53 protein-coding genes (2 of these 53 cut by a window edge) are annotated in these 56,273 nt (G+C 69.9%); 24 read left to right on the top strand and 29 right to left on the bottom strand.

Annotated elements, in window-relative coordinates:
• The 7 genes from FL344_RS09975 to FL344_RS09945 all read left to right on the top strand — a co-directional run.
• On the top strand, window positions 1-86 hold the 3' portion of the coding sequence (locus tag FL344_RS09975) for a MotA/TolQ/ExbB proton channel family protein (RefSeq protein WP_141588475.1). The gene continues 667 nt to the left of window position 1, outside the view; 86 of the gene's 753 nt are visible here — the last part of the coding sequence; its start codon lies off the left edge, out of view; its stop codon occupies window positions 84-86.
• On the top strand, window positions 70-477 hold the full coding sequence (locus tag FL344_RS09970; protein WP_011550419.1) for a biopolymer transporter ExbD: 408 nt from the start codon (window positions 70-72) through the stop codon (window positions 475-477). The genes FL344_RS09975 and FL344_RS09970 overlap by 17 nt, the downstream gene beginning before the upstream one ends.
• Window positions 478-488: 11 nt before the next feature.
• Window positions 489-914 (top strand): biopolymer transporter ExbD, encoded by a 426-nt coding sequence (locus FL344_RS09965; protein ID WP_011550418.1) that lies wholly within the window; start codon window positions 489-491, stop codon window positions 912-914.
• A gap of 77 nt (window positions 915-991) precedes the next feature.
• Entirely contained in the window at window positions 992-4,189 is a 3,198-nt protein-coding gene (locus FL344_RS09960) for a TonB-dependent receptor (protein ID WP_141618341.1), read from the top strand.
• A 21-nt stretch (window positions 4,190-4,210) separates the two neighbouring features.
• Window positions 4,211-5,590: a hypothetical protein gene (locus FL344_RS09955; RefSeq protein WP_141618340.1), complete on the top strand. Its 1,380-nt coding sequence runs from the start codon at window positions 4,211-4,213 to the stop codon at window positions 5,588-5,590.
• A gap of 266 nt (window positions 5,591-5,856) precedes the next feature.
• Entirely contained in the window at window positions 5,857-6,675 is an 819-nt protein-coding gene (locus FL344_RS09950) for an SRPBCC family protein (RefSeq protein WP_141618339.1), read from the top strand.
• An 11-nt stretch (window positions 6,676-6,686) separates the two neighbouring features.
• Complete coding sequence (locus tag FL344_RS09945; RefSeq protein WP_141588471.1) at window positions 6,687-7,859, top strand: zinc-dependent alcohol dehydrogenase; 1,173 nt, start codon at window positions 6,687-6,689, stop codon at window positions 7,857-7,859.
• A 69-nt stretch (window positions 7,860-7,928) separates the two neighbouring features.
• Here FL344_RS09945 and FL344_RS09940 read toward each other — a convergent pair whose 3' ends face one another.
• The 3 genes from FL344_RS09940 to FL344_RS09930 form a co-directional block, all read right to left on the bottom strand.
• Window positions 7,929-8,453 (bottom strand): hypothetical protein, encoded by a 525-nt coding sequence (locus FL344_RS09940; protein WP_090490915.1) that lies wholly within the window; start codon window positions 8,451-8,453, stop codon window positions 7,929-7,931.
• A 97-nt stretch (window positions 8,454-8,550) separates the two neighbouring features.
• Complete coding sequence (locus FL344_RS09935) at window positions 8,551-9,654, bottom strand: metallophosphoesterase (RefSeq protein WP_141618338.1); 1,104 nt, start codon at window positions 9,652-9,654, stop codon at window positions 8,551-8,553.
• Window positions 9,651-10,835: a hypothetical protein gene (locus FL344_RS09930; RefSeq protein WP_228564916.1), complete on the bottom strand. Its 1,185-nt coding sequence runs from the start codon at window positions 10,833-10,835 to the stop codon at window positions 9,651-9,653. Before FL344_RS09930 ends, FL344_RS09935 begins: the two co-directional genes overlap by 4 nt.
• Before the next feature lie 211 nt (window positions 10,836-11,046).
• Here FL344_RS09930 and FL344_RS09925 point away from each other — a divergent pair, with 211 nt between their 5' ends.
• A complete protein-coding gene (locus FL344_RS09925; RefSeq protein ID WP_141618336.1) occupies window positions 11,047-13,824 on the top strand; it encodes a serine/threonine-protein kinase in 2,778 nt (925 codons plus the stop codon).
• Window positions 13,825-14,098: 274 nt separating this feature from the next.
• On the opposite strand, the gene gyrB is transcribed toward FL344_RS09925, so the two are convergent.
• Window positions 14,099-16,546, bottom strand: a complete 2,448-nt coding sequence (gene gyrB / locus FL344_RS09920; RefSeq protein WP_141588467.1) for a DNA topoisomerase (ATP-hydrolyzing) subunit B — start codon at window positions 16,544-16,546, stop codon at window positions 14,099-14,101.
• Window positions 16,547-16,703: 157 nt separating this feature from the next.
• Complete coding sequence (locus FL344_RS09915; protein WP_141618335.1) at window positions 16,704-17,162, bottom strand: hypothetical protein; 459 nt, start codon at window positions 17,160-17,162, stop codon at window positions 16,704-16,706.
• Between the two features lie 101 nt (window positions 17,163-17,263).
• On the opposite strand from FL344_RS09915, the gene FL344_RS09910 reads away from it, so the two are divergent.
• On the top strand, window positions 17,264-18,019 hold the full coding sequence (locus FL344_RS09910) for a GNAT family N-acetyltransferase (protein WP_228564915.1): 756 nt from the start codon (window positions 17,264-17,266) through the stop codon (window positions 18,017-18,019).
• Window position 18,020: 1 nt separating this feature from the next.
• Here the strand turns inward: FL344_RS09910 and FL344_RS09905 are convergent, their stop codons facing one another.
• The 7 genes from FL344_RS09905 to FL344_RS09880 form a co-directional block, all read right to left on the bottom strand.
• Window positions 18,021-18,839 (bottom strand): helix-turn-helix domain-containing protein, encoded by an 819-nt coding sequence (locus FL344_RS09905; RefSeq protein ID WP_141618333.1) that lies wholly within the window; start codon window positions 18,837-18,839, stop codon window positions 18,021-18,023.
• Window positions 18,839-20,986: a cation:proton antiporter gene (locus tag FL344_RS09900; RefSeq protein WP_141618332.1), complete on the bottom strand. Its 2,148-nt coding sequence runs from the start codon at window positions 20,984-20,986 to the stop codon at window positions 18,839-18,841. Before FL344_RS09900 ends, FL344_RS09905 begins: the two co-directional genes overlap by 1 nt.
• A gap of 101 nt (window positions 20,987-21,087) precedes the next feature.
• Window positions 21,088-21,456: a response regulator gene (locus tag FL344_RS09895; protein ID WP_141588463.1), complete on the bottom strand. Its 369-nt coding sequence runs from the start codon at window positions 21,454-21,456 to the stop codon at window positions 21,088-21,090.
• A complete protein-coding gene (locus FL344_RS40010; RefSeq protein ID WP_141618331.1) occupies window positions 21,453-21,875 on the bottom strand; it encodes an ATP-binding protein in 423 nt (140 codons plus the stop codon). The genes FL344_RS09895 and FL344_RS40010 overlap by 4 nt, the downstream gene beginning before the upstream one ends.
• A gap of 94 nt (window positions 21,876-21,969) precedes the next feature.
• On the bottom strand, window positions 21,970-22,581 hold the full coding sequence (locus FL344_RS09890; RefSeq protein WP_194863059.1) for a DUF2378 family protein: 612 nt from the start codon (window positions 22,579-22,581) through the stop codon (window positions 21,970-21,972).
• Window positions 22,582-22,793: 212 nt separating this feature from the next.
• On the bottom strand, window positions 22,794-23,954 hold the full coding sequence (locus FL344_RS09885; protein WP_141618329.1) for an alanine--glyoxylate aminotransferase family protein: 1,161 nt from the start codon (window positions 23,952-23,954) through the stop codon (window positions 22,794-22,796).
• 199 nt (window positions 23,955-24,153) lie between these two features.
• Window positions 24,154-25,449 (bottom strand): M20/M25/M40 family metallo-hydrolase, encoded by a 1,296-nt coding sequence (locus FL344_RS09880; protein WP_141588460.1) that lies wholly within the window; start codon window positions 25,447-25,449, stop codon window positions 24,154-24,156.
• A gap of 187 nt (window positions 25,450-25,636) precedes the next feature.
• On the opposite strand from FL344_RS09880, the gene FL344_RS09875 reads away from it, so the two are divergent.
• Complete coding sequence (locus FL344_RS09875; protein WP_153881172.1) at window positions 25,637-25,789, top strand: hypothetical protein; 153 nt, start codon at window positions 25,637-25,639, stop codon at window positions 25,787-25,789.
• Window positions 25,790-25,797: 8 nt separating this feature from the next.
• A complete protein-coding gene (locus tag FL344_RS09870) occupies window positions 25,798-26,739 on the top strand; it encodes a RimK family alpha-L-glutamate ligase (RefSeq protein WP_228564914.1) in 942 nt (313 codons plus the stop codon).
• 1 nt (window position 26,740) lies between these two features.
• On the opposite strand, the gene FL344_RS09865 is transcribed toward FL344_RS09870, so the two are convergent.
• The 5 genes from FL344_RS09865 to FL344_RS09845 all read right to left on the bottom strand — a co-directional run bounded on the left by FL344_RS09865 (window position 26,741) and on the right by FL344_RS09845 (window position 31,609).
• Entirely contained in the window at window positions 26,741-28,117 is a 1,377-nt protein-coding gene (locus FL344_RS09865) for a hypothetical protein (RefSeq protein WP_141618328.1), read from the bottom strand.
• Between the two features lie 158 nt (window positions 28,118-28,275).
• Window positions 28,276-29,484, bottom strand: a complete 1,209-nt coding sequence (locus FL344_RS09860; protein WP_141618327.1) for an MlaD family protein — start codon at window positions 29,482-29,484, stop codon at window positions 28,276-28,278.
• Complete coding sequence (locus FL344_RS09855) at window positions 29,481-30,299, bottom strand: ABC transporter ATP-binding protein (protein ID WP_141618326.1); 819 nt, start codon at window positions 30,297-30,299, stop codon at window positions 29,481-29,483. Before FL344_RS09855 ends, FL344_RS09860 begins: the two co-directional genes overlap by 4 nt.
• A 6-nt stretch (window positions 30,300-30,305) precedes the next feature.
• Complete coding sequence (locus tag FL344_RS09850) at window positions 30,306-31,109, bottom strand: ABC transporter permease (RefSeq protein WP_141588456.1); 804 nt, start codon at window positions 31,107-31,109, stop codon at window positions 30,306-30,308.
• On the bottom strand, window positions 31,106-31,609 hold the full coding sequence (locus FL344_RS09845; RefSeq protein WP_171440469.1) for a hypothetical protein: 504 nt from the start codon (window positions 31,607-31,609) through the stop codon (window positions 31,106-31,108). Before FL344_RS09845 ends, FL344_RS09850 begins: the two co-directional genes overlap by 4 nt.
• 316 nt (window positions 31,610-31,925) lie before the next feature.
• Between FL344_RS09845 and FL344_RS09840 the strand changes: the two genes are divergently transcribed.
• Window positions 31,926-32,315: a hypothetical protein gene (locus FL344_RS09840; protein WP_141588455.1), complete on the top strand. Its 390-nt coding sequence runs from the start codon at window positions 31,926-31,928 to the stop codon at window positions 32,313-32,315.
• 2 nt (window positions 32,316-32,317) lie between these two features.
• On the opposite strand, the gene FL344_RS09835 is transcribed toward FL344_RS09840, so the two are convergent.
• Both FL344_RS09835 and FL344_RS09830 read right to left on the bottom strand, forming a co-directional pair.
• On the bottom strand, window positions 32,318-33,460 hold the full coding sequence (locus FL344_RS09835; RefSeq protein ID WP_141588454.1) for a DNA replication/repair protein RecF: 1,143 nt from the start codon (window positions 33,458-33,460) through the stop codon (window positions 32,318-32,320).
• 40 nt (window positions 33,461-33,500) lie between these two features.
• A complete protein-coding gene (locus FL344_RS09830) occupies window positions 33,501-35,483 on the bottom strand; it encodes a PAS domain-containing sensor histidine kinase (protein WP_228564913.1) in 1,983 nt (660 codons plus the stop codon).
• Window positions 35,484-35,612: 129 nt separating this feature from the next.
• On the opposite strand from FL344_RS09830, the gene FL344_RS09825 reads away from it, so the two are divergent.
• Window positions 35,613-36,722, top strand: a complete 1,110-nt coding sequence (locus FL344_RS09825) for a DNA alkylation repair protein (protein ID WP_141618324.1) — start codon at window positions 35,613-35,615, stop codon at window positions 36,720-36,722.
• On the opposite strand, the gene FL344_RS09820 is transcribed toward FL344_RS09825, so the two are convergent.
• From FL344_RS09820 to FL344_RS09810, 3 genes are all read right to left on the bottom strand, one after another.
• Window positions 36,712-37,434 carry a double-CXXCG motif protein gene (locus tag FL344_RS09820; RefSeq protein WP_141618323.1) on the bottom strand — a complete coding sequence of 241 codons (723 nt, stop codon included), beginning with the start codon at window positions 37,432-37,434 and terminating at the stop codon, window positions 36,712-36,714. The genes FL344_RS09825 and FL344_RS09820 overlap by 11 nt on opposite strands.
• A gap of 6 nt (window positions 37,435-37,440) precedes the next feature.
• Window positions 37,441-38,112: a TIGR02269 family lipoprotein gene (locus FL344_RS09815; protein ID WP_141618322.1), complete on the bottom strand. Its 672-nt coding sequence runs from the start codon at window positions 38,110-38,112 to the stop codon at window positions 37,441-37,443.
• Between the two features lie 145 nt (window positions 38,113-38,257).
• Window positions 38,258-38,551: a hypothetical protein gene (locus tag FL344_RS09810; RefSeq protein ID WP_228564912.1), complete on the bottom strand. Its 294-nt coding sequence runs from the start codon at window positions 38,549-38,551 to the stop codon at window positions 38,258-38,260.
• Window positions 38,552-38,670: 119 nt separating this feature from the next.
• Here FL344_RS09810 and FL344_RS09805 point away from each other — a divergent pair, with 119 nt between their 5' ends.
• Together FL344_RS09805 and FL344_RS09800 are read left to right on the top strand one after the other, a co-directional pair.
• Window positions 38,671-39,303, top strand: a complete 633-nt coding sequence (locus FL344_RS09805; RefSeq protein WP_141588448.1) for a DUF1990 family protein — start codon at window positions 38,671-38,673, stop codon at window positions 39,301-39,303.
• Complete coding sequence (locus FL344_RS09800; RefSeq protein ID WP_141618320.1) at window positions 39,300-40,574, top strand: DUF1990 family protein; 1,275 nt, start codon at window positions 39,300-39,302, stop codon at window positions 40,572-40,574. Before FL344_RS09805 ends, FL344_RS09800 begins: the two co-directional genes overlap by 4 nt.
• A 128-nt stretch (window positions 40,575-40,702) precedes the next feature.
• Here the strand turns inward: FL344_RS09800 and FL344_RS09795 are convergent, their stop codons facing one another.
• Both FL344_RS09795 and dnaN read right to left on the bottom strand, forming a co-directional pair.
• Window positions 40,703-42,025: a hypothetical protein gene (locus FL344_RS09795; protein WP_194863058.1), complete on the bottom strand. Its 1,323-nt coding sequence runs from the start codon at window positions 42,023-42,025 to the stop codon at window positions 40,703-40,705.
• Between the two features lie 100 nt (window positions 42,026-42,125).
• Window positions 42,126-43,232 carry a DNA polymerase III subunit beta gene (gene dnaN / locus FL344_RS09790; RefSeq protein ID WP_141618318.1) on the bottom strand — a complete coding sequence of 369 codons (1,107 nt, stop codon included), beginning with the start codon at window positions 43,230-43,232 and terminating at the stop codon, window positions 42,126-42,128.
• A gap of 209 nt (window positions 43,233-43,441) precedes the next feature.
• Between dnaN and FL344_RS09785 the strand changes: the two genes are divergently transcribed.
• A complete protein-coding gene (locus FL344_RS09785; RefSeq protein WP_141618317.1) occupies window positions 43,442-43,903 on the top strand; it encodes a DUF6748 domain-containing protein in 462 nt (153 codons plus the stop codon).
• 21 nt (window positions 43,904-43,924) lie between these two features.
• On the opposite strand, the gene FL344_RS09780 is transcribed toward FL344_RS09785, so the two are convergent.
• Genes FL344_RS09780 through FL344_RS09770 form a run of 3 tightly spaced genes read right to left on the bottom strand, consistent with a single transcriptional unit; the run spans window position 43,925 to window position 45,806 of the window.
• Window positions 43,925-44,533: a peptidase gene (locus tag FL344_RS09780; RefSeq protein WP_141588489.1), complete on the bottom strand. Its 609-nt coding sequence runs from the start codon at window positions 44,531-44,533 to the stop codon at window positions 43,925-43,927.
• The gene (locus tag FL344_RS09775) at window positions 44,533-45,324 is read right to left on the bottom strand and encodes an ActD-like protein (protein WP_141618316.1); all 792 of its coding nucleotides are present in this window, start codon (window positions 45,322-45,324) and stop codon (window positions 44,533-44,535) included. The genes FL344_RS09780 and FL344_RS09775 overlap by 1 nt, the downstream gene beginning before the upstream one ends.
• Window positions 45,321-45,806, bottom strand: a complete 486-nt coding sequence (locus FL344_RS09770) for an RNA polymerase sigma factor (protein WP_026113921.1) — start codon at window positions 45,804-45,806, stop codon at window positions 45,321-45,323. The genes FL344_RS09775 and FL344_RS09770 overlap by 4 nt, the downstream gene beginning before the upstream one ends.
• Window positions 45,807-46,104: 298 nt before the next feature.
• Between FL344_RS09770 and FL344_RS09765 the strand changes: the two genes are divergently transcribed.
• The 4 genes from FL344_RS09765 to FL344_RS09750 are packed head-to-tail and all read left to right on the top strand — an operon-like array spanning window position 46,105 to window position 51,046.
• The gene (locus tag FL344_RS09765; protein WP_141618315.1) at window positions 46,105-46,767 is read left to right on the top strand and encodes a B12-binding domain-containing protein; all 663 of its coding nucleotides are present in this window, start codon (window positions 46,105-46,107) and stop codon (window positions 46,765-46,767) included.
• Between the two features lie 7 nt (window positions 46,768-46,774).
• Window positions 46,775-47,479: a hypothetical protein gene (locus FL344_RS09760; RefSeq protein WP_141588442.1), complete on the top strand. Its 705-nt coding sequence runs from the start codon at window positions 46,775-46,777 to the stop codon at window positions 47,477-47,479.
• A complete protein-coding gene (locus FL344_RS09755) occupies window positions 47,476-49,527 on the top strand; it encodes a hybrid sensor histidine kinase/response regulator (protein ID WP_141618314.1) in 2,052 nt (683 codons plus the stop codon). Before FL344_RS09760 ends, FL344_RS09755 begins: the two co-directional genes overlap by 4 nt.
• Window positions 49,520-51,046: a response regulator gene (locus FL344_RS09750; protein ID WP_141618313.1), complete on the top strand. Its 1,527-nt coding sequence runs from the start codon at window positions 49,520-49,522 to the stop codon at window positions 51,044-51,046. Before FL344_RS09755 ends, FL344_RS09750 begins: the two co-directional genes overlap by 8 nt.
• Window positions 51,047-51,066: 20 nt before the next feature.
• On the opposite strand, the gene FL344_RS09745 is transcribed toward FL344_RS09750, so the two are convergent.
• Window positions 51,067-51,435: a helix-turn-helix transcriptional regulator gene (locus FL344_RS09745; RefSeq protein ID WP_140859971.1), complete on the bottom strand. Its 369-nt coding sequence runs from the start codon at window positions 51,433-51,435 to the stop codon at window positions 51,067-51,069.
• Between the two features lie 484 nt (window positions 51,436-51,919).
• On the opposite strand from FL344_RS09745, the gene FL344_RS39895 reads away from it, so the two are divergent.
• From FL344_RS39895 to FL344_RS09725, 4 genes are all read left to right on the top strand, one after another.
• The gene (locus FL344_RS39895; RefSeq protein WP_141618312.1) at window positions 51,920-53,551 is read left to right on the top strand and encodes a methyl-accepting chemotaxis protein; all 1,632 of its coding nucleotides are present in this window, start codon (window positions 51,920-51,922) and stop codon (window positions 53,549-53,551) included.
• A gap of 103 nt (window positions 53,552-53,654) precedes the next feature.
• On the top strand, window positions 53,655-54,227 hold the full coding sequence (locus FL344_RS09735) for a hypothetical protein (RefSeq protein WP_141618311.1): 573 nt from the start codon (window positions 53,655-53,657) through the stop codon (window positions 54,225-54,227).
• Window positions 54,224-54,637: a hypothetical protein gene (locus FL344_RS09730; RefSeq protein WP_228564911.1), complete on the top strand. Its 414-nt coding sequence runs from the start codon at window positions 54,224-54,226 to the stop codon at window positions 54,635-54,637. Before FL344_RS09735 ends, FL344_RS09730 begins: the two co-directional genes overlap by 4 nt.
• Window positions 54,638-54,774: 137 nt before the next feature.
• Window positions 54,775-55,101 (top strand): hypothetical protein, encoded by a 327-nt coding sequence (locus FL344_RS09725; protein WP_228564910.1) that lies wholly within the window; start codon window positions 54,775-54,777, stop codon window positions 55,099-55,101.
• A gap of 126 nt (window positions 55,102-55,227) precedes the next feature.
• Here the strand turns inward: FL344_RS09725 and FL344_RS09720 are convergent, their stop codons facing one another.
• Window positions 55,228-56,273: the 3' portion of a long-chain fatty acid--CoA ligase gene (locus FL344_RS09720; RefSeq protein WP_141618310.1), read on the bottom strand. It continues 472 nt past the right edge of the window; only the last 1,046 of its 1,518 coding nucleotides appear in the window; its start codon lies beyond the right edge, outside the window; its stop codon occupies window positions 55,228-55,230.

Genomic DNA, 56,273 nt, shown 5'->3' with positions numbered 1-56,273 from the left:
AGCCCGTGGCCACCAACGGCGCCGCGGTGGCCACGGGCCCGGAGCTGGCTGCTCGCAAGGAGTCCCGCGATGTCCACCCCGCGTAGGAGCCTGACGCCGGAGATGAACGTGACGCCCCTGGTGGACGTCGTGCTCGTCCTCCTCATCATCTTCATGGTCGTCACGCCCCAGATTGAGTCCGGCGCCGCGGTGGAGCTGCCCACGGCGACGAACCCGGACAAGGAGAACAAGGAGCTGACACCCACCACGGTGAGCCTGTCCGCGACCGGGGCCTTCTTCCTGGACCGCAAGGAGCTCAAGCGCGACGCGCTCATGGCCGAGCTGAAGGCCGTGCGCGCGAAGGACCCGGACTCGCCCGTGGTGCTCAAGGCCGACCGGGGCGTGCGCTACTCCGAGGTGCGCGGCCTCTTCAAGGCGATGCAGGAGCTGGGCTTCCCCGGCATCAACCTGCAGGTCGTCGACAAGCAGAAGAACTAGGAGCGCACGACATGGCATTCGACCTCGGAGGCGGAAAGGGCAGTATCCGCCCGGCGATGAACGTGACGCCCCTGGTGGACGTCGTGCTCGTCCTCCTCATCATCTTCATGGTCGTCACTCCGCTGATGACGAAGCAGATGTGGATGACGGTGCCCGCCAAGGGCGATGACCAGGAGGCCCCTCCGCCTCCTCCCGATGCAAAGCCACCGGTGGTCCTCACGGTGGACAAGTCTGGCGTGCTGCGCATCAACCGGGAAGAAGTGCCCCGCGACCAGGTCGTGGCCCGGCTCCAGCGCATGCTCAACGCGCGCCCGGACAAGATTGTGTTCTTCGACGCCAGTGATGATGTGCCGTACGGCGCCGCCATGGACGTGCTGGACCTCGCGCGAGGCGGGGACATCACGGTCGGCGTGCTGCCGGACAAGCTCGCGGATTGATGCAGTGCCGCGGCGGACCGTGACACCAAGTTTGCGGTCCGCCGCCTGAATCGTCACAGCCCCTTCATCCAGATGCCATGCGTGTCGCGTTGTCTACGCGCACCTCGGCAAGGAGTGTCGTGTTGTCTCGCACTGCCCCCTTGCGCGCCATTCTGGCTGCGCTTGTCATGACAGCTACGCCCGTGTTCGCACAGGCGCCCGGCGTTTCGGGCTCGGCTCCCGCTCCCGCGGTCGACCCCGTCACGCAACCTCTTCCCCCATCCGAGGAAACCCAACCGTCGCTGCCGAGTGACTCCGCGACGCAGCCGTCTGGAATTGCCGCTCCGCCCACCGCGGATGATCCTTCCACGCAGCAGCCGGGCACGGAGCCTGCACCGACCGCGCAGCAGCCGGGCACCGTGACGCCGCCGACGGCCGCGCAGCCCGGCGCCGAGTCCGCGCCCACCGCGCAACAGCCGGGCGTCACGACCGCGCCCACCGCGCAGCAACCCGGCACCGAAGCCGACCTCACCGCGCAGCAGTCCGCGCCAGCCGATGAGTCCATGGAGGGCATGAGCGACGACGAGGCGATGCTGGCCGAGTCCGCCGTGCCGCCCCCGGGCTTCACCGGCATCTACGGCCGCGTGACGGACGAAGCCAACGGAGAGGGCCTCATCGAGGCCACCGTGAAGGTCGTGACGGGCGCCCAGAAGCAGGTGCTCACCGACCTGGATGGCTTCTACCGGGTCGCGCTGCCGCCCGGGAAGTACGACCTGCGCGTCTTCTATGACGTGTACCAGGGCCGCCGCATCACCGGCGTCGTGGTGACGAAGGGCAAGGCGACGAAGCTGGACGTCGCGCTCGGCGCGGACGAAGGCGCGGTGCAGGAAGTCGTCGTCGAGGCCCGCGCGGACCGCCGGGCCGAGGGCGCGCTGCTCCAGGAGCGCAAGAAGGCCGCCGCCGTGTCGGACGCCATCAGCGCGCAGGAAATCGCGCGCACGCCGGACTCCAGCGCCTCCGACGCGGTGAAGCGCGTGGTGAGCGCCACGGTGGTGGACGGCCGCTACGTGCTGCTGCGCGGCCTGGGTGGCCGCTACAGCACCACCCTGCTCAACGGCGCGCTGCTGCCCAGCACCGAGCCGGACGAGCCCAGCGTCCCGCTGGACATCTTCCCCACCAGCCTGCTCGCCAACCTCAACGTGGTGAAGAGCTACACACCGGACCTCCCCGGCACCTTCGCCGGCGGCACGCTGCTCATCGAAACCAACTCCTACCCGAGCGAGTTCGAGCTCAAGCCGCGCATCAGCCTGGCCGGCGACTCCGAGACGACGTTCCGCGAGCGCAACAGCCAGGCCCAGGGCGGCTTCTGTGAGAACCTGGGCTTCCCCAGCGGGAGCCGCCAGCTCCCCAACGCGATTCCGCGCGACAGCGGCCTGGGGATGTCGGGTGAGTCCAGCGACGTGCTGGAGCAGCAGTACCGCAGCTTCCCCAACATCTGGCAGGCGCGCCGCACCACCGCGCTGCCCAACATGGGCCTGGGCGTGTCCATGGGCGACACCCTGCGCTTCGGCAACAGCCGGCTGGGCTACCTGGCCAGCGCCAACTACGGTCACCGCGACGGCGTGCAGGAGGGCACCTTCGCCCGTGTCGACCGCGACGAGACGGGCGCGCTCAACGCCCGCGACGCGGCCCGCAGCACGCAGGGCTTCGAGACGGCCAGCCTCAGCGGCCTGGGCAGCGTCGGCTTCCAGTTGGACCGCGACAACGAGCTGACCTGGTTCGGCCTCTACACCCGCGGCACCGACACCCGCACGTTCACCGCGCGCGGCAGCAACATCGTCCGTGGTGAGAGCTACGAGAGTACGCGCCTGCAGTTCGTCAGCCGGCAGCTCTTCTTCAACCAGCTCCGAGGCTTCCACCGCCTGGGGCTGCTGGGGGACGCGGAGCTGGATTGGCAGGCCAACCTGTCCCGCGTGGACCGCGACGAGCCCGACACCCGCGACACCCTCTACAGCGACAACCTCTCCGCGCCGTCGGGCACGCCCACCTTCCCCAACCAGCCCAACAGCGGCGAGCGCTTCTTCGCCGAGCTGGGCGAGACGTCCACAGGCGGCAGCGTCAACGTCACCGTTCCCCTCTCCGCCGTCCGGCTGAAGGTGGGCGGGCTCACCCAGGTATCCTTCCGTGACTTCGGTGCGCGCCGCTTCCGCTACCTGCTGGGCACCACGCCGGTGGACCGCACGCTCCCCCCCGAGCAGCTCTTCGCCCCGGAGAACCTGGGCACCGGCATCCGCGTGCGCGAGAACACCCGGCCGGACGATGCCTATGACGCGTACCTGGGCATCTTCGCCGGCTATGCATCCGCGGACGTCCAGCCGACAGACGCCCTCCGCCTGGTGGGCGGCCTGCGCGTGGAGTCCTCCACCCAGCAGCTCACGCTGAAGGACCCGTTCACCGGCGCCTCCGGCACGGAGAACCGCGCCGAGTACATGAACCTGCTGCCGGCCTTCAACGCCATCTACGCGCTGACGCCCACCGTGAATGTGCGCGCCGGCTACAGCTACACGCTGGCGCGGCCCACCTTCCGCGAGCTGGCGCCGTTCATCTACTTCGACTTCGTGCGCCGCCGGAACGTGTCCGGCAACCCGGACCTGCTCCAGACGCGCATCCACAACATCGACGCGCGCGTCGAGTGGTTCGCGGGTGAGAACGAAGTCCTGGCCGCCAGCGCCTTCTACAAGCGCTTCCAGGACCCCATCGAGCGCGTCATCCGCAACCCCGAGTCGGGGGACCTCAGCTTCGAGAACGCCGCGGGTGCCAACACCTACGGCCTGGAGCTGGAGGCGCGCGCGTCGCTGGCCCGTCTCACGGAGACGCTGAAGGCCGTGCGCGTGGGCGCCAACCTCACGCTCATCCAGTCCGACGTGGACCTGGGTGACCCCAACGTGGTGGGCGCGCAGACGAACCGGAACCGCCCCCTCCAGGGCCAGTCCCCGTACGTCATCAACCTCAACGTCGGTTACTCGCGCCCCGAAAGCGGCACGGAGCTGACCGTCCTCTACAACGTGTACGGCCGCCGCATCAGCGAAGTGGGCGTCCAGGGCCTGCCGGACATCTACGAAGTGCCCTTCCACCGCGTGGACATCTCGCTGACCCAGCAGCTCGGCTCGGCGCAGCTCAAGCTCACCGCGGCCAACCTCCTCAACTCGAGCGTCACCCTCCGTCAGGAGTCGGTGGACGTGCAGACGTACAAACCCGGCGTCGCCTTCAGCGCGTCGCTGGGCTGGTCCCTCTAACCCGCAGAAGGAAGCACACCCATGAAGCGCCTCTTTGCCTCCCTCCTGACGCTCTCCGCCCTCTCCCTGACGTCTGCCTGCGGCGACGACGACAACACGCCCAACAACCCCAACCCGCCGCCGACGGACACCACCGAGAACGTGTCCGCCAACATCACCCAGGACACCACCTGGAAGGCGGGCGTCACGTACACGCTGAAGAACTACATCTTCGTGGAGAGCGGCACGCTCACCATCGAGCCGGGGACCCGCATCCTGGGCGACCAGGGCAGCGCGCTCATCATCACCCGCAACGCGAAGATTCACGCGGTGGGCACGGCGCAGGCCCCCATCGTCTTCACCAGCTCGCGGCCCGTGGGCAGCCGCGAGCCCGGCAACTGGGGCGGCGTGGTGCTGCTCGGCAAGGGCCGCATCAACGTGGCGGGCGGCGAGAACACGGTGGAGGGCTTCTTCGCCTCCGGCAACAACCCGCTGACCCAGTACGGTGGCGGCGCCAACCCGGACGACGCGCACGACTGCGGCAAGCTGAACTACGCGCGCATCGAGTTCGCCGGCTTCGAGCTGTCCGAGGACAACGAGCTCAACGGCCTCACCGTGGCCGGCTGCGGCTCGGACACCGACCTGGACTACATCCAGGTCCACATGGGCGCGGATGACGGCGTGGAGTTCTTCGGCGGCTCGGCCAACCTGAAGCACGCCGTCGTCACCCAGACGGACGATGACTCGCTGGACTACGACCTGGGCTACAACGGGAAGATTCAGTTCTTCATCGCGCAGCAGAACGCGGTGGTGGGCAACTTCGGCATCGAGGCCTCCGGCAACAAGAACGACAACGCGGCCACGCCGCGGTCCGCGCCGGAAATCTGGAACGCGACCTTCATCGGCTCCGGCCGTCCGGCGGGCACCAGCCCCGCGCAGTCGGGCATGGTGTTCAACACCGGCGCGGGCGGGAAGTTGAACAACGTCATCGTGGCCCACTTCGCCGACCTGGCGGTGGACGTGAGCGGCACGGCCTCCGCGGCCCTGTGGAACGCGGCCACGCCGGAGCTGTACCTGCGCAACACCTTCTTCTGGAACAACCGCGGCGACAACGTCTCCATCCCCGCGGCGCCGAACCCGACCGTGGACGCTGGCGGCAACATCACCAACCCGGACGTGTCCAACTTCAACGAGCCCGAGCGCGTGCTCGCCTCCGCGCTGAACAACCGCGTGGTGGATCCGCAGCTCACCGACGCGACCCACCTGACGGCGCCGAACTTCATGCCGGTGACCGGTTCGCCCGCGCTCAACCCGGACGCCGCCGCCACGCCGCCGGCGGGCTTCGACACCTCCGCGCGCTTCGTCGGCGCGGTGGGCACCACCAACTGGCTGGCTGGCTGGACGGCCTTCCCGCAGGACTGAGGTCCCCCCGCAGAGCTGAGCCGGGCCCCTCCACCGAACGCGGGTGGGGAGCCCGGTCCCATGGCCCGGTCGAGTGCAGCGCGCGGAGGGGGGCTCCGGCGACGGCACCCGGCCGGGCCGTGGCCTTTGCAGGGCCCGGAGCCTGCTGGCGGCCCTGGGCCCCCCACCCCGCGCGGCACGCGCCCACGGGGTTGTCATCCCCGGTGGCTCCCCCAACGTTTCCGGTGGCGGGCTCGACTCCTGCCTGCCCAGGAGGAGCCACCGCCATGCGTGACACGATTCAGCAGCCAGGAGCCCGCTTTCCCGCCGTGTCTCCACGTGGCGGACGCCTCGGAGGCCAGCGATGGGGACGGACTGGACGCGGCCTCCAGCGCACCTCGGAGGAGCGCCTTCCGCAGCTCGTCTCCGCGCTCGCGGGCGGCGCCCTGCTCACGCTGGGCCTCCGGCGAGGCAAGCTGGGCGGCGTGGCCATGGCCCTGGCCGGCGGCGGCCTGCTCTTCCGCGGCACCCGGACCGAGCAGGAACCCCACGTCCACAAGCACGGCGTCGTCGTCCGGAAGCTCCGCCGGCAACGTGGCCGGGACGCCACCGTCGAACTGACGGTGCTCCAGCGCTCCATCACCATCCAAGGCACGCCGGAGGCGCTGTATCGCCGCTGGTGCGACGCGGAGACGCTCAACCAGGTGATGGGACACTTCGCCGACGTCACGTCCTCCGGCGATAGCCTGCAGCACTGGAAGGTGCCGGGCGTGCTCGGCGCGGGCTTCGAATGGGACGCGGAGGTGGTGGAGGAGCACCCCGGTGAGCTGCTGCGCTGGCACTCCGTGGGGGACACGGCCCTGCCCAACGAAGGCTGGGTGCGCTTCCGCCCCGCGCCGCGGGACTGGGGCACGGCGGTGACGCTGCGCTTCGTCTTCGACCCGCCGGGCGGCGTCGTGGGCGAGAAGGCCGTGCAGTTGCTCGGCGCCGTGCCCGCCGCGCTCGCGCTCAAGGCCCTCAAGCGATTCAAGAGCCTCGTCGAGACGGGCGAGATTCCCACCACCCGGCCCAACCCCGCCGCTCGTGAGGGCGGCTACTCCTACTGAGGAACCTGCCCATGCGCGCACTCTGCTGGAACGGCATCAACGACCTGGGCGTGGAGACGGTGGGGGACCCTCGCATCGTCAACCCGCACGACGTCATCCTCCAGGTGAGGATGTCCACCACCTGCGGCTCCGACCTCCACTTCATCGACGGCTACATCCCGACGATGCGCAAGGGAGACGTCATCGGCCACGAGTTCATGGGCACCGTCGTGGAGAAGGGCCCCGCGGTGAAGAAGGTCCAGGTGGGTGACCGCGTCGTCGTCCCATCCTTCATCGGCTGCGGCAGTTGCTGGTACTGCCAGCACGACCTCTGGTCCCTCTGCGACAACACCAATCCCAAGGGCGAATTGCAGGAGCCGCTGTTCGGCTACCAGACCGCGGGCATCTACGGCTACACCCACGCCTTCGGCGGCTACGCGGGCGCGCATGCGCAGTTCGTCCGCGTCCCTCACGCGGACAACGACTGCTTCCGGGTGCCCGAAGGCGTGACGGATGAACAGGCGCTGTTCCTCTCCGACGCCGTGCCCACCGGCTACATGGGCGCGGACTTCTGCGACATCCAACCCGGCCAGACGGTGGCCGTGTGGGGCTGCGGCGGCGTGGGGCTGATGGCGCAGAAGGCCGCGTTCCTCCTCGGCGCCGAGCGGGTGATTGGCATCGACCGCTTCCCCGAAAGACTGAAGCTGGCGCGGGAGAAGGTGGGCGCGGAGACCATCAGCTACGAAGAGGTGGACAGCGTCCTCGACGTGTTGAAGGAGCTCACCGGCGGCCGAGGCCCCGACGCCTGCATCGACGCGGTGGGCATGGAGGCCCACGGCACGGGCGTGGGCGCCGCGTATGACCGCGCGAAACAGGCGATGCGGCTCCAGACGGACCGGGGGCAGGCGCTGCGGCAGGCCATCCTCGCGTGCCGCAAGGGCGGCATCCTGTCCGTGGTGGGCGTCTACGGCTTCATGGACGCGTTCCCCCTGGGCGCCATCATGAACAAGGGCCTCACGGTCCGCTCCGCCCAGCAGCACGGACAGAAGTACCTGCCGCGCCTGCTGGAGCACGTGGTGAAGGGCGAGCTGGACCCGTCCTTCCTCGCCACCCACCGCTTCTCCCTGGAGGACGCGCCGAAGGGGTACGAGCTCTTCAAGAAGAAGCAGGACGGCTGCGTCCGGGCGGTGTTCCTGCCCAACTGATGCGCCAGTCCTCGCGAGGCCGTCCGGTGGCCGCGACACACCGGGCGGCTTCGTTTATCCGCGGCCCGCTCAGGCCTCGGACAACATGCCGTTGCCGGTGTGGTGCGCCGCGGCGGCGAGCGCCTCCGGCGAGGACCCATCCGCGAACAGGGACGCACCCGCGGCGGCGCGGGCCTTGGGAGGACGGCCCCGGCGGCGGGGCGCGTTCTCATCGTTGCCCTGCGCCGCGCTCGCGGAGTCCACCGCCCCGCCGTCAGCCCGGGCGCCCTTGCGCGCCGCGCGCGGCAGATGGATGCCGTCCAGCCGCGCGCTCAGCTCCACGTTCTCCTCGGAGAAGACACGCGCGTACGCCAGCGCCCGCTGGCCCTTCTGGAGCAACGCCTCCTGGCTTTCGTGCAGCGCCTGCCGCGCGGACTCCAGCGCCGCCTGCGCCCGCGCCACGGCCTCCGCCTGCGCCCGCACCTGTTCGGCCGCGGCGTCCAGCACCTCGCCGTTCATGTCCGGGAAGCGGACCTCCGCCAGCTCCGTGGTGAACAGCTCGAGCAGCGCACGCAGCGCCGGGGAAATGGGGTCGTTCTCGTTCGAGTCGAACATGCGCGGGCCTCCTGGCTCCTTGCGGGAAGGTGGCCCCTATCTGCCCAGATGTTCAGTGTCAGATCAAGAGGGTAGGCTAAAACAGCACCCCTGCGGATCAATCCACGCGCACCAGCGCCGCCTGCTGCAAGCCGTCGTCCGCGCTCACATCCACGGACAGGAAGTGCCGGCCCACCCCGTCGAATGTCTCCGGAATGGCGCCGCCGCCGCCGGAGATGAAGGCGGGGATGCCGGCGTTGGCGAACGAATAGTAGGAGTGGATGTGCCCGTAGAGCGTGAGGTCCACGCCCGCGCGCGCCATCTTCCCCACCAGGCCCGCGGCCTCGCCCCGGTTGGCGAAGCCGCCGCCGCGCAGGCCCACCGGGTCCTGCGGCGGCACGTGCATGGCCACCACGTGCGTGCCGTCCCGCGAGGCCGCCAGCCACCCTTCCAATTGCTCCTCCACGCCGGGGTCCAGCGTGCCGTTGCTGGAGTCCACCACCGAGAAGCGCACGCCCTTGAAGACGAAGCTCTGGCTGCCGCGCCCCACCAGCGCGTGGTACTCCGCCGCGTCGCGGGTGAACGTCTCGTGGTTGCCCAGGGTGGCGTACAGCGGAATGCGCGAGCCCGCCTCCAGCCGCTCCTGGAACTCCGTCAGCTCATCGCGCGTGCCTGACTCCGTGAGGTCGCCCGCGAAGAGGATGAAGCGCGCCGCGTCGTCCCGCCGCATGCGCGCGTAGATATCGCCGACGCGCGGCAGGGCCTCCTGCACGTCCGCCAGCGCGAGGAAGCGGAAGGGCTCGCGCGATTCGGAATCCGGCGGCGCCACGGACAGCCGCGCCGTCGTCCCCGCGCGCAGCGCCACGCGCCACACCTTCACGGTGGGCAGCGCCTGCGGCAGCGCCTCCTGCGCCAGCGGCGCGCCCCCTTCCTCCTCGGCCACCAGCACCGCGTCCGGCATCGCGTTGCGCACCGTCACCAGCCAGTCGGCCGGCGCCTGGGCGCCCACGTCGATGCGGGCGGTGAAGGCCGGCGCGTTGCCCCACAGCACCAGCGTGCCCGGCGCCAATTCGCGCACCGTCGCCAGCCCGTCCGCCACCGACAGCGTCACCCCGCCCTGCTGCGCCTGGCCCACCTTGGAATCCGCAATCGCGCGGTTCTCCGCGGGCCGCATGCCGCAACCCGCGACCACCAGTGCCGCCATCACTCCCACGCGCATCACCGCTCACCTCCCAGGGCCCGAATCAACGACAGCCGGCCCACGAACGCGCCGCCCCCCTGCACCTCGGCGGCGACACCCCAGTCATCCGTCAGCAGCGCCCGGCCCCTCAGGCCAAAGGCGCCCACGATTCCGCCGCCGCGCGAGCGGATGCCGCCCGCGAACGAGTCCTTGCGGTGGTCGTAATAGAGCATCGCCTCGCCCCGGAACGGCCCACCCCGGCCCAGCCACACGCCGTAGCCGAAGGTGAAGAGCAGTTGCTCGTGCAGGTTCCCGTCGCTCACCGCGCCGGGGTACGTATAGGCCTCCGCCGACGTGCCCACGCTGACCTCCGCGAAGGAGCCCGCCATGGCCGGGCTGATGCGCGACATGGCCAGCCGGCCCCGCAGCGCCACCTCTCCGCTGATGAGCGCGAAGCCCTCGGTGGGGTAGCGGTGGAACTGGCCAAAAGCCTCCACGTCCAGCGCGCTGCCATCCGTGCCCGACAGCGCGCGCTCCGGCGCGCCCAACAGCCGCCACGCCCCGCCCAGGCGCACCTGGGTGTTGCCCTCGGACGGGTCCACCCGCACCGCGCCCAGCAGGCGCAGCGAGTCGAAGCGGGCCTGCGCCCCCACCGTGAGGAAGTGGCGGTAGTCGAACGCAGCGTCATTCACATACTGGTAGCCCACCTCCAACTCCAGCGGAGGAAGCAGGGGCGGCGCGACGCCCGCGTCGAACGCTGGCGCCGTCACCGCATACAGGTTGGCCAGCGCGGAGATGCCCAGCACGCTGAAGCCCGCCAGCGTCACCGCGTACAGCGGGGCAATGGTGCGCCGCGAGGCCCCCGTGAGGGCAATGGGCACGCCGCCCAGCGCGATGAGCCCCAGGCCCGCGCCCTCCAACGCGAAGAGCCGCTTCGCCGTGTGACGGTCCCCCGCCACCAGAGGCCCCAGCCCATGGAAGAGCAACCCCGGCACCACCGCCACCGCCACCGCGAGCGGCTTGAAATCGGGGCGCTCCGGGGGCGGCGGGGGCACCTGCGCCAACGACTGCTGGGAAAGCCCCACATGCGCCTGGAGGGGCGCATCCACGGGGACTTCCGGGCTCCCGTCCCCAGCGCGGGCCTGGCCCGGCGTCGAGAACAGCAGCACTCCACTCAGACACACGGCGCCCCACCGCGAGCGAAGGGGGAGCTCGGACACCATCGGCGACGCCTCTTTCTCAGCGAGGGGCCGGCCGCCCCCGCCTGCCGGCAAGCGCAGGCAGGTCCGCTAGATAACCGCGCCGGGGCGGTCCACGGCAGGCGCCCCGCGTGAAGAAATGTGAAGCCTCACACCTTGGTAACCCTGAAAAACTTCGTACAGAGCGCAATCCGGAACCGGGACTTTCCCAGGAAGGAAGGTATGCTCCTACCCCGTGGCGGAAAACAGCCCTCAGCACTTCGGTAAATACGTCCTCCTCTCGAAGATCGCCGCGGGGGGGATGGCCGTCACCTACCGCGCGCGGATGACGGGGGCGGCGGGCGTCACCAAGCCCTGCGTCATCAAGCAGATCCTCCCGCACTTCGTCGACGATGCGGACTTCGTCGAGATGTTCGTCGGCGAGGCGCGCGTGGTGGCCAGCATGAGCCACAGCAACATCGCGCAGATTTTCGACTTCGGTGAGGTGGACGGGCAGTACTTCATCGCCATGGAGCTGGTGCAGGGCCAGCCCTTGTCCAAGGTGCTGCGCCGCGCCCAGCGGATGGGCATGGCGTCCTTCCCGGAGCCGCTGGCGCTCCACGTGGCCAGCAAGCTGTGTGACGGCCTGGACTACGCGCACCGACACGTGGGCGAGGACGGGCAGGCGCTGGGCCTGGTGCACCGCGACGTGTCCCCGGACAACGTCCTCATCTCCTATGAGGGCGAGGTCAAGGTCATCGACTTCGGCATCGCCAAGGTGACGAGCGCGGTGGAGGCGAAGACGTCTCCCGGCACCCTCAAGGGCAAGTACCCGTACTTCTCCCCGGAGCAGGCACAGGGCCGGCAGGACCTGGACGCGCGCACCGACGTGTACGCCGCGGGCGTCGTCCTCTACGAGATGGTGTGCGGCAAGCGTCCCTATGAAGGGGAGTTCGTCACCGTCCTGCCCCGCATCCTCGTGGGCGACCGCCTGCCGCCGTCCGCGCTCAACCCCACCGTCAGCGAGGACGTGGAGACGGTCATCTCCCACGCCATGGCGCTGGACCGTGAGGCGCGCTACCAGACGGCGAAGGACCTGAGCGAGTCGCTGGTGGAGCTGCTCTACCGCGACAACCCGCGCTTCACCCCCACCCTGCTGTCGCAGCTCATGGCGCACCTCTTCCCGGAGGAGCTGGCCGCCGAGGGCCGCCGGGTGGAGGTGCCCCCCGCCTTCCAGGAGCAGCTCACCGCCTGGCAGACGGGCGTCACCGAAACGGCGTCCCAGGGACGCGCGCGGCCCCCGCCCAGCAACGCCTCGCGGGGCTCCAGCCCCGGCGTGCGCAGCCGCCCGGGCAGTGACGGAGGCCGCCCTGGCAGCGACAGCGGACGGCCCGGCAGCGAAGGAGGCCGTCGCCCCTCTGCGAGCACCCCAGGAGCACGCCGTCCCACGAGCAGCGGCGTGCGGCGGGTGACCCAGTCCCAGCTCCCCCGCTCCGAGGGTGGCGTCCGCAGGACATACACCTCCGAGCGCCCCGGCCCCCCCGTGCCGGCGCTGGACGAAGAGCCCAGCACCGACGCGGGTGATGCACCCGCGCCCACCCAGGCCGCGCCGCGCGACACGCCCATCGAAGTGCCCGCCGCCAAGAGCCAGGAGCCCACCACCGAGGCGCATCCGGTGGGCACCTGGACTGGCAAGGGCTACCGCACCTCCGTGGACGACGCCCGGGACACGCTGGCGCGCGAAGAAGCCGCGCGCGTGGCGAAGGGGAAGGAGAAGGCGCGCGTCGTGACGATGTCCATCGTCTACGCCACCGCCGCGCTGTTCCTCGTCGGTGTGTTCTACAAGCTCGTCATCGCGGGCGAGTCCACGTTCGACGACGTGTACGCATCCACCACCACGCTGTGGCTCGCCTCCAAGCCCGCGGGCGCCACCGTGCGGCTCAACGACCAGGAGCTCAAGGGCGTCACGCCGCTGATGGTGGAGGTCAAGATTGGCGAGGCCAACACGCTGGCCCTCTCGCTGCCCGGCCACCTGCCCTGGACGAAGCGCTTCACGCCCACGTCGAACCTGGTGGAGCCGCTGACGGCGGAGCTGAAGCCCATCGCCGCGCCCCCGCCGCCCGTCGAAGTGGCCGTGGCGGCGCCAGGGAACGCGGGCGCCGCGGTGGTGGCGGAAGGCGCCGCCACGCCGGAGGACGGGGGCCCCAGCGCGCAGGAGGACGCGGGCGCCAGCCCGGAGGTGGCGGTCGCACAGGACGGTCCCGTGGAGGAGGACGCGCCGCAGCGGACGATGCACGCGGTGGACTACCCCACCCGCGTGCTGGTGCTGCGCCCCCAGTACAACGCCGTCCCCCTGCCCGAATACAACACCGCCAGCATCGAGCTGAACCCCGGCACGACGTACTCGGTGTGGACGCAGGGCAGCGCGTCCCTGGCCGAGGGCCGGGGCACCGCCTCCGGCACGCTGGCCTACCTCATCGAAGGCGACGGACCGGTGGACAGCAGCTTCGGCCTGCTCGGCACGTCAACGCGCACCATCAAGGGCGCCCGGAAACTCCACGTCTTCGCGCTGGATGACGGCGGACTGGACGACAACAGCGGCGCCATCCGCATCAACGTCCGCCAGTCCGCCTACGTGCCGCCGCGCTCGTTCACCTTCGACGCGAAGGAAAACGCGGTGCCGCTGAAGGCCGAGCACCAGATGGTGCTGCGCGGCCTCAACCCGGACTCCACCTACCTGCTCACCGTGCGAGACGACTTCGCGGAGCTGCGCTCCGGCCCCAATGGCCGCATCCGCCAGGTGCTGTGCATGGAGCGCGGCCCGGCGCCCGAATCCGTGCGCGCCACCCACCGCATCCTCCAGACCGGCAAGCGCTACCAGTTGACGGGCACGGAGAACCTGCACTGCACCTTCCCCGACATGAAGGTGGACGACAACCGGGGCGCCTTCGAGGTGGACATCGTCGACGTGACGGCCATGTCAGGCAAGGAGCGCGCGGAGGCCCTGAAGGGCTCACGCCGCTCGGAGCGGTAGCAGCCGCACAGGCAGCCCGCCGCGCACCTCCTGGGGCGCCAGCAGGTGAGGCGAGCATTCGCGGCGCCACGGAGGACGCCGGGCTGGGCCGGAGGAACGGTGACTACCTTACGGTGCACCGGCGCCCCGCGGCTTCAGCGAAGGGGGCCGGCTTCCTGACGTAAGGGCTAGCGAGGGCCCGGCAGCGCGGAGGCCCGGCTCGACAAGGACGGGAAAGGCACGTGGGCGCGGGGCCGAGGGGGCACCGGGCCCACGCGTCTTTCCTGGGACGGACTCAGATGTCCAGGTTCTGCACGTCCAGGGCGTTGCGCTCGATGAACTCGCGCCGCGGCTCCACCGCCTCGCCCATCAGCAGCGAGAAGATTTCGTCGCTCTCCACCGCGTCCTCCACCCGCACCTGGAGCAGCGTGCGCGTGGCCGGGTTCATCGTCGTGTCCCAGAGCTGCTCCGGGTTCATCTCACCCAGACCCTTGTAGCGCTGCAGGCCCAGGCCGCGCTGCGCGTCCTTGCGAACGGCGGCGAGCACCTCCTGCACGGAGAAGACGGTGATTTCCCCCGCGTCCACGCGAACCTTGTACGGCGCCTTGCCCAGCGCCACGAAGGCGTCGCGCAGCGACGACAGCTCCAGGTACTCCGGCGACGACAGGAAGGCGTGGTCGAGCACCGTCTCCCGCATGGCGCCATTCACGTCGGTGTGGAACACCAGCTTCTTGGTGTGGTGCTCGGGGTCCTGCACCAGCTCGTGGCGCACGCGGCCCAGCACGTCCGGCATGCGGCGCTCGAAGGTGTCATAGGCGGCCTTCACCGCCGCCTCCAGGGCCGCCTCGTCCGTCAGCGTCTCCGCCGACAGCCGCGCGCCCTGCACCAGCGCATCCACCACCCGCGCGTCCCGGCGCTTGGCCTGCTTCTCCAGGCGCTCCTCGTACGTAATCACCTTCTCCAGCAGCGCCTTCAGCTCCGCGCCGCCCAGCTCGCCCTCGGGCGTCAGTACCCGCGCGTGCTCGGAGGCAATCTTGAGCAGGTACTCGTTCAGCGCGTGCTCGTCCTTGACGTACTGGTCCTTCTTGTTGCGCGTGACTTTGTAGAGCGGCGGCTGCGCGATGTAGAGGTAGCCCTTCTGCAAGAGCTCCGGCATCTGCCGGAAGAAGAAGGTGAGCAGCAGCGTGCGGATGTGGCTGCCGTCCACGTCGGCGTCCGTCATCAGGATGATGCGGTGGTAGCGCGCCTTCTCCGGGTCGTAGTCCTCCGCGCCGATGCCCGTGCCCAATGCCGTAATCAGCGTCACGATTTCGGCGCTGGTGAGCATCTTCTCGAAGCGGGCCTTCTCCACGTTGAGAATCTTGCCGCGCAGCGGAAGGATGGCCTGGTTGCGCCGGTCCCGGCCCTGCTTCGCGGAGCCACCTGCGGAGTCGCCCTCCACGATGTAGAGCTCGCTCTCGTTCGGGTCGCGGCTCTGACAGTCCGCCAGCTTTCCGGGGAGCCCGCCGCCGTCCAGCACGCCCTTGCGGCGCACCGTCTCACGCGCCTTGCGCGCGGCCAAACGCGCCCGGCAGGCGTCGCCAATCTTCGCCACGACCTTCTTGGCGACCACGGGCGTCTCTTCCAGGAAGGAGCCGAGCTGGTCGTTCACCATCTGCTCGACCAGACCCTTCACCTCGCTGTTGCCCAGCTTCGTCTTCGTCTGACCCTCGAACTGGGGGTTGGTCAGCTTGACGGAGATGACGGCGGACAGGCCTTCACGCGCGTCCTCGCCGGTGGGCGTCTCCTTGAGGTCCTTCCAGAGGCTGCCCTTCTCCGCGTAGCTGTTGAGCGTGCGCGTCAGCGCCGCCTTGAAGCCGGACAGGTGACTGCCACCCTCGTGGGTGTTGATGTTGTTCGCGAAGGTGTAGATGCGCTCGTCGTAGCCGTCATTCCACTGCATCGCGATGTCGAGCATGACGCCCTCGCGCTCCGTGCTGAAGGCGATGGGCTTGTCGTGGAGCGTCTGCTTCGACTTGTTGAGGTACTCCACGAACGAGGAGATGCCGCCGTCGAACTTGAAGTCGTGCTCCTTGTTCGTGCGCTCATCGCGGACGGTGATGTGCAGGCCGGCGTTGAGGAAGGCCAGCTCGCGCAGACGCTGGCTGAGCGTCTCGAAGTTGAATTCCACCAGCTCCATCACCGTGGCGTCCGGCTTGAAGGCGATGTGCGTACCGCGCTTGTCGGTGGTGCCCACCTCGCGCGGCGGGGTGTCCGGGACGCCCTGCGCGTAGGACTGCTCGTAGACAATGCCGTTGCGGTGGACGCGGACCTTGAACCACTCCGAGAGGAAGTTGACGCAGGTGACGCCCACGCCGTGGAGGCCGCCGGAGACCTTGTACGCGCCGTTGCCGAACTTGCTGCCGGCGTGCAGCTCCGTGAGGACGACCTCCAGGGTGTCCTTGCCGGGGAACTTGGGGTGCGGGCCCACGGGGATGCCGCGCCCGTTGTCCTGCACGCTCAGGGAGCCATCCACGTGGATGACGACCTCGATGTCGGTGCAGTGCCCGGCCAGCGACTCGTCCACCGCGTTGTCGACGACCTCGTACACGAGCTTGTGGAGCCCGTAGGCCATCGTGTCGCCGATGTACATGCCGGGGCGCTTCCGGACCGCCTCGCGGCCCTCGAGCTTGGTAATGCTGTCCGTCCCATACTCCACGGGCGGCGGAGCAACCGCCGAGCCGGTAGCGGGGGTCTTTTCCATGTGAAACTGTCCTTGGGAAAAGGAGCCTTGCAACAGGTCCGTGCGTACCACTTCAAGGCACGTCGAACAAGGTTAACGAGGACTCGCAAGGCTGCGTAAACATTCGTGAAATCCGCCTGGCCGCCTGCCTGGGAGGCCGCCCCGGGAAACGGGGTGTTCAGGCGTCGAAACGGGGCGGCGGGAGGCGGTCCTCCAGCGCCGAAATCAACTCGTCGAAAACAGCCTTGCGGGCGAAGAGATGCCGGGTGACGAGCACTCGGCCTTCCTCCTTGAGGAACAGGGCGAGCACGCTCCCCTTCCGGCCAATCCGGCGCACGTGGTCAATCTGCCCCCAGTGCAGGTCCAGCTCCTTCTTGCTGAAGGGCCGGGCCACGCGCACGCCCCGCGCGTCCACCGTGACGCCCCAGCCCGTGCGGGGCCGCAGGCGGTGGAAGGACACCAGGAAGGTCAACATCAGCCCCGCGGAGACGCCGGCGCGGGCCATGGCCTGGACGCCGCCTTCGGCGCGGGCATCCGCCAGGGCCCAGGCGGTGAGGACGGCCAGCACGCAGGCCCCCACGAAGAGGGCGATGCGGGTGGCGCGAGGGTCGAAGGCGTAGAAGCGCGGGCTGCTCATGGGTGCCCCTGCACCCTAATCCTCCCAGCGCGCCGGTGCGCGGTTTTGAGCGCTGCGTCTGTTCTCCGCCGGGCGGAGCGTGCCCTACGCTCCAGAGTCCCATGACGAATGCCGAGCTGTCCGCGCGCCTGCTGTCGAACGTCATCGCCTTCAAGCACCTTCAGCGGGAGCGCGGCACGCTGCGGCATCTGGGCCTGCCAGGCGTGGACGCCTTCTGTCTGCCGGGGCACCCGGACCACTCGCGGGCCCAGCAGGCCTTCTTCCACGACCCGGGAGCGCTGCGCGACGCCCTGCCCACCCTGACGGACTTCTACCTGCGCCTGGACCTGCCCGGCTGGCGCGTGGTGCTGCTGCCCGGAGACACCGAGGGCCGGCGGGTGCTGGAGGACGCCGGCTTCACCCCCGACGCGGTCCGGATGGATGCCATGGGCCTGGTGCTGGGGGACGTGCCGGACGCCCCGCCGGACCTCCCCCTGGAGGTCTCCGAGACACAGGACGACATGGTCGCCATCAACAAGCGCACGTGGGGCCAGCTCGGGAGCCAGCTCGACGTCTGGCTGCAGCCGCCTCGGCTGCCGGTGCACACACTGGTCGCGAAGGAGGCGGGCGTTGCCCTGGCGTGTGGCATGGCCCGGGACGTGGGCGACACCGCGGGCATCTACATGGTGGCCACGGTGCCCGAGGCCCGGGGCCGGGGGCTGGCCGCGCAGGTGATGCGCGGGCTGCACCACCAGGCGCGGACCCGGGGGATGACGGCCGCGGTGCTCCAGGCCACGCCGGAGGCGAAGCCCTTGTATCAGCGCCTGGGCTACCGGGATCTGGGCGCGTGGGAGACCTGGGGCCGCATGAGCCCCTGAGTCAGCGCAGCGCCTCCAGCTCCTCCAGACTGGAGAGCACCTGGGCCGGCTGGCTGAGCCCCAACAACCGATCCGCCAGCCCATGGGACGCCAGCCGCGCCAGATGCGCCAGCCGCACCAACTGGGGGTTGCCCCGCTCGGCGTCCAGAATGGCCACCACGACGCGGAGCGGCTTGCCGTCGGGGGTATCGCCCGCGAGCGGCGTGGCCAGCGTCACCAGGGCCGCGGTGGGCACCGCGCCTGGCAGGAAGGAATGGGGCACCGCCACCCCGCCACCCACCGCGCACGAGGACTCCTCCCGGTGCCGCTTCAGGCCCCCCACCACCCGCGCGACGTCCGCGCCGGGCTGCGAGGAGGCCAGCCGCTCCGCCACCACGTCCAGCACGTCGTCCCAGCCCGCGCAGGACAGCTGCAACACCATGCGCTCTGGCGCCAGCAGCGGCGCCAGCGGTGGCACGGGCGTGTCGCGCCGCCCTTGGGCCACGGGAAACTCCGCGTCCAGGAAGTCGCGCACGCGCGCCAGCTGCAACCCGGACAGGCGCCGCTGGGCGATGTCCAGGAAGAGAGCCCCCGCGCCCGGCACCTCTTCCAGGTAGGCGGCCACGGACGGACTCATCCGGTTGGCCACGTCCATCAGCACCGAGGACGGGACTCGCAGCTCGCGGGCAATGGCCGACAGGCGCTCGGGCGTGGGGGGCGCGTCCACGCCGTTCTCCACCCGGCTGAGGTACGCGCTGGACACGCCGATGCGGCGCGCCAGGTCCCGCAGCGACAGGCCCGCATCCGTGCGCAACAGTCGGAGGGTTGCTCCCAGGTGCATCAGCCCCTCGCGGGCAGAACCCGGGCCGCGCTGGCCCCGTCGTTGGAGGATTCAGAGGAGGGCTCCGCCGCCGTGGCGGGGGACGCGTCACACACCACCAGCAGCGAGCCCGGCGCGTCCCGGATGATGCGCTCGCGCTGCAGGCCGAAGACCTTGTCCTCCAGCCCCCACTGCGCGCCGATGCCGACAATCACCAGGTCATAGCCGTGGCGCGCCTCACCCAGGGCGGCCTCGTCCGGCGCATCGCTGCGCACTTCCTTCAACGTCACGCCGCCCTCGTTCACCGGAAACAGCGCCTCCACCTGCGACCGGGCCCCGCCGTTGCCGCCGAGGTCCGACGTCACGTGTAGCACCGTCACCTCGGCGCCCGCCTGCTGATTCAGCCGCCGGGCCAGGGCCAGGGCCGCGCGGTCATGCTGGCTGCCCACGAAGGGCACCAGCACGCGCTTGATGTCCGACAGGCCCCGGTCCACCAGCACCGCCACCGGGCCACAGGCCTCCTGCATCACCTCACGCACCGTGCCGCCCAGCATCGTCTGGCTGAAGAGTGGCTTGTGCCACCCCAGCAGGACCAGGTCCGCGCGCCGGGCCTTCGCCGTGCGGCAGATGTCCTGGGCCGGGTCCGCGGAGACGAACGACAACGGCCGGACGGAGAGTCCCAGGCTTTCGGCTCGCCACAACAGCGGCGTCAGCGCGCTGTCCTCCTCGGGGTCCCGCTGCTGCGCCGGGCGCAGGGAGGCGCGCTCCGGGGACACCAGGTGCAGCGCGTGAAGCCGCGCGCCCTCCTCACGCCCCGTCAGCGAGCGCGACAGGGTGGCCATGCCCGGCCCCGCCTGCCCGTGGGACACGCACATCAGCACGCTGTAGGGCGGAGGGCCTGGCTCCACCGGCAGCGGCAACACCACGCGCTCGCGGGCAATCTCCTCCAGCGGGTAGATCCACTTCAGCAGCGGCGTGGTGATGAACGTCGTCACCAGCGCCATCAGCACCATCATGGTGAAGAGCTGGGGTGAGATGACGCCCAGGTCCAGGCCGATGTTGAGGACGATGAGCTCCATCAACCCGCGCGTGTTCATCAGGATGCCGATGGCGCTCGCCTCGCGCCACCGCAGGCCCGTCATCCGCGCCGCCACCGCGCTGCCGCCGAACTTGCCCAGGCAGGCCAGCACGATGATGACGCCGCACGTCAGCCAGTCCTCCGCGGTGTTCAGCAGGCCAATCTGCGTGCGCAGGCCGCTGAAGGCGAAGAAGATGGGCAGCAGCAACACCACCGCCACGTCCTCCAGCCGCTCCGCCAGCGTCTCCGCCAGCCGGCCTTCCTTTGGAATCACCGCGCCGAAGAGGAAGGCACCGAAGAGCGCGTGGATGCCGATGAGCTCCGTCACGCCCGCGGACGCCAGCAGCAGCACCAGCGTGCCCGCCACCACGTTCTGGGTGAGTCCCTCACGGCTGGCCACCCGCGCGCCCAGGCGCGCGAGGAAGGGCCTCACCACCATCAGCATGAAGACGATGTAGCCCAGCGCCATCACCGTGGTGAGCGCCGCCTGCGCCAAGCTGGCCGCGCGGACGATGGAGACGACGAAGGCCAGCAGGCACCACGCGGTGACGTCATCCACCGCCGCGCAGGCAATGGCCACCGTGCCCACCTTCGACTGGAGCAGGCCTCGCTCGGTGAGGATGCGCGCCAGCACCGGGAAGGCGGTGATGCTCATCGCCACGCCCATGAAGAGCACGAACGAGGTGAACGGCACCTCTGGCGACGACAGGCTCTTGTAGAGCCACAGCGCGCCCGCGCCCGCGCCCAGCGCGAAGGGGACGACGATGCTGGAGTGGCTGATGGCCACCGACGCATGCCCTCGGCCCTTGAGCAGTTGGGGGTCCAGCTCCAGGCCGATGAGGAACATGAACAGCACCAGGCCCACCTGGCTGAGCATCGTCAGCACCGGCATGGACGAGGCCGGGAACAGCCCGTTCATGATGTCCGGCGCCAGCCAGCCCAGCAGCGAGGGCCCCAGGACGATACCGGCCACCACCTCCGCGATGACCAACGGCTGTCCCAACCACCGCGCGCCGCGGCCGATGAGCCGCGACAAGCCGATGATGACGATGAGCTGCAAGATCAGCAGCGCGAGCGCGTTGGTGTGCATCCGGCCCTCCACGTAAAGTGTTAAGCTGGCACTTACCAACCTGATTTCGAGGCGTCAACCGGGGGGAACGCGGAGCGTCAAACAGGACCCGCCTGCCTGCTTCACGCCGTCAGATGGCGGCTGACGGCGTCCAGCAGTGTGTCCACGTCCACGGGTTTGCGCAGGTGGCCGCAAGCGCCAATCTCATCCGCGACCTGGCGAGCATTCGCTGACGCGGAGAAGACGAGCACCGGGATGTCCCGCCAGGCGGACACCTGGCGCATGGCCCGCGCGAACCCGCCTCCGTCCATGACGGGCATCATCATGTCCAGCAGGACGAGCCCCGGCAGCTCCGTGGCCGCGCCCAGCACCTCCAGGGCCTGCTTGCCATTGCTGGCCCCCAGCACCGTGTAGCCCGCGTCACGAAGCACTTCCTCCAGGGCTTCGCGCAGGTCCGCGTCGTCATCCACCACCAGCAACGGCCGGCTCACTCACGCCTCTCCTTCTCCAACGGCAAATCCAGGGTGAAGCGCGCGCCACCCCCTTCGCGCGGCCCGGCCCAGGCCCGGCCCCCATAGGCGCGCGAGCTTACCGCCCGTCCGAAGCGTTCGATGACATGCTTCACCGGGCCCTCTGAAATTCCGTTCCCTCTGTCAGCCACCTGAACACGGCCCATGTGGCCCACGCGCGCGACAGCCACCTCCACCGGCTGCCCCGGCGCGAACGTGAGCGCGTTTGGGAGACTGGCGCCGCCACGGCCTGCTCCACCCTGAAGACGCGCAGCGTGAGGTCCACGTCGTCCGGGGCCGCAGGATGGGCCACTCGCCGTCGCTCGTGAACGGGACGCCTCCAGGGGAAACAGAACGTGGCCGCTTCGCCCGGCACTGCCTCCGCGGAGATGTCTCCCCATGGCGGTGGAGGATGCGCTGGACGGTCACCAGCCCGACACCCGTGCCAGGGAGTTCCACACCCCGGCCAGTACGCCGGGGCGCGCACCGCCACGCCTACTTCCAGGACAGCTCGTACTCGCTGTCGAGCAGCCCCACCTGGCGACCTTGGACCCGGACCTCACGCGCGCCCACCGCCTCCAGCACGCCGTGCAGCACGCCCTCGTGGTAGGCGGCGGGCATGAAGTCACGCCGCATGATGAACCGGGCGCTCGTCTCCCCCGTCCACAGCGGATAGCGCTCGCCGTAGGTCACCGCCGCGAGGTAGGCCTCTCCCAGCGACTGCAACAGCAGCCGCGGCTTGCCGCTGGCCGTTCGCATCAACTCCCGTCCGAAGACGGACGCCACGAAGTCCACCGTGGCCTGCGTTCCCATGCGCCGCAGCACGCCCTCGAAGCCGTCCAACTGCGGGGCCAACAGCCGCGCCGCCGTGGATGACATCCGGAGGAACCGGGTGATGGGGTACATGTGGAGGAGGTTGATTTCCCAGATGCCGGTCACCCCCTTGCAGCGGGCCACGGCGCCTTCGCCTCCCAGGAAACCCACGACGTCCAGCGTGCCCTGGAAGAACATCCCACGCGCCATATCGTCGTCGGTGGCCGCCAGACGCCGCAGCTCCAGCTCCCAGGCCGCGCCACCACCCGCGCTCGATTCGTAACCCGCGTACATGGTCATCTCCCCGAGGGGCCCTTCCAAGGCGCCCGGGGAACACACCGCCACCTCACTTCGCGGATGCTTCCGGGCTCACAAGATTCCCCCCACTTCCGGGAAGCCAACAATCGCATATTTTTCCGATACTGTCGAATCAAACCCGGTTCGCCCCGCAGGCCGAGAGGAGCATCCGCCAGCCAACGAATGGAGGCGGATGTCCCAGGCCGGGCTCAGCCCGCGATGAGGGACGCCTGGGCGGCGGCCACGGCGGCGCCGGGCTCCGAGCGATGACCGGCGGCGATGAGCGCGCGCTCCAGGGCGCCCACCGTGGATAGGACGTCCGCGGGCCCCACCCGGTTCATGTGGCCCACGCGGAAGTAGCGCGTCTTGAGGTCCGGGTGGAGGCCGCCGGCGACGACGACACCCTGCCCCTTCACCCCGCTCACCAGCGCCGCGTCCACGCCGTCCGGGTAGTACACGGCGCTCAGCGTGTTGGCGGCCACGGCGTCGGAGGTGGGCAACAGGCGCAGGCCCATGGCCTTCCACGCCGCGCGGAAGGCCCGCGCCATCCGCTGGTGCCGGGCGAAGCGGGCGTCCATGCCCTCGGCCAGAATCTGCCCCAGGCTCACGTCCAGCGCGGCCACCAGGTTCACTGGCGGGGTGGCGAAGTAGGCCGGCTTGCCCGCTTCGTACGCCTCCATGATGGGCAGCCACTCCGCGAAGTCCGCGTAGACGCTGGCCACCGGCGTCTTGCGCTTGCGCCAGGCCTCCATGGCCCGCGGGCTCACGGTGAGCAGCGCCAGGCCGGGAGGAACCCCCACCGCCTTCTGGCTGGCCGTGAGGTACACGTCCGCCTCCCACGCATCCTGGCGGAAGATCTCCGCCGCGGTGGCGCACACACCATCCACCACCGACAGCACACCGTGCTTGCGCGCGGCCCGCACCAGCGCCTCCGCGGGCACGAGCACGCCCGTGGACGTGTCCACATGGGTGATGGACAGCACCTTGAAGCCACCCTTCGACAGGTGCATCTCCACCGCGTCCAGCGACGGCACGTCCCCCGGCGGGGCGCGCACGTGCGTCACCTGGGCGCCGTGGCGCTCGAGAATCTTCGCCATCCGGTCGCTGAAATAGCCGGTGTTCACGACCAGGGCCGCGTCCCCGGGCTCCACCAGGTTGGCCACCGCCAGTTCCATGGCCAGCGTGCCGGAGCCGGACACTACGAAGGGCTGCGCGGAGGGCGCCAGGCACACCTCCCGAAGCCGCTTCAGGGCCCGGCCGAAGACGGCGATGAAAGCGGGGTCCGTGTGGCTGAGGGTGGGAGCGCCCAGCGCCTGGAGCACCTCAGGCTCGAACTCCACCGGCCCTGGAATCATCAGCAAGTCTCTCACGGCGTCACCACTCCTCTCGCGCAGCCGCCGCGAGCGGAGGTGCCCGCGGCCCGGGCCGACTGTGGCGGTCCCCGGTCGCGCTGTCCACGCACATGTGCTCCGGGCGAGTGTCCGGTGCGCGCTGTTCGGAAATGTCGGGACATTCGCCGCGCAAAACCCCCGACATTTCCGAACAGCGAGCCACCAGACGCGCCCCGCCTCAGAGGCGGACGAGCAGCTCGCGGAGAATCGCGAAGCCCTGCCGGAAGTCCTCCAGCCGGGCCTGCTCATTGGGGGCGTGGTAGTACTGCATGTCCCCGAAGCCCGTAATCTGCACGTCGCAGCCCTGTCGTTGCAGGTCCCTCACGAGCGGCAGCGAGCCAGTGAGCGAGAAGGGCGTGGCCGACACACCGCGCACCACCTGCATGGCCTCCTTCAGGGCGCGCAGGCCCTCCGAGTCCAGCCGGCAGGCGATGCCCTCGGTCCCCTCCCCCTGGAAGCGGAACGCCAGCTCACCGCGCTTGCCGCCCGCCGTGCGCGTGCGCGGGAAGTGCGCGGGGGCGTCGTCGCGCTCCAGCCGGGCGTCGAGCTCCGCCATGAAGTCCGTCACCGCCTTCTGCACCTCCGCCAGGTCGTAGAAGGGCGTGAGGCGGATGTCGCCGCGCAGGACGACGTCGGCGGGCACCTTCGTCTCCTTGGTGTTGGGCGCCTCCACCACGGTGGCCTTGAGACTGGAGGACGACAGGAAGCCCCAGCGCTTCTCGTCCTCCGTGGGCGGGAAGCGCTCGTGGAAGAAGCGCGCCAGCTCCAACGACGCGGCCATGCCCAGCTCCAGCGCGTTGACGCAGTTCTGCGGCATGCCGGAGTGGCCGCCCACGCCCGTCACCTTCAGCTCCCACAGCGACACGCCCGCCGTGCCCAGCGTGGGGCCGAAGTTGGCGCTGTCCAGCCAGTACACCGGCTGGCCGTCGAGCGGCTTGAGCATGCCCTGCTCGGCCACGTAGTTGAGGCCCAGGCCCGGCAGCTCCGAGGACTCCTCGTTGGAGATGAGCACCACCTTCAGCGTGCGGCTGGGGCGCACCTTGCGCTCGGCCAGTTGGGCCAGCAGGTCGGTGAGCACGGCGACGTGCCCCAGGCAGTCGGTGACGCCGCGCCCGTAGAGCACGCCGCCGGGGCCCTCCCACAGCTCGAAGGGGCTGCGCTCCCAGCCCTCCGCCTTCTGGTCCGCGGGGACCACGTCGAAGTGCGCGCCGACGAAGCCGATGGCGCCCTCTCCCTCGCCCGGCACGGTGAGCACCAGACAGGGGCGCGACGCCTGGCCCGGGCCCGCCACGGACTCCGCCTGGATGAAGCCGCTCTCGATGTGCGGCGCCAGGGTGTCCAGCACCACCTGCGCGGCGAGCCGCTCCTCGGGCACCAGCCCCGCGCCAGGGTTGTTCTGCAGCTTCGGAGTCAGGGCGATGAGCCGCCGGAGCACGTCGAGGAAGCGGTCCTCACGCAAGGCAAGAGCTTTCATGAAACGGATTGGAGCCCAGGCGCGCGGTGGAAGTCACCGGAAACGAACAGCCGACGCTGCCGATACGGGGGGCACTGGCGGGTCCATCGTGGAGCGGTGGACGAATCGGCGCATGCAGCCCGGGTGACGCGGCGCTCCATGGCCAGCACTGGTGCGGCGCGGGGCCCGTCCGCATCTTGGAGGCACCATGCCAAAGACTTCTCCGCCGAAACCGCCGCGCGCGCTGTTCATCCGGGACTGGGCGCCCGCATCCCCCGAACCGCAACCCGAGAAGGAAGCGCAGGTGACCACGATGCAGGTGGGCGAAGAGACCGGCGACGGCGGTGAGCTCCAACGCTGAGGACGCCCGTGACACGGACAGGCACGGTGGTGCTGCTGGGTGCGCGAGACGACGCCCACGTCCTGGAGGTGGCGCGCCGGCTTCGCGCCGAGGACGTGGACACGGTGACAGTGGACACGCGGGCCTTCCCCGAGGAGACGCGGCTGTCGCTCACGGAGTCGCTAGACGGCATCATCGTGGACGGACGCGAGGTGGGACGACCAGCCGCCGTGTACCTGCGCGGTCTGCATGCGCACCCGCTGGCCTTCGGCGTGGATGCACAGGAGGCCATGGACGCGGACTGGCGCACCACGCTCACCGCGTTCCGCGAGAAGAGCGCGCTGCTCCTGGGACTCCTGAGCCGTTGGGAGCGGCTGGGCGTGCCGCTCTACAACCCGCCCTCTTCGGACTGGAGCATGCACAAGCCCGCGCAGCTCGCCGCGCTCCAGGCCGCGGGACTTCCCGTGTCCCGGACGCTGTGGACAAATGACGCGGAGGCGGTGCGCCGCTTCGCGAGGGAAGGACGCGTGGTCTACAAGCCCGTCGTAGGCGGCGCGGCGACGCGGGAGCTGCGTGAAGCAGACCTCACGGACGAACGCCTCGCGGCGCTCTCCGCCGCGCCCGTCACCTTCCAGGAGCTGCTGCCGGGTGAGAACCTGCGCGTGTACGTGTTGGACGGCGCCGTCATCGCGAGCCTGCGCATCGTCTCTTCGTCGCTCGACTTCCGGCAGCACGAGGAGCGCATCGAGCAGGTGACGCTGCCTCCCGAGGTGGCTCACGGCTGCGTGAAGGCGTGCGAGGTGCTGGGCCTGCGCTGGACGGGGATGGACTTGAAGCGCGATGCGGACGGCGCGCCGCGCATCCTGGAGCTGAACGGCTCGGCGATGTTCCTGGGCTTCGACGCGCGCGGCGGCACGGACGTGGCGGGGCACCTGACGCGCGCGCTGGCGAGGCACGCACGCGGCGGATAGCTCAGCGCCGCCCGAGGAACTGCGGGTCGGACCAGTCCCAGAGCCGCTCCGGGTGTTCATCCACGTCGAGCGGCAAGCTGTTCCACCGGTACACCGCGCGCGAGCTGGCGCCGTGGACATGGAGGACCAGGCTCAGCACGGCCAGCACCGCGAAGGTGGCCGTCAGGCCGCGCCGGGCCTCGGGGCCTTTCCACTGGAGCGCGCGCACCACGGGGACGAGGAAGAAGACGAGGTAGGGCACCATGTCCGTGAAGAAGCGCGGGCCATACGAGTGCCCTGCCCACCAGTGCGGGAAGGTGGAGATGGCGGCCCAGTGCAGCGCGACCACCGCGACCAGCACGGCATGAAGCCGGGTGAAGGTCCGGGCGCGCAGGTCCATCCACAAGCCCCAGGCACTCATGAGGAGCACGGGGGTGAACACGAGCAGCCCGCGCGCGGGGGACACGAGGTTGCCGGCCAGGGCCTCGGCCACGCGAGAGGCGGACAGCTCCAGGCGCTGCGGTTCGTAATAAGGCGCCAGCACGGAGCCGTAGTGGATGAGGTTCACCGCCACCCACGGGATGGCCACTGCGAGCGCGCCCGCGAAGAACTTCCAGGCCTGCCGCGGATAGGTCCACAGCACGTAGAGCGACAGCACCAGCACGGAGAGGCTGTTGGTGGGCCGCATGACATAGGCGAGCGCCAGGGGAATGCCCGCCCAGGCCACGTGACGCGGAGCCTCGCGCGCGCGGACGAGGCCCAGGAGCACCAGGGTGAGGCACAGCAGCGAAGGGCCGTGCTGCCACAGGGCGCGGCTGGCGGTGGAGAGCAGCGGCGTGCAGAAGACGAAGACGGCGGCGAGCAGCAGCGCGCGCCGGCGGGACAGGTGCAGCGCGGTGCCCAGCATGAACATGACGACGCCAGCGAGCGCGGTCAGCGCGGAGGCGAAGAGGCGCTGCGGGCCGTTCCACGCATCCAGGTCCACGCTGCCGGTGGCGTCGTAGATGTGGCGCCAATGCGCCAGGGGCTTCGCCAGGGCCGGGTGCAGCTTGCCCACGGGCGTGGCGAGGCGCACGAAGCCATCCACCAGCACCACCATGGGCACGGCAACCAGGGACGGGCCCAGGGGGAAGTAGTTGTAGAGGTGGCCGTCACGCTCATAGAGGCCGTGGCGGTACGACTCGAAGGTCGGGGCGTATTCGTCCAGGTCGAGGTTCCCTTCACGCAACAGAGACAGCGTGGTGGGGAGCGTCAGCTTGGAGTCGAAGGGCGTGTAGACGGGGAACGCCGCCAGCGCCGCGAAGAAGCCCACGAAGAGCAGCACCCGCCCCGCCCAGATGCGAGAGGTGGGGCGCGCGGGCGCGGAAGCCACAGGAGTGGAGACGGCGGAAGAGCTCATCGCGACGGGGCCTCCTCGCGCGCTCCGGCAGCGACGCGTTGGAGGACCGCCGTCTTAGTGGCTCGGAAGCACGAAAGCCAGGATGGCGCGAGACACGCATCAGCGCATCCATTTCGACCCAGCGACATCGCGTTCCGCGAGCTTTCCGTCCGCCCAGGCTAGGGCTGGGCCGCAGGCCCCCCAGGCACCGAGGGAGCCGTCTCCGCCGGAGCCGTGGCGGGCGCTTCAGAGCGTGGCTCCACGCCCTTCACCTTGCCCACCTGCTCCAAGTCCTGCCGGTTGTTCAGGGAGAAGCGCACCAGCGCGCGGAGGATGCGGTTGCGCTTCACGTTGCCAATCACCTCGCGCAGGTCCTCGTACACCGTCGGGTCGCTGATGAGCCCGCCCACGGTGCCGTCTCCCTTCGCCACGGTCGCCGTAATCTTCTTCAGGTCCGCCGCCGCGCTGCCCAGGTCCGCGAACATGCCGCTCGCGTCGCCGTACACCAACTGGTGCACCGCCCCGTTGGGACTCTTCTTCGCATCCTCGATGAGCCCCGCCAGTTGCCCGGCCGCCTCCCCCAGCTCCGTCAGCGCCTTGGCGCCGTCCTGGCCGTAGACGAGCGCGTGGGCCGTGCCGTCTCCCGTGCGCACCTCGCGCAGAATCCCTTCCAGCTCACCCACCGCGCCATCCACCCGCGCCGCCGCGCTGGACGCGTTGGCCAGCAGCCCCCGCACCTCGCGCCCGGCCTGCTTGTCGTAGATGAGCGCGTGCAGCACGCCCTCGCCCTTCTCCACCTCTTCCAGCAGCGCCCGCAGCGCCGCCACGCCGCGCGTCACGTCGTTGGCCATCTCCGGGTTGGCGTACGTCTCCACCGCCGCCCGCAGCGACTTGCTGATGGCCACCGAGTTCTCCATCACCTGCGACGCCCCGCTGAGCAGCGAGGACAAGTCACCGCCCGTGGACGACTTGAGCACCCCACCCGGCTCCACCGGCGGTGACGTCGGGCTGCCCAGGGAGATGTCCACCGCCTTGTCACCCAGCACGCCCATGCTGGACAACTGCGCCACCGAGTCCTGACGCACGCGGTCCGTGTAGCGCGATGACACATGGAACTGGACCTCCAGCCGCGGGTCCTTCGGGTCGGGCGAGAAGACGATGCCCGTCACCCGCCCCACGTTGAGACCGCCGAGCCAGACGGGCGACTCATCACTGAGGCCCTGCACGTTGGCGAAGTAGGCGCGATACATCGTCTTGCGCTCGAACAGGCGCGACTGCTGGCCGATGACCATCACCACCACGCTGGCGACCGCCAGTCCGACGGCGACGAACAGCCCCGTGCGCAGCGCCAGGCGGCGCTCAGTTCCTGCGGGAGAGAACAGGCTCACGGCGCGCCTCCGGGGAACAGTTCCACGCGGCGCGCGTCGAGGAAGGCACGCACCTCCGGGACGGTGGAGTGGAGCATCTCCCGCGGATTGCCCACCTGCACGATTCTCCGATTGGCCAGCATGGCGATGCGGTCTCCCACGGTGAACGCGCTCACCATGTCGTGGGTCACGACGATGGAAGTGCAACCGAGCCGAGTCTTCATCGAGTTGATCAACACGTTGATGGACTGCGTGGTGACGGGGTCCAGGCCCGTGGTGGGCTCATCCCAGAGGATGACCTCTGGCTCCGTGGCGATGGCCCGTGCCAACCCCACGCGCTTGCGCATGCCGCCCGACAAGTCGGAGGGCATCAACCGCTCCGTGTTGGGCAGGTCCACCAGCGCCAGTTTCTCCGCCACGCGGGCACGGACCTCGTCCGCCGGCATGTCCGGGAAGTGCTCGCGCAACGGGTACGCCACGTTCTCCCCGACGTTCAGCGAGTCGAAGAGCGCCGCGCCCTGGAACACCATGGCCACGTGCCGGCGCACCGGAATGAATTGCTCCTCCGTGAAGCGCGTCAGGTCGTGCCCCTGGAAGAGGATGCGTCCGGTGTCTGGAGACAGCAGTCCGATGAGGCACTTGAGCAGCACACTCTTGCCCGTGCCCGAGCCGCCCATCACCACCAGCGTCTCCCCGGCGCGCACGTCCAGGTCCATGTCGTCATAGACGCGCTTGGCGCCGAACGCCTTCGTCAGGTGCTCGAAATAGATGAGCTGCTCACCCGGCCGGGGCGGCTGGAACGCGAACTCGGAAGTGGTCTGGGACGAGGAGCGCATGGCGCGTCACAGGCTCAGCGTGAGCTGGGTGATGAAGAAGTCCGCCAGGCACACGGAGACGGACGTGGTCGCCACCGTCTGGGTGGTGGCGCGGCCCACGCCCTCCGTGCCGCCCTCCACGGTGAGCCCGCGGAAGCAGCCCACCAGGCCGATGATGAGTCCGAACACCGCGCCCTTGAACACGCCCGAGGCGAAGTCCGGCATCAGCACCGCGTCCAGCGCGCCCTGGAAGAAGAGGTTGAGCGTAATCGCATACTGGAAGTTCACCACCAGCGCGCCCGCCACCAGGCCCACGACGTCCGCGAACACGGTGAGCACCGGCAGCACAATCAGGCACGCCAGCACGCGGGGCACCACCAGCTTGCGCAGCGGGTCGGCGCCCAGCGCGCGAATGGCGTCCACCTGCTCCGTCACCGTCATGGCGCCCAGCTCCGCGGCGATGCCGCTGCCGATGCGCGCGCCCACGGTGAGCGCGGTGAGCACCGGCGCCAGCTCGCGGAACAGCGTGAGGATGACCACGCGGCCCACGGTGTACTGCACGCCGAAGCGCGACAGGAAGTAGCCGAACTGCAACGAGATGACGAGCCCCGCGAACATCGCGGTGAGCAGGGCGATGGGCAGCGAGCGCACGCCCAGCGACTCCGTGTGGTACACGAGCCCGCGCCAGTCATAGGGCGGACGCACCGCGCGGCTGAACACCTGCCCCGTCATTCGCGACAGGGCGCCCAGTGACTCCAGGCGCTCCTTCGCCCGGTCCATGAGGCTCGGGGGCCCGGACGCCGCGTCCACCTCGGGCTGCCGGGTCGTCATCCCTTGCGCTCCGATTCGAAGCCGGCGAGCAGCGCGTCGAAGTCCGCCATGCGCCCGTCCGCGAGCCCCGGCGGCGCCACGTAGGTGAAGTCGAACACGCAGTTGTCCTTCTTCAGCACCACCAGCTCCAGTTGCACGGGCACGCCGTCCATCTTCGCCAGGTGGCGGCTGCGCAGGGCCTCGCGCCCATCCATGGGGATGCGCTGTTCAGCGATTTCCTGTCGGTCCGTGAAGCCTGCCAGCAGGTGCCGGGTGAGCACCTGGAGCGACGGGTCATCATGTCCCTGGCACGTGGCGTTGACCGAGAGCGCGCGACCGGTGCCCTCCTCGGCGAAGGCGAGGTCGTTGTCCTCCAGCCGCACCTGCTCCCAATACGCGGGGAGCTTGCCAATGCGGTAGCGCACGGCGGGCTTGGTGAGGACGGAATCCTCGAACGTCGTCCTGTGACAGCCCGCCAGGGGCATGACCACCAGCAGGCACAGCAACGTCATCCGCGGCATGGCACCGTTCTTCGTGGCTCTCTTCCGGCCCTGCGACCAAGTCATGCGTCACAAGTCGCGCACCTGCAAGGAATTCCATGTCGTGCGGTGGGGGCCAAACGTCCACTGTCACACCTCTGAATCCATCCTGGCACGTCACATTCCCGCCACCCGAGGTGCGCCGGCCGTCCGCCGTGGCACCAACCAGTCTGTGCGAGCGCCCCTCCGCGGGCAGTCCCCGGCCACGCCGCGCGGCCCCAACTTTGTCCCGACGCACGCAAGCCGTCCGGCTCGGACAGCAGTGCCCCACGCTCGACACACGGACAAGGAGGACTCCATGGACGGCGGACTCGCGATATTCGGCCTCGGCCTCTTCCTGCTGGGAATCGCCAACCTGTACACACGACACAGCTACTGGCTGGCTGTCTCCGTGCTGCTCCTGTCGGTGGTGTCCATGGGGTTGGCCTTCAGCGAGTCCAAGCGGCTGCGCGATGTGTCGCTGGGCGTGGGCGTCGTGCTGCTGCTGCTCACCGTCATCGCGCTCGCCGTGGGCACGTCGTGGTGGCTGCCACTGGCCACCTTCCTCTTCGCCGTGGCGTATGGCGTGCTCTGGGCGGAGTACCGCTTCCCCTTCTTCAAGCACGTGGCGCCGGGCGACGAGCCGCACCACGCGGAGCGGCGCTTCCACGTCCACTGGCCCTGGCACCGTCGGCGCGTGACGCCGTGACGTCAGCTGGCGGGAGGCGGCTCGGCGTCCGCGCGCACCGCCACCTGCCCGCCGTGCACGTCGAGCCAGAGCGTGTCGTCCGCCGCCGCGCCCCGCACCAGCGAGCCGTCCGTAGTGGTGAGCACCACCTGCGCGCCGCTCTGGGCCAGGTAGCCCATGAGGTAGGCGTTGCGCTCGGGGTCCAGCTCGCTCGACACGTCGTCCAGCAGCAGCAGCGGCAGGAAGCCCATCGCGGCCTCCAGGTTCTCGATTTCGGCGATCTTCCAGCCGAGCACCAGCGCCCGCTGCTGTCCCTGGCTCGCGTAGGCCCGCGCGCTGCGGCCTCCCAGCGTCACCGAGACGTCGTCCGAGTGCGGCCCCACCGAGGTGAAGCCCCGCTCCATGTCCCGCCGCAGGCGCGCGGAGAGGCTCTCCCGCAGCATGGCCGCCAGCGCCGTTTCGTCCGCGGCGGCGAAGTCGCCCTCCAGATGCGCGGGGCGGTAGTTGTACACGGCCGGGTCCACCGTGCGGCCAATGGAGGCGAAGGTCGCCTGCGCCCTGGGCGCCAGCTCCGCCATCAGCGCGCGCCGCCGCGAATAGATGCGCGCGCCAGCCTTCGCCAGCGTCTCGTCGTAGGCCTCCAGATACACCGCATCCACGGTGTGCCCTTCGCGCAGCAGGCGGTTGCGGTTCTTCAAGGCCCGCGCGTACTCGCGGCTCTCGCGCAGGAAGGCGGGGAAGCGGTTGAACACCGCCCGGTCCAGGAAGCCGCGCCGTGAGTCCGGGCCGCCCTTCACCACCTCCAGGTCATCCGGCGTGAAGGCCACCACGGACACGCCGCCGAAGTAGTCCTCCAGGCTGGAGGCCTTCTTCCCGTCCACGAAGGCCTGCCGCGTGCCGCCGCCCACCTCCACGGCGATTTCACGCTCGGCGCCCTTGAGCAGGAAGCGCCCCGTCACCCGCGCGCCCTGCGAGCCCCAGCGCACCAGCTCCGACAGGCGCCCCGCGCGCAGCGGCTTGAGCGTGGCCAGGAAGTAGAGGGCCTCCAGCAGGTTCGTCTTGCCCTGCCCGTTCTGCCCCACCGCGATGGTGGCGTGGGCACTGGGCGTGAGCTGGACCTGGGGGAGGTTCCGGAAGTCGTGGACGTGAAGCGCGAGGAGGCGCACGGCCCCCTCCGTATAACCTCTCCGCTCCCCGGCGGGGGACCTATCTCGCGGGCTGGAGCGGCAGCTCCACCACGAAGGTGGCGCCCTCGCCGGGCTGGCTGTCCACCTGGATGGTGCCGCCCAGGGCCTCCACCAGCGTGCGCGTCACGTAGAGCCCCAGGCCCATGCCGCCATAGTTCCGCTCGGACACGGCGCGCTCGAACTTCTGGAAGATGCGCGCGTGGGCTTCCGAGTCGATGCCGATGCCCCGGTCCCTCACCCACAGCCGGGCGCCCATGCCCCCTGGCGCCACGTCGATGTGCACGGGTGCGCCCGCGCCGTACTTGAGCGCGTTGGACAGCAGGTTGGAGACCACCTGCTCCAGCCGCAGCCGGTCCCACACCCCTTCGAGCCCTTCCGCCCGCGTGACGTGCAGCTCGCAGCCGGCGCGCGCGGCCTCCAGCTCGAAGCGCGCGGCCACCTCGCGCACGAGCGAGGGCAGGTCCACCGGCTCGAACTGGAGCTTCAACCGGCCGGTGCTGATGCGCGACACGTCGAGCAGCCCGTCCACGAGCTCGGCCAGACGCGTCACCTGCCGGCGCATGGCCTCCACCTCGCGCCCGTGACGCTGGGCCAACGCGGACTCCGGGTCCGCGTGGATGGCGCGCACGAAGGACTGGAGCCGCAGCCCCAGTGATGTCAGCGGCGTCTTGAGTTCGTGGCTGGCCACGGACAGGAACTCGTCACGGGCACGCACGGCCTCCTGGAGGTGCTGCTCCACCGTCTTCAGGCGGGTGATGTCCAGGAAGGGAATCACCACCACGGACGGGTGGCCATGCATGGCGGGCAGCGTCTCCGACGAGATGCTGAGGGCGTACTGGCCCGCGGGCGTGTGCCAGTGGACCTCCAGCCCGTCCAGCCGCTCGCCCCGGGCCGCGCGGTTGGAGGGGATTTCATCCACGCTCAGCCGGCGGCCCTCCAGGTCCGTGACGTGGAAGTGCTCGCCATACGCGGTGGCGGGCACGTCCTTGGGAATGTGCAGGCCGTAGAGCCGGTCCGCCGCGGCGTTGGAGAAGTTGAGGTCGCCACTGGCCGGGTCCGCCATCACCACCGGCATGGGCATCAGGTCCAGCACGGCCTCCAGCCACTTCTGCTGGCTCTCCACGGCCTGGCGCGCGAATACCTGCTCGGTGACGTCGAAGGCCAGCGTCACCAGGCCGTCCACGAGGCCGCGCTCGTCGCGCAGGGGCTCGAAGATGATGTTCCAGAACCGGGTCTCGACGCGGCCGGCGCCCTCGTAGTCGATGGTGACGGGGTACTCCCGCGCGATGGCGCGCTCGCCCGTCTCCAGCACGCCCCGGTGGAGGCTCAACAGCTCCGGGGACAAATCCGGAATGGCCTCCTCCTGGGTGCGCCCGTTCAGCTCGCGTCCGCCCATGAGCTTCTGGAGCAGCGGGTTGGCGAACTCGTAGCGCAGCTCGTAGCCGCGCAGCACGCTGATGGCCACCGGCGCCTGCGTGAAGACCTGGAGCAGGTTGCGCCGCTCCACCTGCGCCGCCTCACGGGCCGCCAGCTCCGCCGTCATGTCCTTGTAGGCCACGGCGAGGTGCGTGACGCCGCCGCTGGAGGAGACCAGGGGGAAGCCGGTGCAGGAGATGGCGATGCGCCGCGCCTCGGCGGGCGCGCGGACGTGCGCCAACTCCTTCACGTCGTACCAGAACACCGGCGTCTGGACGCGCTCGCCCGACACGACCCGCTGGAGCAACTTCGCATAGCCCAACTGCGCGAGCAGCTCGTCCTTGAAGAGGCTGTACTCGGGTGGCGGCGCCGCGCCGAACATCGCCAGGAAGGCGGGGTTGGTGAGCAGGCAGTGGCCATCCGAGGTGAAGACGGCGTAGGGCACCGGCGAATGGGTGAACAGCCCCTCGAGCAGCGCGAGCGAATCCGGCACCTCGGCGAGCTGTTCGCGCAAGGTGCGGGGCTCCGTCACCACGGGCCTGCTGCGCGTGTCCTGACTCCAGTGCTGGCCCGTTCGCGTCGCCACGGGGCCAGGGCCTAGCAGAGCCACCCCGGGCTGCCCAGCCCACCGTTAACCAGCCGCCTGCCCACCGAGGCCCCCTGGCACGCACATGGTGCTGGTGCACCGGCGAGCCCATGCCAGGATGCGCGCCCCATGGCAGACCCCCTCAAGACCTTCTTCGACGCGCGGCTCGTCGAACGCCTCGGCGCGTCACTCCACGCCGCGGCGCCTACCTTCCCGCGCGCTGCGTTCATCCGAGAGGCCGCGAAGGGCCTGGATGGCCATGAGTTGATGGACCGGGCGCGTCATATCGCTGGCGCGATGCACCGTGCGCTGCCCCAAGACTACCCGGAGGCGGTGGAGGTGCTGCTGCGCTCGCTCGGCCCCCGGACGGAGGCCACGGAGGGAGGGGCCATGGCGACCTTCTTCTATCTGCCGCACACGATTTTCGTGGCGGAGCGCGGCCTGGAGCACTTCGAGCCGTCCATGCGCGCCCAGCACGCGCTCACCCAGCGCTTCACCGCGGAGTACTCCATCCGGCCCTACCTGGAGCGGCACACCGCGAAGACGCTGGCCCGCCTGCGCGAGTGGACAGAGGACCCGAGCGAGCATGTCCGGCGGCTCGTGTCAGAGGGCACGCGCACGCGCCTGCCGTGGGCCTCACGGCTGCGCGAGTTCCAGAAGGACCCCACACCGGTGCTCGCGCTGCTGGAGCGGCTGAAGGACGACCCGGCGCTGTACGTACGCCGCTCGGTGGCCAACAACCTGAACGACATCGGCAAGGACCACCCCGCCCTGCTGGTGCAGGTGGCGACGGCGTGGATGAAGAACGCCACGCCGGAGCGGGAGTGGCTGGTGCGCCATGCGCTGCGCTCGTCCATCAAGCGCGGAGAGCCCGCGGCGCTGGCGGTGGTGGGCGCGCGGCCGCCCTCAGGCATCGAGGCCCGCGTGACGAAGCTGCCCCGCCGCGCGGCGCTGGGCGACACGGTAGAGGTCCACTTCGAGGTGACCAACCGCTCGAAGCAGCAGCAGACGCTGGTGGTGGACCTCGCGGTGCATTTCCAGAAGGCGAACGGTGAGGCGCGGCCCAAGGTGTTCAAGGTGCGCGAGCTGCTGCTGGGCCCGGGACAAGCGGAGACGGTGAGCAAGCGCGTCTCCTTCGCGCAGCTCTCCACACGCAAGCACTACGCCGGGCCGCACCGCTTCGAGGCCCTGGTGAACGGACAGGGATTGCCGCTGGGTGTCGTCGAGGTCAGCGGGTAGGAAGTTCCCGGCAGGCGATTCCCTCCAGCCCGAGGCGCCTCACCGCATCCACGAACCGGTCGGTCCCGATAATCATCGTCGCGAAGTTCACGAGCCGGAACGCGTCCACGTCCGCCGGGAGCGAAGCTGCAGCGAGGATGGGGGCATCGGGTCGAGCAAAGGCGTGCCGCCCGCAGGTTGGACACGGCGGCGATGCGTCGGATGGGATGCACTCCGGATGCAGCAGACCGCGTGGCTCCAGTTGGAGGTCCAGCAACTCCGGTGACTCCTTCTTGCGGAATCGCAGTTCCGTTTGTCCGCCCAGCAGACCGCGTACACCTTCGGCTTGCAGGCGCTCCATCGCATCGCGGCGTACGAGCAATAGCGAAGTCCCCTGCCATGCGAATGGACCGAATTCGCCGGACGCAGTGCCAACCAATGGCCCGAAGGCCGCGCCAGGCGGCAGCTCCGCATCCGGAGGAGCCAAGGGGCGTACCAGTTCCCGAAGACGGGAGAACTCCGTGAACGACTCCGGCCGGGCCTTCTCGAACGCGGCACGCTCCGGCAGCTGCGACAGGTCCACGAGGGGATAGTGGTTCCCCCAGGAACTCCAGGTCGCGCCACAGGCGGAGCACTTCACGCCGGGCAGACTCCACTTGTGCGCGGCGTTGAAGCTTCCACTGAAGGCGGCCGTTGCCGCTTCGTCTTCACGCAGCCAGAAGAATCGGGTCATGGGTCCCTACGCGCCAGGGCGGGAATAATAGGGCTGAATCGGACCACCGATGAGCTCGAAGCGATGAATCAACTCCCCCGCATGCTTGAAAATCTCCTCTGCGCTCGCGTTCCGGTTCCGGTCCCGGAACTCACGCCATGCTTTGTTCCACGCGCCACCATTGCCAAGGGGCCCATGAATCCGCCGGTGCACGTCGCGAGGAATGGGCATGGTGTAGCTGTGGATTTTCACGCCCTGCCCTTCGAACCACCGAGCCAGGTCTTCTGCCTGCGGGAAGATGTGGTGCTTTTCCCAGCGACCGGGCGTTAGACGGTGCGACGGAGGAATGACCCGCGAGGAACCACCATTCCAGTTGGGGAAGACCATGACAGCCCCGCGTGGAAGCTGCTGCCCACCTCCCCAATTTCTCCGAGGTCCACTGCCCGGCGCTGCCGCGGCCACAGGCGGACGTGCGGGAGGAATGCGCGCCAACTCCACTTCACCGAGCAGGTCCTCACAGCGGTAGAAGCCACATGCGTCCCCCTCGCAAAGGAGGCTGACGCAACGGTCCTCATGCGAAGCGGAACACGCCTCCGTCGCCGCGTGCGCTCCTCGCTGAATGGGAGTCTTTGCGGTGGTGGAGCAACCCAACCAGAACGCAACAAGCAGTGAGAGCCCCAAGCCAGGATGGATGCGCATCTCAAGCGGACCCTATCCTGTTTGGAACGGCACGTTACGCCCCGAGGCCCTCGGCTTCTCACCTTCCGTGCCCCCTCCCCCTCATACGAGGCACGGAACGCGTTGTTCTTCACCACGACGCAATGGGCCGCATGGGCGCACAGCCTCACCGCGGTCCGAAAATCTTCACCAGCTTGTTGTAGACGCCCATCACCAGCAGGGGTGACACCCACTGGCCAATGAAGCGGCTGGGGCGCGAGCGGCCCGTCACCTCCAAGACGAAGGAAGCGACCATCGAGGCGAGGCTCGCCACCAGGAACACGTGCGAGGGCACCTTCGCCGTCTGCTGTTCAATCAAGCGTGTCAGTGACGCCTCGGCGTGCTCCGCCCGCACCACCGGGGGCACGTCCATGTACTCATGCTCCGAAGCCCGGCTCGCCGGGTTGACGTCCATCTCCATGCTCCCTCCCAGGGCGGGCAGACAGGCCCGCCGCATGCAGCGCTCTTCCGCCGGGCCGCGCCATGCAGCTCAGCGGAGCGGTCCCCATCATGGTGTGACCGATGGAGGCAAAGGGCGAGATGGCGAGCGAGTCCATGCACACAGATGCCAACCCGTCAGGCGAACTGCAGCTCCCTGAAGAAGGGGCAGGCCCCCTGCTCCAGCGCGACTACTGGGCGGTCATCCGCGACTGCCGGGTCTCCCCCAAGGAGCTCATGCGCTGGGTGGCCGTGCGCTTCGCAGAGTTCGCTCCGTCCGAACTCTGCGTCTTCGAGCGCGGACACCCGGAACGCGGGGGCCAGCCGCTGGAACTGGGCGACGAGCTGACGGTGAAGATTCAGGGCGCGGGCACCTTCGCCGTGCGCGTCATCCACCAGGACGCCCAGAGCTTCACGCTCGGCACGCTCCACGGGCACCCGGAGGCGGGCCGCATCACCTTCGGCGCTTACCGGAACGCGCGCGACGATGTCATCTTCCACATCCGCAGCCGGGCGCGCTCCGGCTCGACGTTCCACTACCTCGGCTTCGTCACTGCTGGAGACGCCATGCAGACCAACACCTGGACCGAGTTCGTCCTGCGCGCCGCGCTGACGGCCGGTGACGGGGTGCATGGCGTCATCCACGCGGACACCACCGAGCTGGAGGACGAACCGCCCGGCGGCGACACCGCCCACGGGCCCACCTTCCTGGCGCGGGGAGACGGAAGACAATGATTGAGTGGCGCTGGTTCTCCGGCTGGACGGAAGAGGAAATGGTGCCCCGGCTGGCGCGGGCTCGCACGCTGGCGCGCAACTTCCCGGAGGTCTCCGGAGAGATGACGCTGCAGGGCGGGTGGAGCCAGGTCCACTCGGAGAGCGTGCTCGGCCGCGAGTCGCCAGGGCGCCCTGTCCCGGGCGGACTCTTCGAGCGCGCCCAGCAGGTGCTGGAGACCTTCGACTTCTCCGACCCGCGCATCGTCGCCTGGCACTTCTCCGCCGAGGAGCCGATGCAGGGCCGTACGGTGCTGCTGGAGCTGCGCGCGCTGGGGCAGCAGCTGCGCTACCTGTGCGGCGTGCGGGTGGGAGGCACGCGCGAGGAGCACGACGAGGGGTGCAGCGTCTTCGGCTTCAGCTTCGAGACGCTCGATGGACACATCGAGGCCGGGCGTGAGTGGTTCCTGCTCAAGAAGGAGCACGAGAGCGGCGAGGTGCGCTTCCACATCGAGGCGGCCTGGCGTCCCGGCCAGTTCCCCAATTGGTGGAGCCGACTGGGCTTCGCGATGGTGGCGCCGCGCTATCAGCGCGCATGGCACCGGCTGACGCACGTGCGGGTGCGCGAGCTGGCGTTGAAGCACCCGGAGCTCGTCGGTCAGCTCGCGAGCCACGGCCGGCTGGCGCACGCCGGCCATGCGCTGGGAACGGCCCCGGTGCAGTTCTTCGCGCAGCGGGCGCCAGGGCGGCGAGAAACGCAGTTGGAGGAGGAGATAGAGGCCATGAATCGAGGACACGGGTTGAGGGCCCTGGGATTGGGCGTGCTGGCGGGAATGCGGAGCATGAGCGCGCCGGCGCTGGCGAGCCGCTGGCTGACGAAGACACGGCCCGACAGCGAGAACCGGCTCGCCAGGACCCTGGCGCATCCGTGGACGCCGCGCGTGCTGGGCCTGCTCGCCGTGGGTGAGCTTGTCGCGGACAAGCTGCCGATGGCGCCCCCGCGTGTCGCCGCCGTGCCGTTGACGGGCCGGATGTTGTCGGGCGCCCTGGCCGCGGCCTCGGTGACGACGGAGCGCCAACGCGGCGGGCGGCTCGCGGCGGCGGCCCTGGGCGCCCTGGCGGCGCTGGCATCGAGCTGGGCCTTCTATTCGCTGCGGCGCACCGCCACGAAGAAGCTGGGCGTTCCGGACATGGCCGTGGCCCTGACAGAGGACGCGCTCCTCGCGGGCCTGGCCTCGCGGGTGCTGCCCGTCAGCGAGCATCAGGCCGGACAGGCCACGCTGTCGCCCGCGTGACTGTCTTGGCCCCACACGCGGTGGCGAGCGTCTCCGCCACGCCGCCGCGCGGCCACCACAGCCCCCCCTGAAAGCAAGCCCAGCACGGCCAATGCCGGCCTCTCCGCCGTAGGCCCCCGCGCCGCGGCCTAGCGCCCGCGCCACGCCGCCGCGCGGGCCGCATGCACCAGCGCGGGAAGGTCCTTCACAGCCGCCCCCGCGTCGGCCCCGCTTTCCACCGTGGGAACCCGCGCCCGCTCGGGAGAGAACAGGCGCGCGGGTGTCTGTCCCTGGCCGCGAAGGAGGATGAACAGCCGCAGCGCGTCCCGCAGCCGCTCCACGTCCTCGCCCTGCTCGCCTCGAGCCCGCTGCGCCGCGTTCCACAGCCGCGCCCACGCGGTCTCCTCATCCCACGTGCCCACGGGACGCTCGCGAGACAGCGCCGCCAGCTGCGCGGCCAGTTCGAAGAGCCCGGCGCGCCCTTCGCCAAAAACCTCGCAGGCCGGAAGCCGCACCTCCCCGGCCCCCTCCACGCCCACGCCGCGCAGCCCTACGGACCCGCCTGTCCGCGGCTGCGAGCCAGGCGCCTCGGGCGCGAACAGCCCCGACCCACCCATCCGAGGCTCCGCGCCCCGCTCGAAGCGCCCCTCGCGCGCCGCCAGCCACACCAACAGCGCCGGCACCTCGGCGTCCGCGGGCACCACCGGGGCCAGCCGCTCCTCCAGCGAGGCGCGCAGCCGCGCCCAAGCCACGCCCCGCCAGAAGGCCACGTGCAGCAGCAGCTCCGGCCCACTGCGAGGCACCCGCTGCGGCGCGCGAGAGACGCGGGCTTGCAGAAAGCCCTTCACCTGCCCCCGCGTATCGAAGTGCTCCAGCCGCTGCCACAGCGCCGCCAGCGCCGTCTCCGCCAGCGGCAAGGCCCGCTGAAGCGCCTCCGCCTCCTCCACCGTGAAGGGCAGCACCCCTTCCGGCGCGGGCCGCTTGAAGACGTGCTCGAACACCTCCGCGGCGGCGCACGCGGCGCGCAGCTCCGGCAGGTTGCGCGGCAACAGCTCCACCGCCCGTGCCCAGATGTGCCGCCCCAGGAGCGGCCCCGCCTCCAGCACCGTCTCTTCCAACTTCAGCAGCGCCTCGCCCAGCGTCGCGGGCCGGCCCTCCGCGGGCAGCCGCTTGAAGGCCACGCGCCGCACGTCCTCCCGCAGGCGCTCCACCTCGCGCATCAGCTTCATGGGCGCGGCGTTCGCCGGCCACCCTTCCGCGGCGGCGCGGCGCTTCAGCGCGGCCAGGGTGGCGTCCACCTCCGGCTGCGCGCGCGCCACCTCCAGCAGCAGCTCGAACTCCGAGCGCACCCGCTGCTTCCAGAAGAAGGACGCCAGCATGCCGCGCAGGGCGCGATAGCGAAGACGCGTGGCCTCCAGGAGGTCCGCGCGGTCCTCCAGCCGGGCGCGCAGGTTGTCCGGGTGCGTGGCCATGCCCTCACCATAGGAAGGCACCGGCCGGGTGTCAGGCCCCCCAGGGGGCCGACACGTCACGGGTGAACGGTGCGGGCCCTCTCGAGGGGGCCCACCCGACTCACACGCGCATGGGCATGACGACGGCGGTGAAGCTCCGGTCGCCGGGGGCGTGGAGCACGCCCGGGCTGTGCTCGTCACCCAGCTCGAAGGAGACCTCGTCCGTCTCCGTCACGGAGAGCACATCCATCAGGTAGCGCGCGTTGAAGCCGATGGTGATGCCGTTGCCGCGGTAGGCCAGCTCCAGCACGTCCTTGGCCTCGCCCAGGTCCGGGTTGCTCGCGGTGATGATGAGCTGGTTCTCCTCCAGGCCGATGCGGACCGCGTTGCTCTTGTCCGCCGACAGCAGGGCGATGCGCTTGAGGCTCTCCAGCAGGCGCACCTTGGGCACCAGGACGACCTTCTCCCCTTCCTTGGGGATGACGCGCTGGTACTCCGGGAACTGGCCGTCGATGAGCCGCATCACCATGGTGAGGCCCGGCTTCTTGAACAGCGCCGAGTTCTCCGCGAAGCCCAGGTAGCACTCCGCATCCGGCGCCTCGTCCAGCAGGCGCTTGAGTTCCATCAGGCCTTTGCGGGGGATGATGACGCCGCTCTTGAGCTTGAAGTCGCCCGGCAGCTCGCGCTCCACCAGCGCCAGCCGGTGGCCGTCGGTCGCCACCATGCGGACCTTGCCGGTGGACTGGGGCTCGAAGAAGACGCCGTTGAGGATGTAGCGCGTCTCGTCGCTGGAGATGGCGAACTGCGTCTTCTTGATCATCTCCAGCAGCGTGTTGCCCCCCACCTGCACCAGGGGCGCGTTCTCTTCCTTCGGCAGCTTGGGGTACTCCTCGGCCGCCATGCCCACGATTTTGAAGTGGGCCGAGCCGCTGGAGATGTCCACGTAGTTATTGGCCAGCTTCTTCAGCGTGACCTGCGCGTCCGGAAGGTTCTGGACGATGTCGAAGACGTACTTGGCGCTCAGCGTGACGGCGCCCGCCTTGATGACCTCGGCCGGGTGCTCGGACACGACGCCGATGTCCAGGTCGAACGCGGTGACGGTGATGCCGCCCTTGTTCGCGGTGACGAGCACGTTCGCCAGGATGGGCATCGTCGTCTTGCGCTCCACGATGCCCTGGGCGCGGTAGAGGGCCTTCTTCAGCTCGTCGGCGGCGATGCGGAATTCCATCGGAGGGCGTCCTTACGGGTCTCGGCCGCGAAGGCCGATCTACGAGGCCGGATGTAGCCCCTGCACTCCAGTCCGTCAACGAACCCTGAGCGACGGAGAACAGCAATGTCCATCTGCAACTGACCGCCAGTCACCAATTCGCGAGACAGACTGGCCCCCGGCAACGGGCCGGAGCACACTGGCGCCTCTTTCCTCCCCTGGAGCCCGTCATGAACAGCCGCTCGCTGGTGCTCGCCGCCCTTGTCGTAGGCTTCGTCTCCGGATGTAGCAAGCCGCCCGCCGCGACGTCCTCGCCACTGGCGAGCGAGAGTGGCCCCCCCTCCAGCGAGAACGGAACGCCCACAATGACCCCACCGCCCAGCCATGACTCCCAGCCCAAGCCGGGTGAGAGCGCCGTCTACATCGTCAAGGACAGTGGCGTGCGCTGCTTCGCCCCGCCCTGCCCCACCTACAACGCCTTCCCGGTGGACAAGCCGGACGCGGAGCCCATCCCCGTGCACGAGCTGGAGCTGTCGGCGGTGACGAAGGGCTCGGACGAGCAGACGGATGCGTTGATCCGAAAGACGCTGGACGGCACCGGGCTCAAGATTCAGGGCACCTTGGAGACGCGGCCCAACGCGGGCCCCGCGGGCGCGGCCACCGTCCTGCGCGCCAGCAAGGTCGAAAACTGAGACCACCCTTCCGGGCGGGCCTCAGATGTGGAGGCCCACCTGGACGCCGGGCCAGTGCTGGAGACGTTGATCCGGCTCCGGATGGGTCTCCCGGATGGACAGCCGGGTGATGGAGTCGAAGTCCGACGCGCCCCAGGAGAACCACGCGTTGTAGGTGGGCCCGGCGAACACGGCCAGGCGGGGCATGAGCTGGAAGCCCAGCATCAAGCGGGCCTGCCCCAGCACATTGCCGCCGTCACCCTCCAGCGGGTTGCGCACCGGCTGGACGGCGCCGCCCGTCACGTCCAGGTCCACCCAGAGCCGCTGGGACAGCGTCATGTGCCCGCCCACGCCCGCCGCGAAGCTGAAGCGCGCGTCGCGGCCCGGCTCCAGGCCCGCCATCAGCGTGAAGTAGACGGCCCCGCCGCCCAGCTTCACCCCCATGTTGGCGACCTGGATGTCGCTCAACCAGAACTCCATGTGGGTGGAGCCCCGGCGCAGCCCTCGCGAGGAGGACTCGGAGACCTCGTCCCCCGACTGCTGGGCGAAGGCCCCCTGCTCGCCCATCAGCGAAAGGCGGGGTGCGTACCGGGACTCAGCGGTGGCTGTCCCCGCCCACAGCCCGAATGCGAGGAGCGCAAAGGATTTCATCACTCATGCTTTTCCAGCGTGAGGGAGGCCTGCGTCAAGTTCCCGGGCAATGACAGAGGTGCCGAGGAGGCGTCGGGATTTCCAGCCAGTGCCTCCGCGGCGGCCAGCACCACCGCCACGTCGAAGGGCGCATCGGACGAAACGAAGAAGAAGCGCTCGAACCCCGGGGCATCGTCCAGCTCGTAGGCGCGCGGCAACACCTGCGTTCCCGACGGAACCAGGGCCATGGACTGGGAGCCCTCGTCCGGCGCGTGGAGGGTGACGGCGCCGTTGCCATCCAGGGAGACGATGACGCCATGTGAGCGGCCCGAGGCGATGTACGCCACCTGCACCACGTCACCCGCGGCGGCGGCGGCCCCGTCGGCCAGCCGCTCCGGGCGGGCGGCGGACTGCCGGTGGATGACGAGCTGCGGCGCCAGCCCCTTGATGCGCGTCACCTCCCGGGTGTCTCCCGGGGCCGTGCCGTGCCCGGTTTCCGAGGAAGGCAGGGCCACCATGACCAGCGCCACCGCGGCGAGCGCCGGCACCAGGCCCCACGCGGGCGACAGACGGAAGGCCGGGCGGGGCGCGTCCTGCCGGGCCGCACGCGCTTCCACTTCGCGGACCACCCGGGCGGGCGGCAGCGCCTCCAGCGTGGCGCGCGTGTCGGACTCCAGCGCCGCGAGCCGGGTGAGACCGTCGGGCTCCTCGGCCAGCCGGGCGCGGGCGGCGGCCAGCTCCGCGGGCGGCAGCTCGCCCAGGGCGATTCGTTCCAGCAACCAATCCGGGGTGCGGTGGTGGGCGGATGTCATGCGGCCTCCAGCTCCAGCTCTTGCAGCACTGCCGTCAGCGCCCGCAGGCGCTTGCGCACGCCGGACACGGACAGCCCCACTTCGCGGGCCGTCTCCTCCAGCGTCATCCCATCCACCAGGTGCAGCACCGCGATGTCCTGACTGGACGCGGGCACCCGGCCGAAGAGGCGGTCCAGCAGGCCGCGCGCGGCGGTGCGGGACTCGGTGTCGTCGGCGGAGGCAATCTGCAGCACCAGTTCGTCCTCCCGGTCCTCCGGACGCCGCTTCGCGCCGCGCAGCCTGTTGAGGCACACCGTGGTGGCAATCCGGTGCAACAGGCTCGACGGCGCCGCGTCCTTCAGCGCGCCCTGGTAGCGCAACAACTGCACGAACACGTCGTGCATGGCGTCCACGGCCTTCTCCTCGTCACGCAAGAGGAAGCGGCAGCGCCGGAGCACCTGGGGGCCATAGCGCCGGTAGTAGGCCTCCACATCGATTGACACCGCTCGCTCGCCTCCCTCGGTTGCCGCGGACAGGGAAACACCGCGGCCACGGAGAACTGTCACTCGGACTTTTCAGTCCCGTGTTTCCTGGGGACTCTTCGGGAATCCGCGCGGCGTCCTTGTACCCAGGTACAATGCCGCCCTCCGAATCGGTAAAAGCTACAAGCAAGCGGGCACGCGAGCGCGTGAAAGAAGGGCCGGGCACTGTCAGGTTGGCGATGAAATCGGGGCCAGTTCGCTGTAACTGAGAAACACAACCCCGGTACGTTGCCCTCTCGCCCTCCCCTTCCCGGCGCCCGTGCTCACCTCCAATGACTCCGCCCTGACGGGCCTGCTGAATGCGTATCTCGCAGCGCAGCTCGCCGGGAACCGGCGCGAGGCGTTGCGGCTGCTCGTGGACGAGGGACTGCTGCGGGGCATCCCCCTCCAGACGCTGCACCTGGAGGTCATCCAGCCCGCCCAGTATGAAATCGGCCGGCTGTGGCAGGAGAACGTCATCTCCGTGGCGCAGGAGCACCTGGCGACCGCCGTCTCCCAGCTCGCGCTCGCGCACCTGTACCGGCACCTGCCCAGGGATTCATTCAACGGCAAAGTCGTCCTCGTCTCCTGCGTCCAGGGCGAGCTGCATGAAGTGGGTGCGCGCATGTCCAGCGACTTCCTGGAGATGGCCGGCTTCGACGTGCGCTTCCTGGGCGCCAACGTTCCACCGGAGCACCTGGCCCGCATGACGAACGAGCTTCGTCCGGACCTGGTCGCCCTCTCCGTGACGATGACGTACCACCTGCCCGCGCTCCGCGAAGCCGTGGCGCACGTGCGCAAGACGCTCCCGGATGTCCCCATCGCCGTGGGCGGCCTGGCCTTCAACTGGGTCCCCGGACTGGAGGAGGAGCTGGGCGTGAACTTCTTCGGCAAGGACGCGCGGCAGTTCGTCGCGTCCGCCTGCCGGGTCCTGGGAGTCTGAAAGCACCATGGAGAGCGTGAGCAAGAGCGTGGAAGCACGGGCGGACCGGCTGGCCACCGCCTCTCAGGAGGCGCTCTATCAGGACCCCTTCTGGGCCGCCCGTTACGGGCTGGAGCGCGCGCAGCGCTTCGGTGACGAGGACGCGCGCTTCCACATCCGCTACCTGGTGCAGGCCCTGGACGAGCACCTCCCCTCTGTCCTGGAGGGCTACGCCTGCTGGCTGCGCACCCTGCTGGTGTCGCGCGGCATGTGCTCGCGCCATCTGGACCGGCACTTCGCCGGGCTGGCCGCCGCGCTGGAAGCGGAAGGCTGGGGCCCCGGGAGCGAACCCCACGACTACGTGGGCGCCGCGCGACAGGCCCTTCGCTACCAAGAGGGTCCAGCCCGCCTGCTGGAAGAGGAGGCGCCCGAGCTCGCGCGCGCCGCCACGGCGCGCCTCACGCTCTACATCATCCCCGAGGACCAGCCCCGCCTGGAGGAAGAGCTCCAGTTGCAGCTGTCCTACGTGGCCGACGCGCTCGCGGCCGGGAAGCCCGACCTGCTGGGCGACCATGTGCGCTGGTACGCCGGCTTCTGGCCGCGGCGCGGATTTGGCCTTCTGGCATTTCCCAGTGTGCTGGGCATGTTGAAGTCCGTGCTGGGCTCTCGTCACCCCGAAGCACGGACACTCCTCGCCGAAGCGGGGGTGTCCTGGGAGGAGACTCGTTCATGAGGCTTCCCGCCTCCGCCGAGCCGCAGTTCTTCGACGACCTCAGCCGCGAGGTCGCCCTGGCCTGCGACGCGGGCGGCACCCTCACCTGGGTGGACGCCCGCGCCCGGAACGTCCTCGCCGCCCATCCCGGACAGACGCTGCGCGGCCTGGCGGCCCAGGGCACTGAGGAGAAGGTGGACCGGCTGCTGATCCAGGCGCGCGACGAGAAGGTGGAGGGCTGGGAGCTCATCCTCTGCCGGGACCAGGTGCCCACGACGTTCGCCTTCCGCGCCCGGCCCCATGACGGAGGCGTGCTGCTGGTGGGCAGCCTGGTGCCGGAGGACTACGGCAGCGCGCTCGAGCGGGTGAGCACCACCCTGAGCGAGATGTCCGCGCTCCACCGTGAGACGGAGCGCCAGCAGCGCGAGCTCAAGCGCCGCGCGGACGAACTGGCCCGCCTCAACAACGAGCTGGAGGAGTCCAACCGCGGCGTGCGCAGCCTCCACGCCGCGCTGGATGAGAAGGCCGAAAGCCTCCAACTGGCCGCGGAAATCAAGAGCCGCGTGGTGGCCAACGTCAGCCACGAGTTCCGCACCCCGCTGCACTCCATCCTCGGCCTGTCGAAGGTGCTGCTCAACCCCATCAACGGCCCCCTGAGCGGCGAGCAGGAGAAGCAGGTCCAGTTCATCCGCAACTCCGCGGAGGCCCTCTTCGAGCTGGTGAATGACCTGCTGGACCTCTCCAAGATGGAGGCCGGCAAGGCGGCGCTGCGCCACAGCCGCTTCGTGGTGCGCGAAGTGCTCAGCGCGCTGCGCGGCATGATGAAACCGCTCTTGCCGCCTGGCGTGCCCGTGGAGCTGCGGTTGGTGGAGCCAGACGCGCCGCTGGAGCTGGAGACGGACGAGTCCCGGCTGAGCCAGGTGCTGCGCAACCTGGTGTCCAACGCGCTGAAGTTCACCGAGTCCGGCCACGTCACGGTGTCAGCGGCGCCCGGCCCCCGGGACACGGTGGTCTTCACCGTGCAGGACACGGGCATTGGCATCGCGCCGGAGCACCACGAGCGCATCTTCGAGGAGTTCTCGCAGGTGGAGAGCCACCTGCAACGCAAGGCGAAGGGCACTGGCCTGGGCCTGCCACTGGCGCGCCGGCTGACGGAGCTCCTGGGCGGCACGCTCACCGTGAAGAGCGCGCTGGGACAGGGCGCCACGTTCACCGTCACCCTCCCGCGCGTCCACATGGAGGTCACGGAGATGACCGGCCTGACGGAGCGCAGCGAGCACCTGGACCCCAGCCGGGCCCCAGTGCTGGTGCTGGAGGACGACCGGCAGACGCTCTTCCTCTACGAGAAGTACCTGGCGCGCTCCGGCTTCCAGGTGCTGCCGGTGCGAAGCACGGATGAGGCCCGGCGCGTGCTGGAGCGCGTGCGCCCCGCCGCCATGGTGCTGGACGTCATGCTGGAGGGCGAGACGAGCTGGGGCTTCCTGGCGGACATGAAGAACAACGAGGCCACCCGCGACATCCCCATCCTGGTGGTGACGGTGACGGACCGCGAGCAGAAGGCCCGCGCGCTGGGCGCCGACGAGTTCTGGCTCAAGCCGGTGGACGAGGTGCGGCTGCAACGCAAGCTGCAGGCCATGGCCCGCACCGGCCCGGTGGAGCGCATCCTCATCATCGACGACGATGATGTGCACCGCTACCTGCTCAAGCAGCTCCTCAAGGACATGCCCTACGTCCTGCTGGAAGCGGGTGGCGGCAAGGAAGGCGTCCAGCTGGCGCGGGAGAAGTCCCCGCACCTCATCTTCCTGGACTTCGTGCTGCCGGACATCACCGCCTTCGACGTGCTGGACGAGCTGAAGGCGGACCCGCGCACGCGTGACGTCCCCGTCATCCTCCACACCTCGCACGAGCTGAAGGAGGCCGAGCGCTCGCGGCTGGCGAAGGAGACGGCCGCCATCCTCGCCAAGCACACGCTGAGCCGCGAGGTGGCCATCACCCGCATCCGGGACGCACTGTCCAAGGCCGGCCTGGGCTCCCAAGCGCTGCCGCAGGAGGCAAGCCGCCGTGGTTGAGCCCCGTCTGGCCACCGTCCTCAACGTCAACGACGACGACGCCAACCGCTACCTCATCAACCGGCTGCTCTCGCTGGCGGGCTACAACGTGCTGGAGGCGGCCACCGGCATGGGCGCGTTGCTGATGGCGCAGCAACACCGCCCGGACGTCGTCATCCTCGACGTGAAGCTGCCGGACATCAGCGGCTACGAGGTCTGCGAGCGGCTGCGCGCCAATCCCCAGACAGCGGCCATGGCGGTGCTGCACACCTCCGCCACCTTCGTCACCTCCGACAAGAAGGTGCGCGGCCTGGACGGCGGCGCGGACGCCTACCTCACCCAGCCCTTCGAGGGCGCGGAGCTCATCGCCACGGTGAAGTCGCTGTTGCGCCTGCGCCACGCGGAGCAGGTGGCGCGCAACCGCGCCAACGAGCTGGCGGAGATGGACCGCCGCAAGGACGAGTTCCTGGCCATGCTGGGGCACGAGCTGCGCAACCCGCTGGCCGCCATCATGACAGCCATTGGCATCCTGGAGCGCAGGCCCACCAGCGATGACAAGGAAGCGCGGATGCGCGGCATCATCCAGCGCCAGACGAACCACCTGGCGCGGCTCGTGGATGACCTGCTCGACGTCAGCCGCATCACCCGCGACAAGGTGGAGCTGCGCCCCGGCAACGTGGACCTGGTGCCCGTGCTGCGGCAGGTGCTCCAAATCGTGCAGCCCATGGCGGATTCGCGTGGGTTGAGCCTGGACGTCTCGCTGCCTTCCGGTCCGCTCTGGCTGCGGGCGGATGCCACGCGGTTGGAGCAGGTCTTCACCAACCTGCTCGACAACGCCATCAAGTACACCGACGCGGGTGGCGTCCACCTGCATGTGGAACTGGAAGGCGTGGGCGGCTCGGCCCAGGCGGTGGTGCGGGTGAAGGACTCTGGCATCGGCATCCCGCCGGAGGTGCTGCCGCACATCTTCGAGCTGTTCGCGCAGGCGGACACCTCGCTGGAGCGCTCGCGCGGCGGCCTGGGTATTGGCCTGACGCTGGTGCGCAAGCTGATCCAGCTCCACGGCGGCGAGGTGACGGCGCGAAGCAACGGCCCCGGCCACGGCAGCGAGTTCGTGGTGAAGCTGCCCCTGGACCCCACGATGGACGCGTCCGCGCCCGCGCGCGACGCGGTGGACCTCCGCCGCGGCCGGCGCGTCCTGGTGGTGGAGGACAACTCGGACGCGCGTCAGGCCATGCGCGACCTGCTGGAGCTGTGGGGCCACCAGGTGGCGGTGGCGCCGGACGGCCTCCAGGGCGTGGCGCTCGCGGCGGCGCAGCCGCCCGAGCTGGCGTTGGTGGACATCGGCCTGCCAGGGCTGGACGGCTACCGGGTAGCGCAGACGCTGCGCGCCCAGGTGGGCAATGACATCCGGCTGGTGGCCATGACGGGCTACGGCAGCCCCGAGGGACGGGACCAGGCACTGCGCGCCGGGTTCGACCGGCATCTGGTCAAGCCCGTGAAGCCTGACGAGCTGAACCGAATCCTCTCCGAGCTGTGAGGAATTGAAGCGGCGGAGGCTCAGCGGCGGTTCAGCGCGTTGGCCACCAGCCCCAACAGCTTCACCTTCGCGGGCTCCAGCGGACGCACGGTGCGCAGCAGGCGCCGGACCTCGGGGCGCTCCTGCGGCGAGGCGGGCGGGTCACCGGGACGCGCGCCCCCGTTGACGGCGTTCGCGGAGAGCCCCAGGAGCTCATCCGCTGAGACGTGGAGCTCGTGGCACAGCTTCAGCAGCGTCTGCACGCTGGGCAGCATCCCGCCGCGCTCCAAGCGCCCGTAGACCTCGGTGGCCACATCGATACGCTCAGCCACGTCCGCCTGGGTGAGCTCCAGGCGGGTGCGAGCAACGCGCGCGGCAGCTCCGATTGTGGTTGCGAGTTTCTTGTCCATGCCTTACCGACCCGGAACGTTTGGCCGCTGGCATAGGACGTATGGGGGCAGACAGACAGAACTTGCCGGGTCAGTCTCCAATTGTTCACCCATAGGGTTGCTGTGCACGCAGTGGACTTCGCGAGTCCATCCACGACGCGCGGCCGATGCCTTTTCTCGACGGAAAACGTCGAGTGAGAGGCCTCCGCATGCCTTCCGGGCCCATGCAGTCGCCTGGGTGCCAGGAGGACCTGACACGTTGTGCGGCGACTTTCCTACGGTTCCGTCGAGTCCTGCACGCTGTCCCGCCCTCTAGGGTTGGTTCATGTTTTCAACGTGCGCAGAAGCGGTTCACCACGCTTCATATCTATCTGGAAATACAGGACTTGATGAATCGCAGGAGACCTCACCGGGTGTGCGAACCCCCTGCAGGACTGACACCGGGGGTATTTCCAGACTCAGGTGAACGAGCACGGTGACGACGCGGCGGATACGCTGAGGGCCGATGGCGGTCGGCCGGAATTTGCTGGTGAAGCTGTGCGTGGCGATGGGCGTGGTGGCGCTGCCGCTGCTCGTCGTCATCCTGGGGTTCGTCTTGCCGCAGTTGCGGGAGCAGCTCCGCACGGACCGCATCCTGGGACTGAAGCAGGCGGTGGAGACGGCCTACGGCGTGTTGGAGGTCTACGAGGCCCGTGAGCGGTCGGGCGCGCTGACGCGACAGGAGGCCCAGACGCAGGCCGCGGCGCTGCTGGAGCAGCTGCGCTACTCACAGGTGGAGTACTTCTGGGTCAACGACCTGGACACGCGGCTCGTCATGCATCCGCACCTGCCGGACATGCTGGGCAAGGACCTGAAGGGCTACCGCGACGTGCGCGGCAAGCCGGTGTTCGTGGACATCGTCACGCTGGCGCGGGCCCAGGGCCAGGGCGCGGTGTCCTACGAAGCCACGCGGCCGGGCTCGCCGGAGGCCATTCCGAAGGAGAGCTACGTGAAGCTCTTCGCGCCCTGGGGTTGGGTGCTGGGCACGGGCGTGTACGTGGAGGACATCGAGCGCGAGGTGGCGGCGGTGCGCCAGCGCATCCTCCTGGCGGTGGGCGGCGCGCTGGCGCTCGCGCTGATGGCCGGCGCATATCTGTCGCGCCGGGTGGTGCGGCCGGTGCGGGAGCTGGCGCAGGCGGCGCACCGGGTGGCGCGCGGTGATTTGGAGGCCCGGGTGGAGGTGCGCTCCACGGACGAGGTGGGCCAGTTGGCGGCGGCCTTCAACACCATGGTGGCGGGACTGCGCGAGGTGGTGGCGGCGCTGGTGGATGCGGCGGGCGCCACGGCGGCGGACGCGGAGCGCATCCGAGCCTCCGCGGATGCGTTGTCCGTGACGACGCGGGAGCAGTCGGACTCACTCCAGCGCGCGGCGCAGACGGTGCAGGGCATGAGCGCGCGGGTGTCGCAGGGAGCGGAGGCGGCGCGCACGGCGGCGAAGACGGCGGCGGACAACGGTCAGGTGGCGCGCGAGGGGGGCGCGGCGGTGGGCCAGGCGCTGCGGAAGATGGCGGAAATCGTGGAGGTGGTGGAGGGCTCGGCGCGGACGGTGGAGCGGTTGCAAGCCTCTGGCCGGGTGACGGCGGAGATGTTGCGGCTCATCCAGCAGGTGGCGGAGGAGACGCAGTTGTTGGCGGTGAACACCGCGATTGAAGCGGCGCGCGCGGGCCAGCACGGCAAGGGCTTCGCGGTGGTGGCCGGCGAGGTGCGCAAGCTGGCGAACCGGACGCGGGATGCGGCGGGGCAGGTGCAGACGCTGCTGAGCCGGAGCGAGGCGGACACGCGGGCGGCGGCGGACCTGATGCGCCAGGGCACCACGGCGGCGCAAGAAGGGCTGGGCTTGTCCTCGGCGGCGGGAGACGCGCTGTCGCGGTTGCTCGCGGGGGTGAATGAGATTGGCGGGAAGGTGGAGCGGATGGCGGACGAGAACACGCGCCAGTCCGCGTCGGGGGAGAGCATCGCCGGGAGCATCCAGGCGCTCTCGGTGCGCTCGACGGAATCGGTGGCTGGCGTGCAGCAGATTGCCCGCTCCGTGGAAGACCTGCGGGCACGGGCGTCCAAGCTGAAGGACCTGGCCGGACGCTTCACGGCGCGGGGGTGAATTGGCCGCGGCCCACATGGCCGCCAACCTCCCAGGACTGCGCCACCAACGGTGCCTGCGCTTCGCCAGCCTCTGAGTCGCCGTGCGCGCTGGCACCCCATGGATGCCCCGTGAAGCCGAGCACTATGGCTTCGCGAACGCCACCAGCCGGCGTGTCTGGGTCCGGGGGCCATGGGAGGCCATTTCCCCTTCCGATGACATCGACGTGGTCATCGACCAGCTCTGCCCCGCCATCATGCGGCTACCGGGCGCGACGGACCGCGACCATGGCCAGGAGTACTGCGGGGCGCTCTATTCCCTGGGCGATGGCATCTACCACGCGAGCTTCCCGTCTCCACTGGGCACGAAACGCCCTGTGGGCCCCAGCAGGCGAAAGACCTGCTATGCCCCCATGAGCGTCCAGGACACACGCGGCCGAGCATCGGTCATCGCCGACTATCACAGCCACCCCTGGTCGCCGTCCCCCATGTCGGAAGAGGACCGCAGAGCGAACACTCAGCGGTACTTCATCCGAATCCAGTTCGACGCCCGGTGCATCATCCACAAGCTCGTTCCCCATGCGAATGAGGCCCGGCCTGGCGAACTGTACGTCCGGGAGGCCCGGCAATGGAGACTCGTTGGACGCATCCTTCCCGAAGACAAGGCCACCGGCCGCATCACCACGGTGACGGAATGAAGTTCAAGGTCCTCTCATTCTGCATGTTGCTGTCGGGATGTATCCCCCGCTCCGCGACGCTTCCACGCGCCGCACCGGAAGAAGCAGCGTGGTTCAAGTTCCCGGACGCGCTTCCTGCTGACGGCCGACACGAGATTCCTTCGGCAACGGCGGCCGCCATCCAGTTGGCGATGGATGATTTCCGTCCCAGGCACCTTCGCATCCCCGGCAACGCTTCCCCCGTGGAGGTCTGCCTGAACCAGCGACAGTCCTATGACGTGAGGACCGCCCCCATGCCAGGAGGCATCCTCCTCGTTCGCTTCTCCGTCAGCGCAGGTGCTTGCATGCAAGACGGCCCCGTCACCGACATGGGTGCCACCTATGCGGTGGACACTCGCGCGTGGCGCATCCTGGCGGTGCAGCAGCCATGACGCGCTCTGGGCCGCTTTCGCTCCTCATGCTCGGAGCCCTGTCGGTGGGCTGCGCCACAACCGCGCCGCTCCTTCCCCGAGCGACACCCGAAGAAGCGGCGGGTTTCACCTTCCCACTCGAACTCCCATCAGAAGGGATGCTTCACCTGGAAGGGAACACCGCCGCGGCCATCCAACTCGCCATGGATGACTTCAGGCCACGCGGTGCAGCCATCCCCCCGGGTGTTCGCCCCGACGAGGCATGCCTCTACCTGCCACAGTCCTACGACGTGACTTCTGCGCCGGGGCCGGAGGGCGTGGTCCTGGTTGAGTTCCAGCAGAACGACACCGTCTGCCCGCCATCACCGGCGCTCTCCGTGGAAGCCATCTCCGGCAAGCCGCTTCGAGACATCACCACCTACGCCGTGGACGTCCGGGCCATGCGCATCCTGGCGGTGGGCGTGCAGACTCGCTCCAGGCCCTGACGCGCCTCTTCCGTCGTCAGCCAGCTCGACAAAGATGGCCTGCCGCGTGACCGGCACCTCGGCGGCCCGGCACGAACGGATGCGCAGCCGCCAGGGACACGGGCCTGGGGAGGACTTGTGGGCAACTCAGGGCGCGCCGTGCGCGGCACCGAGCGCGCGCCGGTCGACCTTGCCGGCGGAGGTCCTCGGCAGGGCTTCCACGAAACGAATCGACTTCGGCGTCTTGTAGCGAGCGAGCCGTCCATCGCAGAAGCGCAGCAGGGCCTCCGCCGAAGGCGAGGTCCCCGGCCGTGCGACGACGAGCGCGCGCGGCGTCTCCCCCCACTTGGGGTCCGCCACGCCGATGACGGCGACCTCGGCCACATCGGGATGCCCCGCGAGGACACTCTCCACTTCCGACGGGTAGATGTTCTCACCGCCGGAGATGATGAGGTCCTTGCTGCGGCCCACGATGCGGAAGCATCCCTCCGCGTCCCGCGTGGCCAGGTCGCCGGTGTGCAGCCAGCCGTCCGCGAAGGTGCGGGCGGTGTCCTCCGGACGGCGCCAGTAGCCCGCGCACAGGTGAGGGCCTCGCAAGAGCAACTCGCCCACGTCGCCCGGCTGCGTCTCACCGTCGATGCGAGCCTCGACGTGGAACAGCGGCACGCCCACCGCCCCCGGCTTGCGGCGCACGTCTTCCGGCGGAAGCCAGAAGTTGTTGGGGCCCGCTTCGGTGAGGCCATACCCCGTCTTGAAGTCCACGCCCCGAGCGAAGAAGCGCTCGAAGACGGGGGCCGGGCAGGGCGCGCCGCCGCTGATGACCAGCTTGAGGCGTGACAGGTCCACGGCATCGAAGCGCGGGTGGCGCTGCATCTCGATGAACATGGTGGGCACGCCGAAGAAGAGACTCACCACGCCCCGCTGCACGAGGTCGAACACGCCCTCCACATCGAAGCCCCGGCACACCACCGATGCGCCGCCAACGTAGGCCAGCGGCGCGGTGAAGACGCTGAGTCCTCCGGCATGGAACAACGGCGCGTTGAGGATCGCCACGTCATCGGCGGTCAGGCCCCAGCCCATCACCGTGTTCACCGCGTTGGCGGTGATGGAGCGGTGCGTGAGCACCGCAGCCTTCGGCAGACCGGTGCTTCCACCCGTGTAGCAGAGCACCCATGGGGCATCCTCCTCCAGCT

Origin of the sequence: Myxococcus sp. AB036A, assembly GCF_006547355.1 — a bacterium.
Taxonomy (GTDB): domain Bacteria; phylum Myxococcota; class Myxococcia; order Myxococcales; family Myxococcaceae; genus Myxococcus; species Myxococcus virescens.
This window is presented reverse-complemented; position numbering and strand designations above follow the sequence as displayed.

Coding starts and splice junctions, on each gene's coding strand:
- FL344_RS09880 (WP_141588460.1), bottom strand. CDS start 25,449: ATGAAAGCTCTTGCCTTGCGTGAGGACCGCTTCCTCGACGTGCTCCGG.
- FL344_RS09780 (WP_141588489.1), bottom strand. CDS start 44,533: ATGAAATCCTTTGCGCTCCTCGCATTCGGGCTGTGGGCGGGGACAGCC.
- FL344_RS09970 (WP_011550419.1), top strand. CDS start 70: ATGTCCACCCCGCGTAGGAGCCTGACGCCGGAGATGAACGTGACGCCC.
- FL344_RS09755 (WP_141618314.1), top strand. CDS start 47,476: ATGAGGCTTCCCGCCTCCGCCGAGCCGCAGTTCTTCGACGACCTCAGC.
- FL344_RS09905 (WP_141618333.1), bottom strand. CDS start 18,839: ATGCACCTGGGAGCAACCCTCCGACTGTTGCGCACGGATGCGGGCCTG.
- FL344_RS39895 (WP_141618312.1), top strand. CDS start 51,920: ATGGCGGTCGGCCGGAATTTGCTGGTGAAGCTGTGCGTGGCGATGGGC.
- FL344_RS09910 (WP_228564915.1), top strand. CDS start 17,264: ATGACGAATGCCGAGCTGTCCGCGCGCCTGCTGTCGAACGTCATCGCC.
- FL344_RS09810 (WP_228564912.1), bottom strand. CDS start 38,551: ATGGAGATGGACGTCAACCCGGCGAGCCGGGCTTCGGAGCATGAGTAC.
- FL344_RS09875 (WP_153881172.1), top strand. CDS start 25,637: ATGCCAAAGACTTCTCCGCCGAAACCGCCGCGCGCGCTGTTCATCCGG.
- FL344_RS09955 (WP_141618340.1), top strand. CDS start 4,211: ATGAAGCGCCTCTTTGCCTCCCTCCTGACGCTCTCCGCCCTCTCCCTG.
- FL344_RS09785 (WP_141618317.1), top strand. CDS start 43,442: ATGAACAGCCGCTCGCTGGTGCTCGCCGCCCTTGTCGTAGGCTTCGTC.
- FL344_RS09845 (WP_171440469.1), bottom strand. CDS start 31,609: ATGCCGCGGATGACGTTGCTGTGCCTGCTGGTGGTCATGCCCCTGGCG.
- FL344_RS09850 (WP_141588456.1), bottom strand. CDS start 31,109: ATGACGACCCGGCAGCCCGAGGTGGACGCGGCGTCCGGGCCCCCGAGC.
- FL344_RS09730 (WP_228564911.1), top strand. CDS start 54,224: ATGAAGTTCAAGGTCCTCTCATTCTGCATGTTGCTGTCGGGATGTATC.
- gyrB (WP_141588467.1), bottom strand. CDS start 16,546: ATGGAAAAGACCCCCGCTACCGGCTCGGCGGTTGCTCCGCCGCCCGTG.
- FL344_RS09950 (WP_141618339.1), top strand. CDS start 5,857: ATGCGTGACACGATTCAGCAGCCAGGAGCCCGCTTTCCCGCCGTGTCT.
- FL344_RS09745 (WP_140859971.1), bottom strand. CDS start 51,435: ATGGACAAGAAACTCGCAACCACAATCGGAGCTGCCGCGCGCGTTGCT.
- FL344_RS09900 (WP_141618332.1), bottom strand. CDS start 20,986: ATGCACACCAACGCGCTCGCGCTGCTGATCTTGCAGCTCATCGTCATC.
- FL344_RS09795 (WP_194863058.1), bottom strand. CDS start 42,025: ATGGCCACGCACCCGGACAACCTGCGCGCCCGGCTGGAGGACCGCGCG.
- FL344_RS09775 (WP_141618316.1), bottom strand. CDS start 45,324: ATGACATCCGCCCACCACCGCACCCCGGATTGGTTGCTGGAACGAATC.
- FL344_RS09825 (WP_141618324.1), top strand. CDS start 35,613: ATGGCAGACCCCCTCAAGACCTTCTTCGACGCGCGGCTCGTCGAACGC.
- FL344_RS09725 (WP_228564910.1), top strand. CDS start 54,775: ATGCTTCACCTGGAAGGGAACACCGCCGCGGCCATCCAACTCGCCATG.
- FL344_RS09915 (WP_141618335.1), bottom strand. CDS start 17,162: ATGAGCAGCCCGCGCTTCTACGCCTTCGACCCTCGCGCCACCCGCATC.
- FL344_RS09840 (WP_141588455.1), top strand. CDS start 31,926: ATGGACGGCGGACTCGCGATATTCGGCCTCGGCCTCTTCCTGCTGGGA.
- FL344_RS09890 (WP_194863059.1), bottom strand. CDS start 22,581: ATGTACGCGGGTTACGAATCGAGCGCGGGTGGTGGCGCGGCCTGGGAG.
- FL344_RS09945 (WP_141588471.1), top strand. CDS start 6,687: ATGCGCGCACTCTGCTGGAACGGCATCAACGACCTGGGCGTGGAGACG.
- FL344_RS09760 (WP_141588442.1), top strand. CDS start 46,775: ATGGAGAGCGTGAGCAAGAGCGTGGAAGCACGGGCGGACCGGCTGGCC.
- dnaN (WP_141618318.1), bottom strand. CDS start 43,232: ATGGAATTCCGCATCGCCGCCGACGAGCTGAAGAAGGCCCTCTACCGC.
- FL344_RS09965 (WP_011550418.1), top strand. CDS start 489: ATGGCATTCGACCTCGGAGGCGGAAAGGGCAGTATCCGCCCGGCGATG.
- FL344_RS09940 (WP_090490915.1), bottom strand. CDS start 8,453: ATGTTCGACTCGAACGAGAACGACCCCATTTCCCCGGCGCTGCGTGCG.
- FL344_RS40010 (WP_141618331.1), bottom strand. CDS start 21,875: ATGGGGAGACATCTCCGCGGAGGCAGTGCCGGGCGAAGCGGCCACGTT.
- FL344_RS09735 (WP_141618311.1), top strand. CDS start 53,655: ATGCCCCGTGAAGCCGAGCACTATGGCTTCGCGAACGCCACCAGCCGG.
- FL344_RS09930 (WP_228564916.1), bottom strand. CDS start 10,835: ATGGTGTCCGAGCTCCCCCTTCGCTCGCGGTGGGGCGCCGTGTGTCTG.
- FL344_RS09820 (WP_141618323.1), bottom strand. CDS start 37,434: ATGACCCGATTCTTCTGGCTGCGTGAAGACGAAGCGGCAACGGCCGCC.
- FL344_RS09805 (WP_141588448.1), top strand. CDS start 38,671: ATGGCGAGCGAGTCCATGCACACAGATGCCAACCCGTCAGGCGAACTG.
- FL344_RS09960 (WP_141618341.1), top strand. CDS start 992: ATGCGTGTCGCGTTGTCTACGCGCACCTCGGCAAGGAGTGTCGTGTTG.
- FL344_RS09865 (WP_141618328.1), bottom strand. CDS start 28,117: ATGAGCTCTTCCGCCGTCTCCACTCCTGTGGCTTCCGCGCCCGCGCGC.
- FL344_RS09855 (WP_141618326.1), bottom strand. CDS start 30,299: ATGCGCTCCTCGTCCCAGACCACTTCCGAGTTCGCGTTCCAGCCGCCC.
- FL344_RS09815 (WP_141618322.1), bottom strand. CDS start 38,112: ATGCGCATCCATCCTGGCTTGGGGCTCTCACTGCTTGTTGCGTTCTGG.
- FL344_RS09800 (WP_141618320.1), top strand. CDS start 39,300: ATGATTGAGTGGCGCTGGTTCTCCGGCTGGACGGAAGAGGAAATGGTG.